General features: G+C 71.9%; 53 protein-coding genes and 1 tRNA gene. 35 read left to right on the top strand and 19 right to left on the bottom strand.

Features of this window, described 5'->3' with window-relative positions:
- The 3 genes from AC162C_RS03350 to AC162C_RS03360 form a co-directional block, all read right to left on the bottom strand.
- Complete coding sequence (locus AC162C_RS03350) at positions 1 to 1,023, bottom strand: hypothetical protein (protein WP_484096307.1); 1,023 nt, start codon at positions 1,021 to 1,023, stop codon at positions 1 to 3.
- Between the two features lie 94 nt (positions 1,024 to 1,117).
- Entirely contained in the window at positions 1,118 to 2,374 is a 1,257-nt protein-coding gene (locus AC162C_RS03355) for an ABC transporter substrate-binding protein (protein WP_484096308.1), read from the bottom strand.
- On the bottom strand, positions 2,371 to 3,783 hold the full coding sequence (locus AC162C_RS03360) for an alpha/beta hydrolase (protein ID WP_484096309.1): 1,413 nt from the start codon (positions 3,781 to 3,783) through the stop codon (positions 2,371 to 2,373). The genes AC162C_RS03355 and AC162C_RS03360 overlap by 4 nt, the downstream gene beginning before the upstream one ends.
- A gap of 60 nt (positions 3,784 to 3,843) precedes the next feature.
- On the opposite strand from AC162C_RS03360, the gene murI reads away from it, so the two are divergent.
- From murI to AC162C_RS03375, 3 genes are read left to right on the top strand one after another with little or no spacing between them, the layout of a single operon-like run.
- Complete coding sequence (murI, locus tag AC162C_RS03365; RefSeq protein WP_462973055.1) at positions 3,844 to 4,665, top strand: glutamate racemase; 822 nt, start codon at positions 3,844 to 3,846, stop codon at positions 4,663 to 4,665.
- Positions 4,662 to 5,381 (top strand): ribonuclease PH, encoded by a 720-nt coding sequence (gene rph / locus AC162C_RS03370; RefSeq protein WP_484096310.1) that lies wholly within the window; start codon positions 4,662 to 4,664, stop codon positions 5,379 to 5,381. Before murI ends, rph begins: the two co-directional genes overlap by 4 nt.
- A complete protein-coding gene (locus tag AC162C_RS03375; RefSeq protein WP_484096311.1) occupies positions 5,374 to 5,994 on the top strand; it encodes a non-canonical purine NTP pyrophosphatase in 621 nt (206 codons plus the stop codon). The genes rph and AC162C_RS03375 overlap by 8 nt, the downstream gene beginning before the upstream one ends.
- Here the strand turns inward: AC162C_RS03375 and AC162C_RS03380 are convergent.
- Positions 5,960 to 6,766: a YihY/virulence factor BrkB family protein gene (locus AC162C_RS03380; RefSeq protein ID WP_484096312.1), complete on the bottom strand. Its 807-nt coding sequence runs from the start codon at positions 6,764 to 6,766 to the stop codon at positions 5,960 to 5,962. The two genes, AC162C_RS03375 and AC162C_RS03380, sit on opposite strands and share 35 nt — an antisense overlap.
- Before the next feature lie 46 nt (positions 6,767 to 6,812).
- Between AC162C_RS03380 and AC162C_RS03385 the strand changes: the two genes are divergently transcribed.
- From AC162C_RS03385 to guaA, 11 genes are all read left to right on the top strand, one after another.
- Positions 6,813 to 7,199, top strand: coding sequence for a hypothetical protein (locus AC162C_RS03385; RefSeq protein WP_484096313.1), 387 nt, complete (start codon positions 6,813 to 6,815; stop codon positions 7,197 to 7,199).
- Positions 7,192 to 7,374, top strand: coding sequence for a hypothetical protein (locus tag AC162C_RS03390; RefSeq protein ID WP_462973050.1), 183 nt, complete (start codon positions 7,192 to 7,194; stop codon positions 7,372 to 7,374). The genes AC162C_RS03385 and AC162C_RS03390 overlap by 8 nt, the downstream gene beginning before the upstream one ends.
- Positions 7,371 to 7,946 carry an orotate phosphoribosyltransferase gene (pyrE, locus tag AC162C_RS03395; RefSeq protein WP_484096314.1) on the top strand — a complete coding sequence of 192 codons (576 nt, stop codon included), beginning with the start codon at positions 7,371 to 7,373 and terminating at the stop codon, positions 7,944 to 7,946. Before AC162C_RS03390 ends, pyrE begins: the two co-directional genes overlap by 4 nt.
- 66 nt (positions 7,947 to 8,012) lie before the next feature.
- A complete protein-coding gene (locus tag AC162C_RS03400) occupies positions 8,013 to 8,285 on the top strand; it encodes an HU family DNA-binding protein (protein WP_484096315.1) in 273 nt (90 codons plus the stop codon).
- A gap of 116 nt (positions 8,286 to 8,401) precedes the next feature.
- Entirely contained in the window at positions 8,402 to 10,063 is a 1,662-nt protein-coding gene (locus AC162C_RS03405) for an exonuclease domain-containing protein (protein WP_484096316.1), read from the top strand.
- The gene (pyrF, locus tag AC162C_RS03410) at positions 10,060 to 10,983 is read left to right on the top strand and encodes an orotidine-5'-phosphate decarboxylase (RefSeq protein ID WP_462973046.1); all 924 of its coding nucleotides are present in this window, start codon (positions 10,060 to 10,062) and stop codon (positions 10,981 to 10,983) included. Before AC162C_RS03405 ends, pyrF begins: the two co-directional genes overlap by 4 nt.
- Positions 10,980 to 11,273, top strand: coding sequence for a LysM peptidoglycan-binding domain-containing protein (locus AC162C_RS03415; RefSeq protein WP_484096317.1), 294 nt, complete (start codon positions 10,980 to 10,982; stop codon positions 11,271 to 11,273). Before pyrF ends, AC162C_RS03415 begins: the two co-directional genes overlap by 4 nt.
- 27 nt (positions 11,274 to 11,300) lie before the next feature.
- Positions 11,301 to 12,425, top strand: coding sequence for a D-alanyl-D-alanine carboxypeptidase family protein (locus AC162C_RS03420; protein ID WP_484096318.1), 1,125 nt, complete (start codon positions 11,301 to 11,303; stop codon positions 12,423 to 12,425).
- 25 nt (positions 12,426 to 12,450) lie between these two features.
- Positions 12,451 to 13,401, top strand: coding sequence for a 1-phosphofructokinase family hexose kinase (locus AC162C_RS03425; protein WP_462973043.1), 951 nt, complete (start codon positions 12,451 to 12,453; stop codon positions 13,399 to 13,401).
- 119 nt (positions 13,402 to 13,520) lie between these two features.
- Complete coding sequence (guaB, locus tag AC162C_RS03430) at positions 13,521 to 15,041, top strand: IMP dehydrogenase (RefSeq protein ID WP_462973113.1); 1,521 nt, start codon at positions 13,521 to 13,523, stop codon at positions 15,039 to 15,041.
- Between the two features lie 47 nt (positions 15,042 to 15,088).
- Positions 15,089 to 16,624, top strand: a complete 1,536-nt coding sequence (guaA, locus tag AC162C_RS03435) for a glutamine-hydrolyzing GMP synthase (RefSeq protein WP_484096347.1) — start codon at positions 15,089 to 15,091, stop codon at positions 16,622 to 16,624.
- A 38-nt stretch (positions 16,625 to 16,662) separates the two neighbouring features.
- Here the strand turns inward: guaA and AC162C_RS03440 are convergent, their stop codons facing one another.
- Genes AC162C_RS03440 through AC162C_RS03460 form a run of 5 tightly spaced genes read right to left on the bottom strand, consistent with a single transcriptional unit; the run spans position 16,663 to position 21,212 of the window.
- Positions 16,663 to 16,929: an acylphosphatase gene (locus AC162C_RS03440; RefSeq protein ID WP_484096319.1), complete on the bottom strand. Its 267-nt coding sequence runs from the start codon at positions 16,927 to 16,929 to the stop codon at positions 16,663 to 16,665.
- Positions 16,926 to 17,894: an ABC transporter ATP-binding protein gene (locus AC162C_RS03445; protein ID WP_462973041.1), complete on the bottom strand. Its 969-nt coding sequence runs from the start codon at positions 17,892 to 17,894 to the stop codon at positions 16,926 to 16,928. The genes AC162C_RS03440 and AC162C_RS03445 overlap by 4 nt, the downstream gene beginning before the upstream one ends.
- Entirely contained in the window at positions 17,882 to 19,483 is a 1,602-nt protein-coding gene (locus AC162C_RS03450) for an ABC transporter permease (RefSeq protein ID WP_484096320.1), read from the bottom strand. Before AC162C_RS03450 ends, AC162C_RS03445 begins: the two co-directional genes overlap by 13 nt.
- Positions 19,459 to 20,565, bottom strand: a complete 1,107-nt coding sequence (locus tag AC162C_RS03455; RefSeq protein WP_484096321.1) for a thiamine ABC transporter substrate-binding protein — start codon at positions 20,563 to 20,565, stop codon at positions 19,459 to 19,461. The genes AC162C_RS03450 and AC162C_RS03455 overlap by 25 nt, the downstream gene beginning before the upstream one ends.
- On the bottom strand, positions 20,562 to 21,212 hold the full coding sequence (locus AC162C_RS03460; RefSeq protein ID WP_484096322.1) for a thiamine diphosphokinase: 651 nt from the start codon (positions 21,210 to 21,212) through the stop codon (positions 20,562 to 20,564). Before AC162C_RS03460 ends, AC162C_RS03455 begins: the two co-directional genes overlap by 4 nt.
- A gap of 131 nt (positions 21,213 to 21,343) precedes the next feature.
- Between AC162C_RS03460 and AC162C_RS03465 the strand changes: the two genes are divergently transcribed.
- Positions 21,344 to 21,862: a uracil-DNA glycosylase gene (locus tag AC162C_RS03465; protein ID WP_484096323.1), complete on the top strand. Its 519-nt coding sequence runs from the start codon at positions 21,344 to 21,346 to the stop codon at positions 21,860 to 21,862.
- Here AC162C_RS03465 and glgX read toward each other — a convergent pair.
- Together glgX and glgB are read right to left on the bottom strand one after the other, a co-directional pair.
- Positions 21,859 to 24,000: a glycogen debranching protein GlgX gene (glgX, locus tag AC162C_RS03470; RefSeq protein WP_484096324.1), complete on the bottom strand. Its 2,142-nt coding sequence runs from the start codon at positions 23,998 to 24,000 to the stop codon at positions 21,859 to 21,861. The genes AC162C_RS03465 and glgX overlap by 4 nt on opposite strands.
- Entirely contained in the window at positions 23,997 to 26,180 is a 2,184-nt protein-coding gene (gene glgB / locus AC162C_RS03475) for a 1,4-alpha-glucan branching protein GlgB (protein ID WP_484096325.1), read from the bottom strand. The genes glgX and glgB overlap by 4 nt, the downstream gene beginning before the upstream one ends.
- A gap of 84 nt (positions 26,181 to 26,264) precedes the next feature.
- On the opposite strand from glgB, the gene rplM reads away from it, so the two are divergent.
- The 4 genes from rplM to glmS all read left to right on the top strand — a co-directional run bounded on the left by rplM (position 26,265) and on the right by glmS (position 30,365).
- Positions 26,265 to 26,708 (top strand): 50S ribosomal protein L13, encoded by a 444-nt coding sequence (gene rplM / locus AC162C_RS03480; protein WP_484096326.1) that lies wholly within the window; start codon positions 26,265 to 26,267, stop codon positions 26,706 to 26,708.
- 23 nt (positions 26,709 to 26,731) lie between these two features.
- Positions 26,732 to 27,127, top strand: a complete 396-nt coding sequence (gene rpsI / locus AC162C_RS03485) for a 30S ribosomal protein S9 (protein ID WP_462973033.1) — start codon at positions 26,732 to 26,734, stop codon at positions 27,125 to 27,127.
- A gap of 59 nt (positions 27,128 to 27,186) precedes the next feature.
- Positions 27,187 to 28,449 (top strand): phosphohexomutase domain-containing protein, encoded by a 1,263-nt coding sequence (locus tag AC162C_RS03490; RefSeq protein WP_484096327.1) that lies wholly within the window; start codon positions 27,187 to 27,189, stop codon positions 28,447 to 28,449.
- A gap of 83 nt (positions 28,450 to 28,532) precedes the next feature.
- Entirely contained in the window at positions 28,533 to 30,365 is a 1,833-nt protein-coding gene (gene glmS / locus AC162C_RS03495; protein ID WP_484096328.1) for a glutamine--fructose-6-phosphate transaminase (isomerizing), read from the top strand.
- Positions 30,366 to 30,416: 51 nt separating this feature from the next.
- Here the strand turns inward: glmS and AC162C_RS03500 are convergent, their stop codons facing one another.
- A complete protein-coding gene (locus AC162C_RS03500) occupies positions 30,417 to 31,541 on the bottom strand; it encodes a DUF3179 domain-containing protein (protein WP_484096329.1) in 1,125 nt (374 codons plus the stop codon).
- Between the two features lie 169 nt (positions 31,542 to 31,710).
- Here AC162C_RS03500 and AC162C_RS03505 point away from each other — a divergent pair, with 169 nt between their 5' ends.
- From AC162C_RS03505 to AC162C_RS03515, 3 genes are read left to right on the top strand one after another with little or no spacing between them, the layout of a single operon-like run.
- Entirely contained in the window at positions 31,711 to 31,911 is a 201-nt protein-coding gene (locus tag AC162C_RS03505; protein ID WP_462973029.1) for a heavy-metal-associated domain-containing protein, read from the top strand.
- Positions 31,911 to 34,088 (top strand): heavy metal translocating P-type ATPase, encoded by a 2,178-nt coding sequence (locus AC162C_RS03510; protein WP_484096330.1) that lies wholly within the window; start codon positions 31,911 to 31,913, stop codon positions 34,086 to 34,088. Before AC162C_RS03505 ends, AC162C_RS03510 begins: the two co-directional genes overlap by 1 nt.
- On the top strand, positions 34,085 to 34,375 hold the full coding sequence (locus tag AC162C_RS03515) for a metal-sensing transcriptional repressor (protein ID WP_484096331.1): 291 nt from the start codon (positions 34,085 to 34,087) through the stop codon (positions 34,373 to 34,375). Before AC162C_RS03510 ends, AC162C_RS03515 begins: the two co-directional genes overlap by 4 nt.
- A gap of 57 nt (positions 34,376 to 34,432) precedes the next feature.
- On the opposite strand, the gene AC162C_RS03520 is transcribed toward AC162C_RS03515, so the two are convergent.
- From AC162C_RS03520 to AC162C_RS03545, 6 genes are all read right to left on the bottom strand, one after another.
- Positions 34,433 to 36,379: a hypothetical protein gene (locus AC162C_RS03520; protein WP_484096332.1), complete on the bottom strand. Its 1,947-nt coding sequence runs from the start codon at positions 36,377 to 36,379 to the stop codon at positions 34,433 to 34,435.
- A 13-nt stretch (positions 36,380 to 36,392) separates the two neighbouring features.
- Complete coding sequence (locus AC162C_RS03525; RefSeq protein ID WP_484096348.1) at positions 36,393 to 36,818, bottom strand: AhpC/TSA family protein; 426 nt, start codon at positions 36,816 to 36,818, stop codon at positions 36,393 to 36,395.
- The gene (locus AC162C_RS03530) at positions 36,819 to 36,956 is read right to left on the bottom strand and encodes a peroxiredoxin family protein (RefSeq protein WP_484096333.1); all 138 of its coding nucleotides are present in this window, start codon (positions 36,954 to 36,956) and stop codon (positions 36,819 to 36,821) included.
- A 9-nt stretch (positions 36,957 to 36,965) separates the two neighbouring features.
- Positions 36,966 to 37,526 carry a hypothetical protein gene (locus tag AC162C_RS03535; RefSeq protein WP_484096334.1) on the bottom strand — a complete coding sequence of 187 codons (561 nt, stop codon included), beginning with the start codon at positions 37,524 to 37,526 and terminating at the stop codon, positions 36,966 to 36,968.
- A gap of 20 nt (positions 37,527 to 37,546) precedes the next feature.
- On the bottom strand, positions 37,547 to 38,965 hold the full coding sequence (locus AC162C_RS03540; RefSeq protein WP_484096335.1) for a glycosyltransferase: 1,419 nt from the start codon (positions 38,963 to 38,965) through the stop codon (positions 37,547 to 37,549).
- 149 nt (positions 38,966 to 39,114) lie between these two features.
- A complete protein-coding gene (locus tag AC162C_RS03545; protein WP_484096336.1) occupies positions 39,115 to 39,561 on the bottom strand; it encodes a Fur family transcriptional regulator in 447 nt (148 codons plus the stop codon).
- A gap of 43 nt (positions 39,562 to 39,604) precedes the next feature.
- Between AC162C_RS03545 and AC162C_RS03550 the strand changes: the two genes are divergently transcribed.
- From AC162C_RS03550 to AC162C_RS03560, 3 genes are read left to right on the top strand one after another with little or no spacing between them, the layout of a single operon-like run.
- On the top strand, positions 39,605 to 40,462 hold the full coding sequence (locus tag AC162C_RS03550) for a metal ABC transporter substrate-binding protein (RefSeq protein ID WP_484096337.1): 858 nt from the start codon (positions 39,605 to 39,607) through the stop codon (positions 40,460 to 40,462).
- The gene (locus AC162C_RS03555) at positions 40,459 to 41,193 is read left to right on the top strand and encodes a metal ABC transporter ATP-binding protein (protein ID WP_484096338.1); all 735 of its coding nucleotides are present in this window, start codon (positions 40,459 to 40,461) and stop codon (positions 41,191 to 41,193) included. Before AC162C_RS03550 ends, AC162C_RS03555 begins: the two co-directional genes overlap by 4 nt.
- Complete coding sequence (locus AC162C_RS03560) at positions 41,193 to 41,990, top strand: metal ABC transporter permease (RefSeq protein WP_484096339.1); 798 nt, start codon at positions 41,193 to 41,195, stop codon at positions 41,988 to 41,990. The genes AC162C_RS03555 and AC162C_RS03560 overlap by 1 nt, the downstream gene beginning before the upstream one ends.
- On the opposite strand, the gene AC162C_RS03565 is transcribed toward AC162C_RS03560, so the two are convergent.
- Positions 41,987 to 42,544 (bottom strand): thymidine kinase, encoded by a 558-nt coding sequence (locus AC162C_RS03565; protein WP_462973110.1) that lies wholly within the window; start codon positions 42,542 to 42,544, stop codon positions 41,987 to 41,989. The genes AC162C_RS03560 and AC162C_RS03565 overlap by 4 nt on opposite strands.
- A 275-nt stretch (positions 42,545 to 42,819) precedes the next feature.
- On the opposite strand from AC162C_RS03565, the gene AC162C_RS03570 reads away from it, so the two are divergent.
- The 10 genes from AC162C_RS03570 to rpoC all read left to right on the top strand — a co-directional run bounded on the left by AC162C_RS03570 (position 42,820) and on the right by rpoC (position 54,994).
- A tRNA-Met gene (locus tag AC162C_RS03570) sits at positions 42,820 to 42,893 on the top strand.
- Positions 42,894 to 42,933: 40 nt separating this feature from the next.
- Positions 42,934 to 43,095 (top strand): 50S ribosomal protein L33, encoded by a 162-nt coding sequence (rpmG, locus tag AC162C_RS03575; RefSeq protein WP_462973018.1) that lies wholly within the window; start codon positions 42,934 to 42,936, stop codon positions 43,093 to 43,095.
- Between the two features lie 20 nt (positions 43,096 to 43,115).
- Positions 43,116 to 43,424 (top strand): preprotein translocase subunit SecE, encoded by a 309-nt coding sequence (gene secE, locus AC162C_RS03580; RefSeq protein WP_484096340.1) that lies wholly within the window; start codon positions 43,116 to 43,118, stop codon positions 43,422 to 43,424.
- Between the two features lie 9 nt (positions 43,425 to 43,433).
- A complete protein-coding gene (gene nusG / locus AC162C_RS03585) occupies positions 43,434 to 43,967 on the top strand; it encodes a transcription termination/antitermination protein NusG (RefSeq protein ID WP_484096341.1) in 534 nt (177 codons plus the stop codon).
- 48 nt (positions 43,968 to 44,015) lie between these two features.
- A complete protein-coding gene (gene rplK, locus AC162C_RS03590) occupies positions 44,016 to 44,441 on the top strand; it encodes a 50S ribosomal protein L11 (RefSeq protein ID WP_484096342.1) in 426 nt (141 codons plus the stop codon).
- Entirely contained in the window at positions 44,441 to 45,181 is a 741-nt protein-coding gene (gene rplA / locus AC162C_RS03595) for a 50S ribosomal protein L1 (RefSeq protein ID WP_484096343.1), read from the top strand. Before rplK ends, rplA begins: the two co-directional genes overlap by 1 nt.
- A 182-nt stretch (positions 45,182 to 45,363) precedes the next feature.
- Positions 45,364 to 46,080, top strand: a complete 717-nt coding sequence (rplJ, locus tag AC162C_RS03600) for a 50S ribosomal protein L10 (protein WP_484096344.1) — start codon at positions 45,364 to 45,366, stop codon at positions 46,078 to 46,080.
- A 5-nt stretch (positions 46,081 to 46,085) separates the two neighbouring features.
- On the top strand, positions 46,086 to 46,472 hold the full coding sequence (gene rplL, locus AC162C_RS03605) for a 50S ribosomal protein L7/L12 (RefSeq protein ID WP_462973012.1): 387 nt from the start codon (positions 46,086 to 46,088) through the stop codon (positions 46,470 to 46,472).
- Positions 46,473 to 46,711: 239 nt separating this feature from the next.
- Positions 46,712 to 50,323, top strand: a complete 3,612-nt coding sequence (rpoB, locus tag AC162C_RS03610; RefSeq protein WP_484096345.1) for a DNA-directed RNA polymerase subunit beta — start codon at positions 46,712 to 46,714, stop codon at positions 50,321 to 50,323.
- Between the two features lie 111 nt (positions 50,324 to 50,434).
- A complete protein-coding gene (gene rpoC / locus AC162C_RS03615; RefSeq protein WP_484096346.1) occupies positions 50,435 to 54,994 on the top strand; it encodes a DNA-directed RNA polymerase subunit beta' in 4,560 nt (1,519 codons plus the stop codon).
- The last annotated feature ends 32 nt before the right edge of the window (positions 54,995 to 55,026 follow it).

Here is a 55,026-nt window from a genome sequence, read left to right on the forward strand (position 1 = left end):
CTACTTCTTCCGGAACAGCTTCGACTGCACCGTGAACCCGTTGACCGTCGGGTTGATGCACGGCACCGGAAGCCCGGCGGAGAGCGCCTGGCACAGCGGCGGCGCGGGCGCCGGGGCGGCGATCGCACGGACGCGGAACACGTCGCCCCTGGCGACGTTGGTCGCGAACGTGCCGTTCGCCTTCGTCTTCACGTTCTTGAAGCGCTTGAGGGCGCCCTTGTTGCCGGCCCGCCCCCAGATCTGGACGGTCGCCGCACCGCGGCCCTGGCCGGCCTGGGTGACACGGCCGCTGACCACGGCGCCCTTGCCCTTGCGCTTCGCCTTCGCCGTGACGGCGCCGGGCGCGACCGCCGCCGGCGTGGCGACGGTGCCCGCGGCGTTGACCTGCCCGCCCGGGAGGTACGGCGTCCAGATGCCGATCCACGCGCCGGTCTGGACCGCGCCGAACACGCCCCTGATCGCGAGATCGGCGCCGAGGAACTTCGCCCCGAAGGTCGCGCCGCCCTGCTCGACCGGCACGTCCGGCGGCGGGAGGCACACGATGAGCTTGGCCGCGCCGAGCGCCGTCTCGGCGGCCGACGTCCGCACCATGAAGACCGGCAGCGGGATCTGCTGCCCGGCCGCCTCCATCTGGGCGATCCAGATCGCCGCCGGAGTCTCGCCGCCGGTGCATGCGAGTTGCTGTTCGGTCGTGACCGCACCGGGCGGCGCGACCACGATCGGCCCGGTGAGCGGGAGGAGCGCGCCGCCGAGTGCGAGGGCGCTCACCTTCGCCGTGATCTGGCCGACCACCGTCCCCGGCGCCTGGTCGAGCGTGATCGTCGAGCCGGCCGGCGCGTAGATCGACGCGCGCGCCGTGGAGTCGTCGGCCGGTGCCGACGACGCCGAGATCTTCGTCAGGGCCCCGGCCTGGGTGACGCGGAGCGTCGGCGTCGTGTACGCCGTCGTCGCGGCGATCACGACCGCCGGGACGGCGACCACGACGGCGAGCGCCGCCGCCGCGATGCTGATTCGTTTCCTCATGCTCGAGCCCTCCTGGTTTTGAACTCTCGTGTCGTAGGACGCGCGGAAACCGTCGCGGTTGTCGATTCTCCCACGTTTCTCCGCCTGTGAGGAGCTAGCGGGCGGGGAGCAGCCCGCTGGCGCGCACCCACTGCCCGGTGCGGTTGACGTACCGGTAGAGGTAGACGGTGGCGAGCGGGAACGAGTCCCGCGGCCCGGTCTTGAGGCGGATCCCGGGGAGGAGGAAGAGGTTGGCGCGCGTGTCGATCGAGCGGGCCGCCTTGAGCACGCTCGCGCGTGTCGGCGACTTCCCGGCGCGCTTCAGGATGTCGACCATCGTCCAGGCGACGGTCATGCCGTACCAGTTGTAGACGTCGCTCGGCTTCCCGCTCGGGTTGAAGCGCTTCATGACCGTGCGGTACAGCTTCACCGCCGGGTCCTTCGCCCAGATCGGGTCGCGTGGGTTCTTCACGAACGCCACGGAGCGGGCGCCGTTCGTGAGCGCGGGGGCGTTCGCACGCGCGATGTCCATGATCGTCGGCTCGATAGAGAGCGACGCGATGTAGGTCTGGGGCTTCCACGCGAGCTTCGTCGCCGCGACGAGCGCCTGGATCATGAACTTCGGCGTCGCGAACAGGAGCAGCGTGTCCGCGCCCGAGGCCTTCAGGCGTGCCACCTGACCGGAGACGTCGGCGCTCGTGTACTCGTACGACTCGGTCGCGACGATCCGCGGGCCCTTGCCGGCGACGGCGCGCGAGAGCCCCTGCGTCATCTCCTTGCCGAGCTCGGTGTTCTCGAAGAGCACGGCGAGCCGGGCCTTCGGCCGCCGGGCGACGAGGTCGCGCCCGTAGACCGCGCCCTCCCCCCGGTAGCTCTGCAGGAACCCCATCGTCCAGGGGTAGCGGAGCGGCGCCCCGCCGAGCGCCTCGGAGCCGTCCCCGACGAGCAGTTGCGGCACCTTCTGCGCGTTGAGGTACTCGCGGATCGCGAGGTTGTTCGCCGTGCCGACCGAGTTGAAGATCGCGAACACGCGATCCTGCTCGACGAGGCGCCGCGTGAGCTGCACCGTCTGCGCCGGGTTGTAGGCGTCGTCGTAGAAGACGTACCGGATCTTGCGGCCGTTGACGCCGCCCCTCGAGTTCACGTAGTCGAAGTACGCCTTGGCGCCGGGGCCGACCGACCCGAACGCCGCCGCCTCCCCGGAGAGCGGGACGGTGCCGCCGAGCAGGATCTCGGTGCCCGTGATGCCCGGGTCGGCCGAGCGGGCGCCCGCGGCCACGCCGGCGGTCACGGCGACGAGGAAGATGGCGACGGAGGCGACGACCGCCCCCGGGCGGAGGTGGCGTCGAGGGTGTTCGTGGAGGTCGGTCATCGGCTGATCGGTCGCGCCAGCACGGGCAGCGACAGCGTCGCCGCGCCGAACGTCGCCCGCGCCGTCGCCGGCATCGGCAGGTCGAGGTAGAGGAGGTTCGCCGGGTCCTGCGCCAGTGACGACGAGCCGAGCGTGAGCGTGAGCGTCGAGCCCTTGGGGATCAGCGTCGCCTGGTCGATGAGACGGATCGTCACGGCCCGCCGGCCGGGCCGGGTGGGCGCACCGCCACCCGCGACGACGATCTCCTTGCCCGACGACGTCCGGGCGCTGAGCACCGCCACCACCCGTGACCAGCCCCCCACCGCGCGGACGGGGACCTTCACCGTCGGCGCCCCGAACACCTCGAGCGCGGACGTCGTCCGCGTCGAGCGCCGGACGACCTTGCCGCCCTGGGCGATCGTGCGGGAGCCCGGGAGCGACACCCGGACGGAGCGCGTGCGCGGCAGCGTGGCGTACCGCGTCACGCGCGTCGACCCCTCCATGGCGACGACGACCGGCTTCTCGGTGTCGATCCCGTTCGGCACGCCGCGCAGGAAGCGGTCGAACCAGCGGCGGCCCTCGAGGAGCATGCCGGCCGAGTCGGGCCCGGGGAACGTCGACGGCGCGTGACCGTGGTTCCCGATCCATAGGCGCTTCGGCCCCGCCAGTGCGGCCCACGGCCGGCGCACCTGGTCGAGCCCGAAGGCGAAGTCCCGCCGCCCCTGCATCATGAAGACCGGCGTCCTCACCCCACGCAGCCGGTCGACCGAGGAGCGCGCGGCGGCCCACGGGGCCGCCTGGTCGATGCGGCCGGCGAACGATGCGTCGCGCACCGCGAGCACCGAGGGGTCGACCTTGGCCGGCGGCAGCCCCGCGAGGAAGCCGCCGATCACCCCTGACTTCGCGAGGTTCTGCGGCGTCAGCGCAGCGCGGAGGTCCGTCCAGGTCTCGACCGGCTCGATCGCCGCCCACGGGACGCCGGCGGCGAGCGAGTTCCAGGCGGCGCCCCCGCCGTAGGACATCCCGAACGCGCCGATCCGGTCGTCGGCGACGTCGGGGCGGTCACGGAGCCACCGGAACACGGAGCGGACGTCCGCGACCTCGTTCGGGCCGAGGATCCCGATCAGCCCGCCCGACGCCCCGTGGCCGCGGGCGTCGAACGTGAGCACGACGTACTGCTCGCCGATCATCCCCATCGTGAGCGCGAGCGCGTTCATGCTCGCGCGGTCGCCGCCGAGCCCGTGCATGAACACGACCGCCGGCCAGCCGGTCGCGGGTGGCGTGCCGTCGGGGACGAAGAGCGTCGCGGCGAGCGTCGTCCCGTCGGTGGAGACGATCGTCGGCTCCGAGCGCGAGAAGGCCGAGGCCGGGCCCGTGAGCAGGAGCGCCACCACGACGGTCGCAGCGGCGACGGTCAACACTCGGATCACGAGCGCGAACGGTAGCGGAGCCCCGCACCGCGATCGGGCCTGCCCCATAGAATCGGCCGGGTGGACGGACGCGCGATCGGCGTCTTCGACTCCGGGGTCGGTGGCCTCACGGTGCTCCACGAGTGCCTCGTGACGATGCCCCACGAGGACTTCGTCTACCTCGGCGACAACGAACGCCTGCCCTACGGCCCGCGCCCGCTCGGTGAGATCCGACGCTTCGCGCTCGAGGTCGGCTCGTACCTCGCCGCGCACGACGTGAAGCTCGTCGTCGTCGCGTGCAACTCGGCCACGGCGGCGGCGCTCCCGGACCTGCAGCGGGCGCTCGACGTCCCGGTCGTCGGGGTGCTCCAGCCAGAAGCCCATGCGGCGGCCCGTGCGACGCGCAACCGCCGGGTGGGCCTGCTCGCGACCGAGGCCACGGTGGCGAGCGGCCGCTACGAGGCGCTCGTCTGGTCGGTCGACGCGGGGGTCGAGGTGCACGCCGTCCCCTGCCCCCGCCTCGTCCCCCTGATCGAGGCCGACGACCCGTTCTCGGCCGAGACCGTGGAGGCGGTGCGCGAGGCGGCCGCGCCGCTGAAGGCGGCGGGAGTGGACACCGTGATCCTCGGGTGCACGCACTATCCGCTGATCCGACCGATCTTCCAGCGCGTCTTCGGGCGCGACGTCACGCTCGTCTTCTCCGCGGACGAGACCGCGCGCGAGGTCGCCGACGCCCTCGCGCGCAAGGGGATCGAGAACGACCCCGCGCGCGAGGGCCGCTACCGCTTCCTCACGACCGGCGACCCGGACGCCTTCCGCGCGTCCGGCAGCCGCTTCCTGCAGCTGCCGATCGCCGGGGTCGAGCGCGTGGCGGTGGCCGAGCTGGCCGGGGCCGCGGCATGACGCGCGCCGACGGGCGCAGGCCCGACGAGCTCCGTCCGCTCGACATCCAGGCCGACTTCCTCGAGCAGCCGCACGGCTCGGTGCTCTACGCGCAGGGGCGGACCGTCGTCCTGTGCACCGCGACCCTCGAGGAGGACGTGCCGCGGTGGCTCCGCGGGCAGGGCCGCGGCTGGATGACCGCGGAGTACGGGATGCTGCCGGCGTCGACCGGCGAGCGCACGCCGCGCGCGGCGACCCGTGGCCGTCCCGACGGGCGCACCGTCGAGATCCAGCGGCTCGTGGGGCGCTCGCTCCGGGCGGTCTGCGACTTCCAGGCGCTCGGCGTCCGCACCCTGTGGCTCGACTGCGACGTGCTCCAGGCCGACGGTGGGACGCGCTGCGCGGCGATCACCGGCGCGTACATCGCCGCCTACCGCGCGCTCGACCGCATGGGGCTCGCGAAGGCGCTGCGCGGCTCCGTCGCCGCCGTCTCGGTCGGCATCGTCGACGGCGAGCCGCTGCTCGACCTCGACTACTCCGAGGACTCGCGGGCCGACACGGACATGAACGTCGTGATGACCGGAGACGGCCTGCTCGTCGAGGTCCAGGCCTCCGCGGAGCGCGACGCGTTCCCGCGCGAGCTCCTCGACCAAATGCTCGAGCTCGCCGCCACCGGTATCGGGGAGCTCGGTGTCGCGCAGCGCCGGGCCGCCGACGAGCCGCCGCTCGGTGCCTGACGAGGACGAGACGGCGACCCGCGCCGTCCTCGCGTCGGCGAACCCGCACAAGCTCGCCGAGCTCCGTGCGGCGCTTCGCGGATGGCGGATCGAGCTCCTCGGCCGGGCCGACTACCCCCCGGAGGACGGGGGGTCCTACGAGGAGAACGCCCGGGGCAAGGCGCGCTTCGGGCGGGGGCACGCGCCGGACGACGCGTGGGTGATCGGCGAGGACTCGGGCATCGAGGCCGCAGCGATCGGAGGCCGCCCGGGCATCGAGTCGGCGCGCTGGGCCGAGGACGGCGTCGCGCGCATCCAGGAGGAGCTCGACGGGCACGACGACCGTCGCGCACGCTACGTGTGCGTCGTCGTCGCGATCGATCCCGCGGGCCGCGAGGTCGTGGCCCGCGGCACCCTCGACGGGACGATCACGACGGGCCCGCCGCGCGGCGACGAGGGCTTCGGCTACGACCCCGTGTTCGTGCCCGTCGGGCAACGGCGCACGGTCGCCGAGCTCGGCAACGCCTGGAAGCGAGAGCACTCCCACCGCGCCCGCGCCGCCGCCGCGCTCGCGGCTGCGACGTCGGGGCCCTCGACGGCTACGCGTCCTCCTCCGCCGTCGTCCTCCGGCTGATGCACCAGTTCAGCTCGTGGCAGAAGACCACGATCACCGCGAGCACGTAGAACCAGAGGAGGAGGAGCGCCGTCGAGCCGAGCATCTGCACGGCGAGCGAGTCGCTCGTGAAGTGGAGGAATAGGGGCACGACCTGGAACGAGACCTGGATCGCGACGGCGCCGAGCGCGGCCCCGGGCACGACCTCGCGCACGGTGAGCGTCGCGTTCGTGAGCGTGTAGTAGGCGAGCGCGAGCACGACGAACGTCCCGCCGACCCCGGACACGAGCGACAACCCGAAGCCGAGCAGCGACCCCGACCCCTCCGGGAGGAGCTGGCCGACGACACCGGCGACGACGGAGACGGTGAGGAAGAGCACGACGCCCGCGGTGATCGCCAGGAAGAGCATCGCGACGCCGATCCCCCGCCCGTGGAGGAACGAGCGATGGGGGCGGCGGTACACGTTGTTGAACGCGGTCTGGAGTGCGCCGAAGAGGGCGAGGGCGCTCCAGAGGAGAAGGGCCCCCCCGATCACCCCGAACGTGCCCGACGCGCCCTGCACCGCCTCGAGCGACGCGACGATGTCCTCGATCGGGGCGCCGGGCAGGATCTCCTGGAGGCGCTCGACGAGCGCGCTCTCCTCGTCCGGGGCCTGGAACAGCCCGAATGCGGCGAGCCCGAGGAACGTGAGGGGCACGAAGGAGATCAGCGCGTAGTACGCGATCATCGCGGCGAGCTGCGTCCCACGGTCGGCGAGGAACCGCCGGACGACGAAGACCGAGAAGCGGATCACGCAGAGAGAGTACGACGGGAGCGGTTTGGTACGGTCGCCGGGAGAGATGGACGCGCAGCCTGCACTCGACGAGCTCTCCCTCCTCTCCACGCAGATCGTCGAGGCCGTGATCGTGGCCGACGACGAGATCGTCGGCCGCACCACGACCGACGAGCGCGCCTCCGAGCTCGGCCGGATCGGCCGCGAGCTGCTCGGCGTCGCGGATTCCGTGCGGTCGGACGACGCGGAGATCGAGCGGGTCGAGATCGCGCTCGCGGACGGAGGCGTCCTGGTCGTCCGTGACGGCGGCGGGATGATCGTCGGCACGACCGTCCCCGCCGCGACGTCCGGCCTCGTGCTCTACGACTTGCGGGCGGCGCTCCGGCGCTCCGGGGCCGCGTCGGCGGAGCGGCCCGGGCGGCGCCGCTCCTCCACCGAGGAGGCCGATGCGTAGGCTGCTCGCGCTCGGCGGGGCCGTGTGGCTCGGTGCTCGCCTCGTCCGCCGGCGTTCGAGGCGCGCGGCGACGGTCGTCGTCGGTTACGCGGACGGATCGACGATGCGCCTCGGGTCGGAGTCGCCGGAGCGGGCACTCCTGCTCGACCTCGCGCGCACGGCGCTCGAGCGGTGAGCGGCCCCGACGTGACCGGCCCCGATGCGCTCGGGCGCGACCTCGTCGAGGCGGCGTTGCTCGAGGGCGACTTCGTGCTTCGCTCGGGGCGGCGCTCCCGTTACTACCTCGACAAGTACCGCTTCGAGACCCAGCCGGCGCTCCTTCGCGCCCTCGGCGAACGACTCGGAGAGCTCACGCAGAGCGTCGAGCCGGACGCCGTCCGTCTCGCCGGGCCGGCTCTCGGTGCCGTCGCGTTGGCCGCCTCGGCATCGATGGCGTCCGGGCTGCCCTTCATCATCGTCCGCGGTGAAACCAAGGAATACGGCACCGGACAGCGGATCGAGGGCCCGTTCCGACAGGGCGAGGTCGTGTGCCTCGTCGAGGACGTCGTCACGTCGGGTGGTGCCCTCGCCGAAGCGGTGGCCGCCGTTCGCGAGGGCGGCCTCGTCGTCCGGCACGCGCTGTGCGTCGTCGACCGTGAGGAGGGTGGTGCCGACGCGCTCGCGCGGCTCGGTGTCCGCCTGCACCCCCTCTACCGTGCGAGTGAGCTCCTCGCGCTGCGGGAGGACGCCGGTGATCGGCATGGTTGAGCCATATCCGCCGGCTTGGTACGGTGCCGGCGGCCGAGACGAGACCCCCGACCAGGAGGACATGTCGTGACCAAGCAGGACTTCGTGGATGCCGTGGCCGGCAAGGCGAACCTCTCGAAGAAGGACGCCGGCGCAGCCGTCGACGCCTTCCTCGACGTCGTCACGGGCGCGCTCCAGAACGGCGACTCGGTGACGTTCACCGGGTTCGGCAAGTTCCACACGACGAATCGCGCGGCCCGCATGGGCGTGAACCCGCGGACCGGTGCGCCGGTGCACATCGCGGCCGCGACCGTGCCGAAGTTCTCGGCCGGCTCGCAGCTGAAGAAGGCCGTCAACTAGCGATCTCGATCCAGCGCGCGAGGGCCGCCCCCGCGGGGGCGGCCCTCGGCGTCCCTGCGTGCGGCGCGCCCGCCGGCGCCTTGTGATCGAACACGTGTTCGATTACCCTCGGGCGGGTGCAGCTGTCCTTCGACGCCGCCGACACGCTCGTCGAGCTCGCGCAGGCCCGCGGTGGCCCCATCGGCGTGGACGAGGCGGCACGGTCGCTGTTCGCGCTGACGAGCGCCCCGAGCGCGATCGCACGGTCGCTCCTCGACGACGTCGTCGCGGGCGACGCCCGCCTCTCCTGGCACGGCGGCGGGCTCGTCGGTCTCGCCGGCCCTCGGCTCGACACGCCGCTCGAGGCGGCCGAGTACGTCGTGTTCGACCTCGAGACCACGGGCCTTCGGCCGGGCTCGTCCCGGATCTGCGAGATCGGCGCGCAGCGCGTCCGCGCCCTCGAGCCGGTCGACCGGTTCGAGACGCTCGTCGACCCACGGACGCCGCTGCCGGCGGCGATCACGGCCCTCACGGGGATCCAGCCGTCGGCGCTGCGCGGCGCGCCCCGGGCGGAGCTGGCCGTTCGCCGCTTCCTCGAGTTCGCGGGAGACGGCGTCCTCGTCGCCCACAATGCACGGTTCGACATGGCCTTCCTCGATCGCGAGGTCGAGCGGCTGACCGGTCGGCGCATCGCGTCCCCGGTCGTCGACACCGTCTGGCTCGCGCGGCGGCTGCTCGAGGGGCGTGTCCGGCGCGTCGGGCTCGCCGCCCTCGCGCACTTCTTCGGTGTTCCGACCGAGCCCTGCCATCGTGCGCTCCCCGATGCGACCGCGACGGCGGAGATCCTGCTGCGGCTGATCGGCCTCGCGCAGGAGCGTGGCGCACGGACGGTCGCGGACCTGGTCGAGCTGGCCGCGCCCCGCGCCCGGCGCCTCCACACCAAGCGCGCGCTCGTCGCCGACGCTCCCCGTGGCCCCGGCGTCTACACCTTCGTCGACAGGCACGGGCAGCCGCTCTACGTGGGACGCGCCCGCGACCTCCGGCCACGCCTGCGCTCGTACTTCTCCGGCGCGCGGCAGCGGCCGGCCGTGGAGGCCGCGCTCGCCGCCCTCGATCACGTCGCCTGGGAGCGCACGGGGTCGGAGCTGGAGGCGGCGCTCGTCGAGCTCCACCGACTCCGGGAGCTGCGTCCTCCGGCGAACGCCCGCGGCGTGCGCCCCGACCGGCAGCCGTACCTCCGGCGTCGCGGCGCCCGGTGGACGGTCACGCAGGAGCCGACCGCGCACGGCCCGCTGCGGTCGAGACGGTCCGCGCAGCGAGCCGCACGGGCACTGGACGGGCACACGGCTGACGACCCGGCGGCAGCGGTTCCCGCCCTCGGTGAGCGGATGCGTCGCGCCGCCGCCGAGCAACGGTTCGAGGACGCCGCCCGCCTGCGCGACCGCCTCGCCGCGCTCGAGGAGGTCGTGGACGAGCTGGCCGAGCTCGAGCGACTGCGGGCGCTCGCCGTCGCGGTCGTCGCCCCGTCGCTCGACCACGGGTTCGCTCGCGCCTTCTTCGTCGCACGGGGGCGGATCGCCACGAGCCGTTCCGTCCCGATCGGCGGGGGCGCCGCGCACGAGGTCGCCCTCGGTGTCGCCGAGGCGCTCCGCGGCCAGCCCTCCCGCACTCCCGAGGACGCGACGGAGCTTCGCGTGCTCGACTCCTTCCTTCGCCGCCCACCCCCGGAGCTGCGCGTCGTGCCGCTCGACGTCGCCGCGATCGTCGGAGCCGCGCACGGGCTACCGTGTGCGGCGTGACACGCGAGCCGACGACCGCCCCCACCGTCGTCGCCTTCCCGGATCGCCTGGCGGCCGCGGTCGAGCGCGCACGGAGCCAGCTCGTCGTCGGTCTCGACCCGCGGGTCGACCTGCTCCCCGTCGAGCTCCGCGGGGAGGCAGCGGCAGGTGGCGCGGCGGCCGCGGCCGCCGTCGAGCGGTTCTGTCGCGGCATCGTCGACGCCGTCGGCCCGTACGTGGTCGCGGTCAAGCCCCAGGCCGCGTACTTCGAGGCACTCGGCGCGGACGGCTGGGCCGCCCTCGACGCGGTGTGCACGTACGCCCGAGAGTCCGGGCTGCTCGTGATCGTCGACGCGAAGCGCGGCGACATCGGCTCCACCGCGCGCGCCTATGCGAGCGCGTTCCTGGAGCCGCGGGGCGCGCGACCGCCCCTGGCCGACGCGCTCACCGCCAGCCCCCTCCTCGGGAGGGACTCGGTGGAGCCGTTCCTCGCCGCGTGCCGTCGCCACGGCGCCGGTCTCTTCCTGCTCGTCCACACGTCCAATGCCGGTGCCGCCGACGTCCAGGAGGTGACGCTGTCCGACGGGCGGCCGCTCTGGCGGCACGTCGCCGACCTCGTCGCCGAGTGGGGGGAGGACCTCGTCGGCGAGTGTGGCCTCTCGAGCGTCGGGGCGGTCGTCGGCGCCACGTACCCGCGCGTCGTGGGCGACGCCAGGCGCGCGATGCCGCAGGCGGTGATCCTGCTCCCCGGGGTGGGCGCGCAGGGCGCCTCCCCGGCGGACGTCGCGCGGGCCTTCACCTCCGGTCCGGCGAGCGCCCTCGTCACCGTCTCGCGCTCCGTGATCTACGCCTATCGTGATCGGGACGACGACTGGCGGGCCGCCGCGGGCGCCGAGGCGGCGCGCCTCGCCGCCGCGACGCGGGCCGCCTCGGGCTGGTGAGCGAGGAGACGCGTCGCCGGGCGGCGCGGATCGCCGCGCCGCTCGTGTTCCTGCTCGCGGTCACGGTGGCCGTCGTCCTCGTGCGCGCCGGGCTCAGCGCGCCCGAGGACGAGCCCGCGTCCACCGCTCCCCCCGCCGCGGTCGCCCCGGAGACGGTCGTCGTGGGCGAGGGCGACACGCTCGTGTCGATCGCCGAGCGGCAGGGGACCACGGTCGCCGAGCTGCGGCGGCTCAACCCGGGGATCGACCCGGTGCAGCTGGAGCCGGGGCAGCGGCTTCGCGTGCGCTGAGCGCCGCTCAGTACGATTCCCGTCGTCGTGCGTCGCCGGGGTCTCCTCATCGCCGCCGCTCTCGCAGCGGCACTCGCCGGGGCCGCCGGCGCGACCGCGCCCCCCAATCTCTCGGCCGAGGCGTACGTCGTCGAGAGCGCCGTCGACGGCACGACGCTCGCCGCCCGCGCCGCCGACGAGCGCCGCCGGATTGCGAGCATCACGAAGCTGATGACCGTGCTCGTGACCCTCGAGCGCGTACGGCTCGACGACCTCGTCGTCGTGCCCGCGGCCGCGACGCGCATCGGCGAGTCGAGCGTCGGCCTGCGACCGGGTGAGCGGCTCACCGTGCGCGACCTCGCGATCGCGGCGCTCGTCGCGAGCGCCAACGACGCCGCGACCGCGCTCGCGCTCCACGTGGCCGGCACGGAGGAGCGCTTCGTGGCGCTCATGAACCGCCGTGCGCGAGCGCTCGGGATGGGCGCGACACGGTTCGCGAACCCCCACGGCCTCGACGAGCCCGGGCAGTCGTCCTCGGCCCGTGACACCGTGACGCTGCTGCGGGCAGCCCTTCGCACCCCGTTCGCGCGCACGTGGGCGGGGCGGCGGACGGCGGTGCTCTCCGACGGGCGCCGGCTCGAGACGACCAACGACCTGCTCGCGCGCCTGCCGGCGCTCGTCGCGGGCAAGACGGGCCACACGGACGACGCCGGCTGGACGGAGGTGGCGGTTGCGCGTGCAGGCGGAGCGACCGTCTACGCGTCGGTGCTCGGCGCGCCGAGCCGCGCAGCGCGCAACGACGACCTCGAGCGGCTCGTCCGCTGGAGCCTGGCCCGCTACCGTCCGTCGCGCGTCGTCGACCCCGCGCGCGTGTACGCCACCGCGGCGGCGGGATGGGGCCTCCCCGACGTCGGGCTCGTCGCGGCGCGCGCCGTCGTGCGCCCGGCGTCGGTCGACCGCCCGCTGGTGGAGCGGGTCGTCGCTCCATCCGTGATCTCCTTGCCCGTGACGGCGGGCGCCGTGCTCGGCGAGGTGCGGGTCTTCGACGGGCGGCGGCTCGTCGCGAAGGCGCCGCTCGTGGCCGATCGGTCGATCGCGGAGCCCGGCCTGCTCGGCAAGGCGGGCTTCGTCCTCCGCCGCGCCCTCCACCATCTCGGAGGTCTCGTCACGTGATGGTCGAATCGGGGAGGAGGTCCACGTGATCATCACCGTCACGCTCAACGCCGCGATCGACCGCACGCTCACCGTGCCGATCTTCCAGGTCGGCCACCGCCACCGCTCCAGTGACGTGGTCGTGCTCGCCGGCGGGAAGGGGATCAACATCGCGCGCGCCCTGAAGCGACTCGACGTGCCGGTCGTCGCGACCGGCCTCGCCGGCGGGCGCACGGGGATGCGCGTCGTCGAGGAGCTCACCGGCGAGGCGATCCTCAACGACTTCGTCCGCATCGGGGGCGACTCGCGGACGTCGACGCTCGTGATCGACCCGACGAGCGGCGCGCACACCGAGGTGTACGAATGGGGGCCGCGGGTGACCGAGGCCGAGCTCGGGATGCTCATGGACAAGCTCCGCTACCTCGCGCGCGGCGCCGACGTGGTCGTGTTCGCCGGGTCACTGCCGCGCGGGGTCGACGAGGGCTTCTACGCCGACGCGATCAAGGACGTCGCCCGGCGCGGCGTCGACGTGGTGCTCGACACGGAAGGCGACCCGCTGCGTCGCGGGCTCGAGGCCGAGCCGTGGCTCGTCACGCCGAACCAGCGCGAGGCCGAGCAGCTGGTCGGACAGGAGCTGTTCGACGACGACGACTTCATGATGGCGCTCGACGGGATCGCCGAGCTCGGAGCCCGCAACGTCCTGATCACGCTCGACACCGGCTGCTACGCGCTCCTGCGCGAGGATCGGCGGACGAAACGGTTCCGGGCATCCGCTCCGCACCTGGAGCCGATCTCCGTCGTCGGCGCCGGGGACACGCTGCTCGCGCAGTGGCTCGCAGCGCGGGGCGAGGGGGCCGACCACGAGGACGCGCTGCGCCTCGCCGTCGGCGCGGGCACGGCGTCCGTGCTCGAGGTCGGGGCGGGGCGGTTCGATCCGGCGGAGGCGCGACGGCTGGCGGCGACGGTCGAGCTCCTCGAGCTCGAGCACGTGGGCTGAGCCTCCCCGCGGGCCGCGGCCCGATGCCTGGTGTACGATCGTCTGCACTTGGTCGCGACGAGCACAGTGCGTTCTCGTGGCCCGGGCCGCGTGGTGCCTGGGTCGCCTCGTCGGGGGCGCTGGACGTGAGTGTCGACGTCGAGCTCGAGCAGTTGCGGCGCGCAGCGGGGCTGGGCGAGAAGTTCGCGTACGAGGGCCTCACCTTCGACGACGTGCTGCTCGTCCCCGCCGAGTCGGCGGTGCTCCCGAACGACGTCTCCGTCGTCACCCGGCTGACCTCCTCGATCCCCCTGCGGATCCCGGTCGTCTCGGCGGCGATGGACACCGTCACCGAGGCGCGGCTCGCGATCGCCCTCGCCCGCGAGGGCGGGATCGGCGTGCTGCACCGGAACCTCTCGATCGCCGACCAGGTCGCGGAGGTCGACAAGGTGAAGCGCTCGGAGGCGGGCATGATCGTCGAGCCGGTGACGCTGCCGCCCGACGCCCTCGTCGAGGAGGCTCTCGCGCTGATGGCCCGCTACCGCGTGTCGGGGGTGCCCGTCACGGATGCCGGGGGCGTGCTCGTCGGGATCCTCACGAACCGCGACCTCCGCTTCGGGGCCGACCCGAAGGCGACCGTCGGGTCGGTGATGACGAGCCGCGATCTCGTCACGGCACCGATGGGCACGACGCTCGAGGAGGCGCAGGCGATCCTCGGCCGACACAAGATCGAGAAGCTGCCGATCGTCGACGCGGACGGGCGCCTCACGGGCCTGATCACCGTCAAGGACATCCAGAAGCGGGTCAAGTACCCGCTGGCGACGAAGGACGACCAGGGGCGGCTCCGCGTCGCAGCCGCGGTCGGCGTCGGGCCCGACGCCCTCGAGCGGGCGTCGGCGCTCGTCGACGCGGACGTCGACGCGCTCGTCGTCGACACCGCGCACGGTCACTCGATCGGGGTGCTGGAGGTCGTCCGGCGCATCAAGGACGAGCACGACGTCGACGTCGTCGCGGGCAACATCTCGACCGCGGAGGCGGCCGAGGCGCTGATCGACGCGGGAGCCGATGCGATCAAGGTCGGCCAGGGCCCGGGCTCGATCTGCACGACCCGCGTCGTGGCCGGCGTCGGCGTCCCGCAGGTCACGGCCGTCCACGCGTGTGCGCTCGTCGCCGGCGAGCACGGCGTCCCGGTGATCGCCGACGGCGGCGTGACCTCCTCGGGCGACGTCGCGAAGGCGATCGGGGCCGGCGCCGACACGGTCATGCTCGGTTCGATGCTCGCGGGGACGGACGAGGCTCCGGGGGACGTGATCCTCGTGCAGGGCGAGCGCTTCAAGGAGTACCGGGGGATGGGGTCGCTCGGCGCGATGAAGGCACGCTCGTTCTCCAAGGACCGCTACTTCCAGGGCGACGTCGAGGACGTCGACAAGCTCGTGCCGGAGGGCATCGAGGGGCGTGTGCCGTACAAGGGCCCGCTGGCGCCGATCGTGCTGCAGGTCGTCGGAGGCCTGCGACAGGCGATGGGGTACGTCGGGGCGCCGACGATCGCCGAGATGCAGCGGCGCAGCCGCTTCGTCCGCATCACGGGCGCCGGGCTCCGGGAGAGCCACCCCCACGACGTGACGATCACGAAGGACGCGCCGAACTACCGCCGCGGATGACCTCCGGGCCCGCGGAGATCGTGCCCTTCCCCGACCCGGACGCCGGGATGGAGGAGCGCCCGGTGCTCGTCCTCGATTTCGGGGGCCAGTACAGCCAGCTCATCGCCCGCCGGGTCCGCGAGGCGCGCGTGTACTCCGAGCTCGTCTCGCACCGCCTCTCCGCGGCCCAGATCGCCGCCCGCAAGCCGCTCGCCCTGATCCTCTCCGGCGGGCCGGCCTCGGTGTACGCGCCGGGTGCGCCCAGCCTCGATCCGGAGGTCCTCCGTCTCGACGTCCCGACGCTCGGGATCTGCTACGGGATGCAGCTCATGGCCCGGGACCTCGGTGGCACGGTGGCCGCGACCGGCGCGTCGGAGTACGGCAAGACCGAGCTCGAGGTCTCCGACTCCCGCCTCTTCCGGAATCTCCCCGCGGAGCAGACGGTGTGGATGAGCCACGGCGACTCGGTGACCGCGCCGCCCGCGGGCGCGCGCGTCACCGCGTCCTCGCCCTCCACGCCGATCGCCGCCTTCGAGGACGAGGCGCGGGGGCGGTACGGAGTGCAGTTCCATCCGGAGGTCGTGCACACGCCGCACGGGCAGGAGATCCTGAAGAACTTCCTCTACGACGTCGTCGGCGCGCCTCCGGCCTGGACGCCGGCGGCCGTGATCGAGGAGCAGGTAGAGCGCATCCGCTCTCAGGTGGGCTCGGAGCGGGTGATCTGCGGGCTCTCCGGCGGGGTCGACTCGGCGGTGGCGGCCCTTCTCGTCCACAAGGCCGTCGGCGACCAGCTGACGTGCGTCTTCGTCGACCACGGGCTCCTGCGGGCGAACGAGGCCGAGGAGGTGGTCGAGACGTTCGCAGGCCACTTCCACGTGCCGCTCGTCCACGTGGACGCCCGTGTGCGGTTCCTCGATCGGCTCGCCGGCGTCACGGACCCGGAGCAGAAGCGGAAGATCATCGGGGAGGAGTTCATCCGTGTCTTCGAGGACGAGGCGCGGACGCTCGGTGACGTGCGGTTCCTCGTCCAGGGCACCCTGTACTCCGATGTGATCGAGTCCGGCGGGGACGTCGGCGTGGCGGCGACGATCAAGTCGCACCACAACGTCGGCGGGTTGCCGGCCGACATGCGCATGGAGCTCGTGGAGCCGCTCCGGCTGCTCTTCAAGGACGAGGTGCGGCGCGTCGGCGAGGAGCTCGGGCTGCCGGAGCGGATGGTGTGGCGCCACCCGTTCCCGGGCCCCGGCCTCGCGATCCGGATCATCGGCGACGTCACCGAGGAGCGGCTCGAGATCCTCCGCACGGCCGACGCCGTCCTCCTCGAGGAGGTGCGCCGAGCGGGTCTCTACCGCGAGCTCTGGCAGTGCTTCGCCGTCCTCCCGGCGATCCGCTCCGTCGGCGTGCAGGGGGACGAGCGCACCTACGCCTATCCGGTGGTGATCCGCGCCGTGACGTCGGAGGACGCGATGACGGCGGACTGGGCGCGTCTTCCGTACGAGCTGCTCGAGACGATCTCCTCGCGGATCATCAACGAGGTGCGGGGCGTGAACCGCGTCGCGCTCGACCTCTCCTCGAAGCCACCCGCCACGATCGAGTGGGAGTGACCGGCGGCCGCGGGCCGTCGGCCAGGTCGTCCGCGCGCTCAGCGCACGTCGAACCCGCGAAGCCCCTCGGGCTCCTCCTCCGTCGTCTCGACCGCGTCCACGCGCGCGTCCGGAGGCCCGACGCGGCAGAAGTCGACGAGGCGCTCGACGGCGCCGGGGTCGCCCTCGAACACGGCCTCGACCGTGCCGTCCGCACGGTTCCGGACCCAGCCGGCGACACGGTGCCGCTGGGCGAGACGGAGCGTGGAGTCGCGGAACCACACCCCCTGGACGAGGCCGCGGACGACGACCCTGCGGCGCTTCACGGGGCCGACGCGTCCCTCGCCACCGGGACGATGCCGGCGGGGTCGATCTCGATGCCGACGCGGTCGCCGGGTCGAGGGGCAGTGAGCGCAGTCGTCGCCGCCTCGAGACGGCTGCCGTCGTCCCGGACGACGGTGACGACCATCAGCGGGCCTCGACGCTCGACCTCGACGACCGCCGCGTCGTCGCCGGAGACGAGGCGCACGGCCTCGGCGCGAACCACGCTGCGGTCGCCGTTCACGTCGACGACGTTGCGCATCCCGAGGAAGCGTGCCACCCACTCGTCGGCGGGCGCCCGCCACAGCGTCTCGGGCGTCGCGATCTGGGCGATCCGGCCGCCGCGGAGCACGGCGACGCGCTGACCGAGCGCGAACGCCTCGCCGACGTCGTGCGTGACGTGCACGACGGTCACGCCGAGCGTGCCGAAGAGGTCGCGCAGGTCGTCGCGGAGACGGTCGCGCAGGGGGCCGTCGAGCGCGGCGAGGGGCTCGTCGAGCAGGAGCACGCGCGGCGCCGGGGCGAGTGCGCGCGCGAGCGCGACCCGCTGCGCCTCGCCGCCCGAGAGCGTTCCGATCTCGCGGTGCTCGGATCCGGCCAGCCCCACGAGCTCGAGCATCTCCGACACCCGCCGACGCTCGTCCTCGCGGGCGCGGCCGGCGACCCGGAGGCCGAAGCCGACGTTCTCCCCGACCGTGCGATGGGGGAACAGCACGGCGTCCTGGAACACGAGGCCGACACCGCGTCGGTGGGCGGGCCGGCGGGTGACGTCGACGCCGTCGAGGACGACGCGCCCCACCTCGGGTCGCTGGAGCCCGGCGACGACACGGAGCAGGGTCGACTTCCCCGAGCCGCTCGGCCCGAGCAGCGCCAGTGTCTCCGCGTCGGCGGCCTCGATCGAGACGTCCTCGAGCACCTGTTGCCCGCCGAGCTGCACGCCGACCGCCTCGACGCGGATCACGAGCGCCACCGCCCACGTCCGACGAGCCGGTCGGCGGCGAGCGCGCCGATCGCCGTCAGCCCCATCAGGACGACGCACAGCGCCATCGCCTGACCGACGTTCTCGGCACCGGGCCGGCCGAGGAAGCGGAAGATCGCCACCGGCAGCGTCGGCCACTCCGCCCGCGCGATGAAGACGGTCGCGCCGAACTCGCCGAGCGCGATCGCGAAGGCGAGGCCGGCCGCGACGGCGAGGGCGCGGGCGGCGAGCGGGACGTCGATCTCGCGTCGCACGCGGGCCGGCGTGGCACCGAGGACGGCGGCCGCCTCGCGGAGCCGGGGGTCGACCGACCGCAGCGCGGGCGAGAGCGTCCGCACGACGAACGGCGTCGCGACGAGGGCCTGTGCGATCGGAACGAGCCACGCCGAGCCGCGGAGCGCGAGCGGAGGGTCGGCGAACGCGAGCAGGAACCCGAACCCGAGCATCGCCGCGGACGCGCCGAGCGGGAGCATGACGAGCGTGTCGAGCGGCCCGCCGGCGGCACGCACGGCGAGCACGGCCGACGGGATGCCGACGGCGAGGGCGATCGCCGCCGCCAGCGCCGCGAAGAGCAGGGAGTTCGCGATCGCGTGCCACGGGGCGACGAGCAGCGCGGGCGTCTCCTCGGCGAGCCTCCGGTAGTGGTCGAGCCCGTGCCCGCCGGGAACCGAGAGCGATCGCTCGACGAGCATCGCCGGCGGGAGGGCGAGCAGCGCGAGCGAGCCGCCGACGGCGAGCGCCACCCATGCTCGCTCACGCCCGGACGGACGGCGCGCGTGCGCCCCGCGGATCCGCTGCGGTCCGCCGACGCGGCGCTCGAGCCGGCCCGCGACGGCGACGACGACGGCGACGGCGACGAGCTGGAGCAGCGCGAGCGCCGCGGCGGTGCGAAGGTCGAACGCCCGTGCAGCCTGGTTGTAGATCTCGGTCTCCAACGTCGCGTAGCGAGGGCCGCCGAGGATGAGGACGACCCCGAACGACGTGAAGCAGAAGAGGAAGACGATCGATGCGGCCGCCGCGAGCGCCGGTGCGAGCGCGGGCAGGGTGAGCGAGCGGAAGCGCCTCGCCGGCCCCGCCCCGAGGGTCGCGGCCGCATCCCACGTGCGCTCGTCCAGGCGCTCCCAGAACGACCCGACGAGCCGGACGACGACGGCGACGTTGAAGAAGACGTGGGCGAGGAGGATCGCCCACACCGAGCGCTCGACGGCGTCGGGCAGCAGCGCCACGAACGCCGTCGCGACGACGACGGTGGGGAGGACGAACGGGACGAGCACGAGTGCGGCCACGAGTCGCCGCCCGCGGAAGTCGAACCGTGCCAGCGCCCAGGCGAGAGGGAGCCCCGCGACCACGGCGAGCGCCGTCGACGCCGTCGCCTGCCAGAGCGTGAACCAGGCCACCTCGAGCGTCGAGCGGCGGACGAGCACGTCGAACGGGAGGTCGAGCCGGCCGTCGCTGACGAGGCTGCGCTCGAGGATCGCCGCGAGCGGCCACGCGAAGAACACCGCGAGGAAGCCGAGCGGGACGAGCGCGAGAGCGAGGCGCTCGACGCGTCGGCTCAGCGCAACACGATCTCCGTCCACCGGTCGATCCAACCGTCACGGTTGGCCGCGATCACGTCGGGCGGGAACGAGGCGGGAGCCGCGGGAACGATCGCGTGCCGCTCGAACTCCGCGGGGAGGGGGACGTCGGCGCGCACCGGGTAGACGAACATCGACCCGGGCACGTCCGCCTGGAACCGCTCCGAGAGCATGAAGTCGATCAGCGTCCTCGCACCCTCGGGATTGCGTGCGCCGCGGAGCACGCCGGCGTACTCGACCTGTCGGAAGCAGCCGTCCTCGACGGCGGCGGTCGGCGACTCGTCGAGGGGCTGGCCGGCGAAGATCACCTCGGCGGCCGGGCTCGTCGCGTACGAGACGACGATCGGGCGCTTGCCGGGGCTGCCGGCGGCACCGGAGAACTGCTGCGTGTACGCCTCCTCCCAGCCGTCGACCACGAGCACGTCGTTCGCGCGCAGCTCCCTCCAGTAGTCCTCCCACCCCGGATCGCCGTAGCGGTCGATCGTCGAGAAGAGGAACGCCAGCCCCGGGCTCGAGGTCGCGGCATTCTCGACGACGAGCAGTCCGCGGTAGCGAGGGTCGACGAGGTCGTCCAGCGACGTCGGAGGCGGGACGTCACGGGCGGTGAACCAGCCGCGGTCGACGTTCAGGCACACCTCGCCGTGATCGATCGGCGTCACGCGCTCGTCGGAAGGCTCGAACCCCTCGGCCACGGCCCCGACCTCGGGCGACGCGTACTCGTCGAAGAGCTCGCCGGCGAGCGCGCGCGACAGGAGGTTGTCGTCGACGCCGAAGAGCACGTCGCCCTGCGGGTCGCCAGCCGTGAGGAGGGCGCGGTTGACGGTCTCGTTGGCGTCGCCGCCCTGCAGGACCCGGAGCGTCAGCCCGCTCTCCCGCTCGAACGCGTCCTTCACCGCTGCCGAGATCGCGAACGAGTCGTGTGTCACGAGCACGACCTCGCTCGGGGTCGCCTCGTCGCCCTCTCCGCATCCGGCAGCGACCGCGAGCGCGACGACCCCTGCGAGGGCCAGCGCCCACAGGCGCACGCGCCGGCGGCCCGCGGGCCCCCGCGCGCGGGACCGGGCTCCGTCGCGGCCTCCGGTCATGCAGGCGCTCCATCGGTGGCCGGTCGCACGACGAGGAGGACTCCACGCTCGACGGCGATCGTCGCGCTCGCCGCCGTGAGGACGTTCGACACCCCGCGGCCCGAGCCCGGCTCGAGCCGCTCCCCGCGCAGCGCGTACGCCAGCCCTTCCGTGGTGACGCCCTCGGCCGGGCCGTGGAGCGCGAGCAGCGTGACGAGCTCGCCGGGCGTTCCGGCGATCGTCCGCGTCCCGCGGATCACGTGGACGCGGGACGGGCCGACGAACGCGTCGATCTCCAGCGCTGCGTAGCGCTCCGCGCCGAGGAGGAGGAGCGAGGAGAGCAGGTGGTCGAGCCGCCCCCCGGCGCTCGCGATGACGGTCAGGCGTCCCCCGCCGCGGTGGACGGCCTCGTCGAGCGCGAGCTCGAGGTCGGTCGCGTCCTTGTCGGCCGGGTGCCGGTGGACGACTGCACCGAGGCGCTCGGCCGCCTGCACCGCGTCGACGCTCGCCGAGTCGAGGTCTCCGACGACGAGCGCGACGTCGAGCCCGAGCGCGTGTGCTCGCTCGACGCCTCCGTCGGCCGCGATCACGGTCGCGCCGGTGGGGAGCAGCGCCGACACGTCGGGGCCTTCACCGGCTGCGACGACGACGATCTCGGGATCCTGCACGCGCCTCCCTCCGCTGGCATTACCCAGGTCAGGTTCTCGGGTCGGCGGCGCCTAAGCCGCCCTCTCAGCCCGGTCACCCGAGCTCCCCGTTTCGCTCGGCTCATTCTAGCGCCGGCAGGCAGACTCGTCGCATGCGTGCGTTCGTCGAGCGGCTCGCCGCCACGCGGATCGGGGACACCTTCAACCAGTACGGCGAGGGGCCGCGGGCCGAGCTCCTGTGTGGACGCCTCGCGGGGTACCTGACGACGCACGAGGAGGCGCGGCTCGTGCTCGTCGGTGAGGCGCCGGGCTACCGCGGTGCGCGGGTCTCGGGGATCCCGTTCACCTCCGAGCGCCAGCTCACCGGCACCGGGCCGGCCGAGGCGACCGCCACGATCGTGCACCGCGTGCTGGAGGAGCTCGGCCTCGCCGGGCACGTGCTCCTCTGGAACGTCGTGCCGACGCATCCGGGAACGGCCCGCTCGAACCGTCGGCCGACCGCGGTCGAGGTCGCGGGAGGCGTGCCGTTCGCGAGGGCGCTGTCACGGGGCCGACGGGTCGTCGCGGTGGGTCGCGTCGCCGCCGACGCCCTCGACGCGCCGTCCGTGCGCCATCCGGCGCGCGGCGGCGCGGCGGCGTTCAGGGAGGGGCTCGCCGCTCTCCGCCTCTAGGCGCCCGGCTCGTCTCTGCGTTCCGGGCGCCGGCGCTCCTCCCGGCGGAGCAGGACGAGCGACCACGCAACGAGCGCGAGGCGGTCGCCGCCGTGATGCGCGCTCGGCACCGCCTCCTCGGGATCGGCGGTGGAGAGCTCGAGCGTCCAGCTCGGCCCGAGGTGCGCGGGGAGCGTGAACTCGACGGGCTCCGCGCCCGCGTTCACGAGCACGAGGAACGAGTCGTCGACGACCGGCTCGCCGGTCGCCGCGCGGGCGGGGATCTCGCTCCCGTTGAGGAAGACGCCGAGCGGGCCCCCGTCCGCGTCCCAGTCGCCGTCGCGCATCGGCTCCCCGTCCGGCCTGAACCACGCCACGTCCGGGAGCCCGGATCCGTTGACCGGATGCCCTTCGAAGAAGTGGGCGCGCCGCAGCACCGGATGTGCGCGCCGGAGGGCGATCAGCCGGCGGGTGAAGGCGAGCAGCCGCTCCATCTCCTCGTCGAGCTCCCAGTCGAGCCACGAGAGCTCGTTGTCCTGGCACCACGCGTTGTTGTTGCCGTGCTGGGTGCGTCCCAGCTCGTCACCGGCGAGCAGCATGGGCACGCCCTGGGAGAGGAGGAGCGTGGCGAGCAGGTTCCGCTGCTGCCGCACACGCAGCCGGAGGACGTCGGCGTCGTCGGTCTGGCCCTCGACGCCGCAGTTCCACGAGCGGTTGTCGTCGGTGCCGTCACGGTTCTCCTCGCCGTTCGCCACGTTCCGCTTGTGCTCGTAGGAGACGAGGTCGGCCAGCGTGAACCCGTCGTGGCAGGTGACGAAGTTCACCGACGCCCACGGCGAGCGCCCGCCGGACTCGTAGAGGTCGCTCGATCCCGTGAAGCGCGCCGCGAGCTCGCCGAGCCGTCCGTGGCCCCGCCAGAGGTCGCGCACCGCGTCGCGGTAGCGACCGTTCCACTCGGCCCACAACACCGGGAAGTTGCCCACCTGGTAGCCGCCGGGCCCGAGGTCCCAGGGCTCGGCGATCAACTTCAGCTGCGACAGCACGGGGTCCTGGTGGATCACGTCGAAGAACGACGACAGCTTGTCGACCTCGTACAGCTCCCTGGCGAGCGCGGCGGCGAGGTCGAAGCGGAAGCCGTCGACATGGCACTCGATCGCGAAGTACCGGAGCGAGTCCGCGATCAGCCGCAGCACGCTCGGGTGGACGGGGTTGAGGCTGTTCCCGGTCCCCGTGAAGTCGAGGTAGCGCCGCGGGTCGTCGGGGTCGAGGCGGTAGTAGGAGCGGTTGTCGATGCCGCGCCAGGAGAGCGTCGGCCCGCGGTGGTCGCCCTCGCTCGTGTGGTTGTAGACGACGTCGAGGATCACCTCGATGCCTGCGCGGTGCAGTGCCTTCACCATCCCCTTGAACTCGCGCACCTGCTCGCCGTGGCTCCCGGTGGCGGCGTAGCCGGCGTGGGGCGCCAGGAACCCGAGCGTCGAGTACCCCCAGTAGTTCGTGAGCCCGCGCCCGCCGAGGAACGGCTCGTCGGCGATGTGGTGCACGGGGAGCAGTTCGACCGCGGTCACGCCGAGGTCGAGGAGGTGTGCGATCGCGGCGTCGGACGCGAGCCCCGCGTACGTCCCGCGGAGATCCTCCCGCACACCGGGATGGCGCATCGTGAAGCCCTTCACGTGCGCCTCGTAGATCACCGTGTCGGTCCACGGCGTGTCCGGACGCGCGTCGCCCTCCCAGTCGAACGACTCGTCGATGACCACGCACTTGGGGATCGCGGGGGCGTCGTCGGTCGTGTCCGGCGCGCCGTCGGGGTCGCCGCCGGCCGGATACCCGTGCGTCTCGGCGGCCCCGTAGCGGACCGGCCCCTCGATCGCCCTCGCGTACGGGTCGACGAGGAGCTTCGCCGGGTTGAAGCGGTCGCCGGTCGCCGGGTCGTAGGGCCCGTACACGCGGTAGCCGTAGCGCTGCCCGGGGCCGACGTGCGGCACGTACACGTGCCAGGTGTGTGCGGTGCGCTCGACCAGCTCGATGCGCGTCTCGCCGTCGGACCCGTCGAACAGGCAGAGCTCCACTCGCGCCGCGTGCTCCGAGAAGAGCGAGAAGTTCGTGCCCTCCCCGTCCCAGCTCGGCCCGAGCGGGAACGGGCGCCCCGGCCGCGTCCTCATCCGCCCTCCATCGTGAGCCACACGACTCCGAGCGGCGGCAGGGTCACCTCGGCCGAGCAGGGGAGGCCGTGGGACGGCTCCGCGACGGCCTCCACGACACCGGCGTTGCCGATCCCCGAGCCCCCGTACCGGGCGGCGTCCGTGTTCAGCCGCTCCCTCCAGCGGCCCGGACGTGAGAGGCCGATCCGGTACCTGGAGCGCGGCACCGGCGAGAAGTTGCACGCGCAGACGAGCTCCCGCCCCGGGTCGCCCGCGTGGCGGGAGAAGACGATCGTGTTCGCGTCGCGGTCGTCGACGGCGACCCACCGGAACCCCTCCGGCTCGGCGTCGTGTCGCCAGAGCGCCGGCTCTGCCCGGTAGGCGTGGTTGAGGTCGCGGACGAGCGCCTGCACCCCCTCGTGCGCCGGGTCGTCGCGCAGGTGCCAGTCGACCGACCCGTCGTGATCCCATTCGCGCGCCTGCGCCAGCTCGCCGCCCATGAACAGCAGCTGCTTGCCCGGGTGCGCCCACATGTACGCGTAGAGCGCGCGCAGCGTCGCGAGCTGCTGCCAGCGGTCGCCCGGCATCTTCTGCAGCAGCGACCCCTTCCCGTGGACGACCTCGTCGTGCGAGAGCGGCAGCACGAAGTGCTCGGAGAAGGCGTACACGAGGCTGAACGTGAGCTCGTCGTGGTGGTGGCGCCGGTGGACGGGGTCCCGCGTGAGGTAGCCGAGCGTGTCGTGCATCCAGCCCATGTTCCACTTGAAGCCGAACCCGAGTCCGCCCTGCTCGGTCGGGCGGGAGACGCCCGGCCACGCCGTCGACTCCTCGGCCGCGATGATCGCCCCCGGCGCGCGCCGGTGGGCGACGGCGTTCAGCTCCCGCAGGAACGACACCGCCTCCAGGTTCTCGCGCCCGCCGTGGACGTTGGGCACCCACTCGCCTTCCTGCCGCGAGTAGTCGCGGTAGAGCATCGAGGCGACGGCGTCGACGCGGAGGCCGTCCGCATGGAACCCCTCGAGCCAGGTGAGGGCACTCGCGAGCAGGAAGTTGCGGACCTCGGTGCGCCCGTAGTTGAAGATCAGCGTGTCCCAGTCGGGATGTCGTCCGAGCCGCGGATCCTCGTGCTCGTAGAGCGCCGTCCCGTCGAAGCGGGCGAGGGCGAACTCGTCGCTCGGGAAGTGGGCCGGCACCCAGTCGAGGATCACCCCGATGCCGCGGGCGTGGAACGCGTCGACGAGCGCCCGGAAGTCGTCCGGCGTCCCGTGCCGTGCGGTCGGGGCGAAGTAGCCGGTCACCTGGTAGCCCCAGGACCCGCCGAACGGGTGCTCCATCACGGGCAGCAGCTCGACGTGTGTGAAGCCGAGATCCTCGACGTACGCGGGGAGCTCGTCGGCGAGCTCGCGATAGGTGAGCGGGCGGTTGTCCTCGAGCGGGTTCCGCCGCCACGACCCCAGGTGGACCTCGTAGATCGAGAGCGGCTCGGCCCAGGGGCTCGTCGCCGCGCGGCGCTCGAGCCAGTCGTGGTCGCGCCACTCGTGGTGGTCGCCGGCGACGACCGAGGCCGTGGCGGGAGGGTGCTCGGCGGCTGTCGCGACGGGATCGGCGCGCAGGCGCACGACACCGTCTCCTCCGCGGACGTCGAACTTGTAGCGTGCCCCGTCGGCGACGCCGGGGACGAAGAGCTCCCAGACCCCCGCGTCCCCGAGGTTCCGCATCGGGTGCCGGCGCCCGTCCCAGGCGTTCCAGTCGCCGACGACGCTGACGCTCAGGGCAGACGGCGCCCACACGGCGAACCCCACGCCGTCGACGCCGTCGACGACGCGGCGGTGCGCGCCGAGCACGGTCTGCAGCCGCTCGTGTCGCCCCTCACGGAGGAGGTGGAGATCGAGCTCTCCGAGGAGGGGGAGGAAGGCGTACGGGTCTGCCTCGACCGTCACCGAGCCGTCGCGCCAGGTCGTCTCGAGCTCGTAGCGGAGGGGCAGCGACGCCGCGCGCAGCGTTCCCGCGAAGACGCCGTCGGCGTGCACCCGGCGCAGCCGGACCGGTTCCGTGCCGGGTCGGATCACGCGGACGCCGGTCGCTTCGGGGCGGTAGGCGCGCACGATCACGCCGCCACGTCCGGCGTGCGCACCGAGCACGCGGTGCGGATCGGGGTGGGCGCGCTCGACCAGCAGCGCGATCTCGTTGCGGAGCAACACCTGCGAGGATGCTAGAGGCGTGGTCTGCGGGCGGCTGCTACCATCGTCCTCCGGCGGTCGTCGGGCCGTCGTCTCTTTCTGCGAATGAAGACCATGACCGCCAAGCCGGGGGACGTCCAGCGCGACTGGTACGTCGTCGACGCCGAGGGGCAGACGCTCGGGCGGCTCGCCACGCGCATCGCCGACACGCTGCGTGGGAAGGGGAAGCCCATCTACACCCCGCACGTCGACACCGGCGACTTCGTCGTCGTCGTGAACGCCGAGAAGGTGCACGTCACGGGGAACAAGCTCGACCAGAAGAAGGTGCGCTGGCACACCGGCTACCCCGGTGGGCTCAAGGAGCGCACGCTGCGCGAGCAGCTCGAGCGCCGGCCGACGGAGGTCGTCCGCAAGGCGGTGAAGGGCATGCTCCCCAAGAACAAGCTCGCCTCGGCCCAGCTGCGCAAGCTCAAGGTCTACGCCGGGCCCGAGCACCCTCATGCCGCGCAGCAGCCGAAGCCGCTTCACATGGAAAGGAGTGAGGGGTAGGCCGCGGCCGGCCCCTGGGAGTGATGGCAGAGATCGCCCAGTACCTCGGTACCGGCAAGCGCAAGACCTCGGTCGCCCGTGTGATCCTCCGTCCGGGTGACGGCGCCACGTGGGTCAACGGGCGCACGCTCGAGGAGTACTTCCCACGCGCAGCGCATCGCGCGCTCGTGCTCGCGCCGCTCGAGACCGCGGGTGCCGCCGGGACGTACGACCTCCGCGTCCGCGTCCACGGGGGCGGCCCCTCTGGTCAGGCGGGCGCAGTCCGCCACGGCATCGCCCGTGCGCTCGTCGAGGCCGACCCGGAGCTCCGTGTGTCGCTGAAGCGCGAGGGCTACCTCACGCGAGACGCGCGGAAGGTCGAGCGCAAGAAGGCCGGGCTGCACAAGGCGCGCAAGGCGCCGCAGTTCAGCAAGCGCTGAGCAGCGGCCCGGCTCGGATTCCTCGCCGGCCTCCTCCGGCCCACACCGGAGACGACGACATGACACGACGCTACTTCGGAACCGACGGGGTGCGAGGTGTCGTCGGGGCGACGCTGACGCCCGACCTCGTCGAGCGTCTCGGCCGGGCGGCGACGCTGTGGTCCGGCGGCGGCCGTGTGCTCGTCGGGCGCGACACCCGCGGCTCGGGGCCCGAGCTCGAGGCGGCGCTCGCGCGCGGGATCGCCGATGCCGGCGGGACGGCGCTGCTCGGGGGCGTGCTCCCCACTCCCGCGGTCGCGCTGCTCGCGGAGGGGCTCGGTGTCGTCCTGTCCGCGTCGCACAACCCGCCCGAGTACAACGGCGTCAAGGTCTTCGGCCCGGGCGGGCACAAGCTCACCGACGCGGACGAGGTGGAGATCGAGTCGCTCCTCGACGCACCGGGCACGGGGACGGGGGGCACGGAGGCGGTCGAGGGCCTCGACGCCGCCTACGGCGCGATCGTGCGCGAGCGCTTCGGCGCCGACCTCTCCGGCCTCCGCATCGCCGTCGACTGCGCGAACGGTGCCTTCTCCCGGATCGGCCCGGCCGTTCTCCGCGACCTCGGCGCCGACGTCGTCGCGGTCGCGGATCGCCCGGACGGGTCGAACATCAACGTCGGCTGCGGGGCGACGGACCTCGGGCTGCTCGCCCGAACCGTCCGCGACGGTGCGTTCCAGCTCGGCGTCGCGTTCGACGGTGACGGCGACCGCATGCTCGCGGTCGACGAGCGGGGCGAGCCGGTCGACGGCGACCAGATCCTCGCCGTGCTCGCTCTCGCGCACCGGGTCGAGCGGGTCGCCGTCACGGTGATGACGAACCTCGGGTTCCACCGGCTGATGGCCGAGCACGGCATCGCGGTCGACGTCACGCCGGTCGGGGACCGGTACGTGCTCGACTCCCTGCGGGCCACGGGCGGCGTGCTCGGCGGCGAGCAGTCGGGACACCTGATCTGGCTCGACGGGCACGTCACCGGGGACGGCCTCGTCGCTGCGGTGCTCCTCTGCCGCGCGCTCGCGGGCCGTCCGCTGTCGGAGGCGGTGGCGGCGATGTCGCGCTATCCGCAGGCCAAGGAGAACGTGGCGGTGTCCCGCCCCTGGCCGTCCGCCGTCGTCGAGGCGGAGGTCGCGCGGCTCGACGCGGAGCTCGGGACGACCGGCCGTGTGCTCGTTCGCCCCTCCGGGACGGAGCCCGTCGTCCGCGTGCTCGCGGAGGCCGAGAGCCAGGAAACCGCTGCAAACCTCTGTGCTAGCATCGCCGCACTCGTCAGGCAGGAGCTGGGTTGACACCGGGCGCCGACGGGTGCAGGGTCAGAGCATTCTTCCGGGTCGGGCGGTAGGCGAGGCGAGCGACGAGGGAGCAGCGACACGTGTGCGGAATCATCGGCTACGTCGGGCCCCGCGAGTGCAAGCCGCTCCTCCTCCACGGCCTGGAGCGGCTCGAGTACCGCGGATACGACTCGGCGGGGATCGCGCTCCTCGAGGGCGACGGGCTCTCGTACTACCGGGCCCTCGGCAACCTCCAGAACCTGAAGCGCATCGCGGGTGACATCGCGTCCGCTGCCACGACGGGCGTCGGGCACACGCGCTGGGCGACTCACGGGGGGGTCACGGAGGACAACGCCCATCCGTTGACGGGTTGCGACGACGGCGCGCTGTCGATCGTCCTGAACGGGATCGTCGAGAACTACCGGGAGCTGATCGAGAGCCTCCAGGACGAAGGGCACGTCTTCTCGTCCGAGACCGACGCGGAGACGGTGGCACACCTGGTCGAGCGGCACTACGACGGCGATCTCCTCGACGCCGTGCGTGCCGCGTACCGGGAGATGGAGGGCCACTTCACGTTCGTCGTCGTCCATCGCGACCACCCGGGGCTGCTCGTCGGGGCCCGGCTGCAGACGCCGCTCGTCGTCGGCATCGGGGACGGCGAGATGTACCTCGCGTCGAACGCGGCAGCGTTCCTGCGGGAGACGAATCGCGTGCAGTTCCCGGACGACGGCGACGTGGTCGCGATCACCGCCGACGGGAGCCGCTTCGTCCGCGCCGACGACGGCTCGGCCGTCGAGCACGAGGTCGTCGAGCTCGACTGGGACGACGAGGGCGCCGAGAAGGGGGGGTACGAGACGTTCATGCTCAAGGAGATCCACGAGCAGCCCGAGGCGATCGCCGAGACGATCGGCGATCGTGTCCGGCACGGCCGGCTGGTGCTCGAAGGCCTCGGCATGACCGAGGACGACGTCCGCGAGCTGCGACGCATCGTCGTCCTCGCCGCCGGCACCGCCTACCACGCGGGCGTCGCCGCCCGGTACGCGATCGAGGAGTGGGCGCGCATTCCGGTCGAGCACGACATCGCGTCGGAGTGGATCTACCGCAACCCGGTGCTCGACGAGGACACCCTCGTGATCGGCATCTCGCAGTCCGGGGAGACGCGCGACACGCTCGCGGCGATGAAGCTCGCCCGGGAGATGGGCGCACACACGGTCGCGATCACGAACATGATGGGCTCCCAGATCACGCGCGAGGTCGACTCCGTGCTCTACACGCGGTGTGGGCTGGAGATGGCCGTCGCCGCGTCGAAGACGTTCACCGCCCAGCTGTCGCTCTTCTTCCTGATCGCGCTGAAGATGGCGCAGGTGCGGGAGACGCTCCCCGCCGGGGAGATCGAGTACATCGTCAACGCCGTCTACGACCTGCCGGCGAAGCTGCAGCGCTTCCTCGACGGCGACCACCCGATCGACGACATCGCCCGCCGCTTCCACGACCGTCCGTTCTTCCTCTACCTCGGCCGCAACATCGGCCTGCCGGTGGCGCTCGAAGGGGCGCTCAAGCTCAAGGAGCTCTCGTACATCCCGACCGAGGCGTACTCGGCGGGGGAGATGAAGCACGGGCCGATCGCGCTGCTCGACGAGTCGACCCCGGTCGTCGTCGTCGCGACGCGCATGGAGCGGGTCTACGAGAAGCTCGTCTCGAACATCCAGGAGGTGCGGGCCCGCGGGGCGCACGTGATCGCGATCGCCTCGGACGGCAACGAGGACATCCAGCACCACGCGGACGACGTGATCTTCGTCCCCAAGGCGCCGGCGTTCCTCTCCGCCGTGCTCGCCGTCGTGCCGCTCCAGCTGCTCGCGTACCGGATCGCCCGCCTTCGCGGCCTCAACGTCGACCAGCCGCGCAACCTCGCGAAGACGGTCACGGTCGAGTAGTCGGCGGCCGCCGCTGGGCCCGCGACGTCGTCGCGTCGACGGCGCCTCCGCTCAGCGCCGGACGATGCGGACGTCGGGACGGAACGCCGCGACCGCGAACCAGAAGGGCTCGTGGAACGGCACGGGCTCACCGGCGACGGTGACCGTCGCCGAGCCGACGTCGCGACCGTCGGCGACCGTCCCGCCGTCGAGCGCCGAGGCGACCCCGCCCGCCCAGCGGACGACGACGTCCTCGCCGCCCACGGTGGCGGTGATCGTGGGCGTCGTCGCGAGCGCCTCGAACGGGACTGCGATCGCGTCGTCGCCGACCTCGACGTAGACGACGCGCTCCTTGGGAGCGAGGCGGTCGTCGTCGCCGGCCGCCGGGAAGAACGGCGGGCTGTCGACGTCGTCGTATCCGACGTACGGATTGCGTCCGTAGTCACGGGCGACGCCCGTGTCGCGGGAGAGGACCTCGCTCTCGGGGTGTGCCGTCCGGAAGGCGCTCCACGGCACGATGCGCGCTGCGAGCTGGTCGAGTCTCTTGCCCGTGTGCTCGCCGACGATCGCCTCGCCGGAGAACTGCTGCCACCACGACTCGGTCTGCCGGTCGTACATCACGAGGTCGGAGTTCCGGAGGTTCCCGGTGGTGCCGAAGTCCAGCACCGCTCCCTCGAGCCGCCGATCGAAGACGATCGCCGTGTTGCAGAGCGGGCAGAAGGTAACGGCGATCGGTCGTCCCTGGACCACGTCGTTGACGATCTCGTGCCACATGAGGACCTGAATCGGGTAGCCGCGGGTGACGCCGTCGACCGTGACGGCGATCACGGGCTCGGGGTCGCGCAGCCAGTCGACATCGAGGGCGGTCTCGAACGCGGGCTCGTCGATCGCGGGGATACCGTCCTTCGGCGGGCCGCCGGACCGGATCTCCTCGAGCGGCACCGAATGCTTCGAGAAGTCCGTCGTCCACCCGGACGTCAGCGAGTCCGGAGGCGGAGGCGCCGCCTCGCCGAGCCCGGCAGACGGGGCGGTCCGGTTGATCTCGTCGATCTTCGCCTGGAGCTCGTCGTCGACGACGGCGTCCCCGACGACCTCACCGCCGTCGCCCCCGCTGTCGTACGCGACGACGAGCGCCACCGCGAGTGCGACGAGGGCGGTTGTCGCGGTGGTGACGAGGAGGATGCGTCTTCGGCTCATGGCGTGACGCCGCTCGTCGACTCGGGGCGGGCAGGGCGGCGGCGTCGGTCGTCTCGAGGTCGAGCCCGCCTCGCACACCACAGGGTACGCAGCCGTCTCGGGGCAGCGGAAGCCGTCGTTGACTCGCCCCCTCCCGCTTGATACCCTAAGGGGGTATAAGGAGCCGAGCATGGGCCAACGCACGTACACCGTCCCGGAGATGCACTGCGCACACTGCGAGCGCGCGGTCGTCGACGAGGTCTCTGCGGTCGAGGGAGTGACCGCCGTCACGGTCGACCTCGAGACGAAGCAGGTGACGGTGGCGGGGGAGGAGCTCGACGACGCGGCGATCAGGGCCGCGATCGACGAGGCCGGATACGAGGTCGCCTGATGGCGACGTCGACGCACGCGCGCGAGCGGGTTCGGCTCGACATCGACGGCATGACGTGCGCCACCTGCGCGACGCGGATCGAGCGCAAGCTGAACCGCCTCGACGGCGTCGAGGCGACCGTCAACTACGCGACGGAGGCTGCAAGCGTCGCGTACGACCCCGGTGTGATCGGCGTCGACGACCTGCTGCGGGCGGTCGAGGGAGCCGGGTACCACGCCGCGCTCCCGGACGACGGAGCGGACGACGCAGATCCCGTCCGCGCTGTCCGCTCTCGACTTCTCGTCGCTGCGGCGCTGACCGCTCCGCTCGTGCTCCTCGCGATGGTGCCGCCGCTGCAGTTCGACGGCTGGGAGTGGGTCGCGCTCGCTCTCTCGACTCCCGTCGTCTTCTGGGCGGGGCTCGGCTTCCACACGGCAGCGCTCGCGAACGCGCGTCACGGCGCCGCGACGATGGACACGCTGATCTCGGTCGGCACCCTCGCGGCGTGGACGTGGTCGGCGGTCGTGCTCGTCGGCGGCATCGATGCCCACAGCTACTTCGAGGTGGGCGCGGTGATCACGACGCTGATCCTGGTCGGCCGCTACCTCGAGCTCCGCGCGCGCCGGCGCTCCGGTGAGGCGATCCGGTCGCTCCTCGCGCTGGGGGCGAAGGACGCGGTCGTGCTGCGCGACGGCGTGGAGCTCCGTATGCCGATCGCCGAGCTCGTGGTCGGCGACGTGTTCGTCGTCCGACCGGGGGAGAAGATCGCCACGGACGGGGTCGTGATCGAGGGCTTCTCGGCTGTCGACCAGTCGATGCTCACCGGTGAGCCCGTCCCGGTGGAGGTCGTCGTCGGGGACGAGGTCGCCGGGGCCACGGTCAACGCGTCGGGGCGGCTGCTGGTCAGGGCGACACGTGTCGGAGCGGACACGGCCCTCGCGCAGATCGCGCGGCTCGTCGCGGAGGCGCAGGCGGGGAAGGCGCCGATCCAGCGGCTCGTCGACCGTGTGTCGGCCGTCTTCGTGCCGACGGTGCTCGTCGTCTCGCTGGCGACCCTGGCCGGCTGGCTCGTCGCCGGCGGGAGCGTGTCGGAGGCGTTCACCGCCGCCGTCGCGGTGCTGATCATCGCGTGCCCGTGCGCCCTCGGTCTCGCTACCCCGACCGCCCTCATGGTCGGCACGGGGCGCGGGGCGCAGCTCGGCATCCTCATCAAGGGCCCCGAGATCCTCGAGCAGACGCGGCGCGTGACGACGATCGTGCTCGACAAGACCGGCACCGTCACCGAGGGACGGTTCTGGGTGACCGACGTCGTCCCCGTCGCCGGCGTCGACCCCGAGCGCTTCCTCCGCCTCGTCGGCGCCGCGGAGCACGCCAGCGAGCACCCGATCGCGGCTGCGATCGCGTCGCACGCCGCGGGCGCCGTCGGCCCGCTCCCGCGCGTGGAGAGCTTCACGAGTCGATCCGGGCTCGGCGTCGAGGCCGTCGTCGAGGGCAGCGGACTGGTGCTCGGGAAGCCCTCGATGCTCACCGAGCGGGGTCTCTCGCTGCCGCCCGACCTCGCGGCCGCGCTCCAGGAGGCGGAGCGGTTGGGGCGGAGCGTGGTCGCGGTGGCGATCGACGGGTCGGTCGCCGGTCTCGTCGTCGTGGCCGACCGGGTCAAGAGCACGTCACCCGAGGCGATCCGCGAGCTCGCCGCGCTCGGCCTCACACCGGTCCTCCTGACCGGCGACAACGAGCGGACGGCGACCGCGGTGGCGGCGGAGGTGGGTATCGACGAGGTGATCGCGAACGTCCTGCCGGACGAGAAGACGGCGGTCGTACAGCGGCTGCAGGACGGGGGCGACGTCGTGGCGATGGTCGGCGACGGCGTCAACGATGCCCCTGCGCTCGCCCGGTCCGACCTCGGTCTCGCGATCGGGACCGGTACCGACGTCGCGATCGAGGCGAGCGACCTGACGCTGGTCTCGGGCGACCTCCGGGCGGCCGCGGACGCGATCCGCCTCTCCCGGCGGACGCTCCGGACGATCAAGGGGAACCTCTTCTGGGCCTTCGCCTACAACGTCGCCGCGATCCCGCTGGCCGTCGCGGGCCTGCTCAATCCGATGGTGGCGGCGGCGGCGATGGCGTTCTCGAGCGTCTTCGTCGTCACCAACAGTCTGCGCCTGCGGCGCTTCCAGAGCCTCAGGGAGGTCGGGTGACACACGGGTACGCGGACGAGAAGGACGCCCTGATCAGGCGTCTGAGGCGGATCGAGGGACAGGTCCGGGGTCTCGAGCGCATGGTCGCCGACGACCGCTACTGCATCGACATCCTCACGCAGATCGCGGCGGTGCGAACCGCTCTCGACCAGGTCGGCGCGCGGCTGCTCGAAGACCACGTCACGCACTGCGTCTCCGATGCGATCGCATCGGGGGACGAGCGGGCGGCGGAGGAGAAGACGAGCGAGCTCCTGGCGACGGTGCAACGGTTCATGAAGACGCGCTAGTCCGCCGTTCGACGCCGGTCGGACGCCTGCGAGCCGAGTGGCGCAGATCCCCGAGGCTCAGGCGAGCGTCGTCTCGGCGGGGAGCGCCGGCGCCGTGTGCGTCGTCGTCGTTCGCTGCTCGTCGCGCACGCGCAGGTCGCAGTAGACGTACGTCGTCGCGATCGAGGCGAGCGGCAGCGTGATCGTGTAGACGAGGCCGGCGACGAGGTTGACGACGTCGAACGACGCGGACGAGACGAGCAGCATGAGGGCCCCGAGGAACGGCCCCACGATGACGGCGGTGCCGGTGACGAAGACCGTGATCGAGGCGACCTTCCACCAGTTGCCGGTGACGAGACCCGCGCTGCGTCGGAGCGCGTCCCGGGCCGGACGGTCCTCGAGGTGGATCACCTGGGCGAGGAGCGACCACCGGACGAGCAGCCACGTCGCGATCGGAATCCCCACCAGCGTCAGGTTGAGGATCGTGAGCACGACGACCATGAACAGCAGCCCCCCGGCGAGCGCCCGGAGGTGCGTGAACGCCTGCCGGTAGGCGTCGAGCGCGGAGCCGGGTCTCCCTGCGTCGATCTCGCGCATCACGTGGGCGACCGCGGCCTGGACGAGCGTCAGCCCGATGAAGGTGAACACGAGGCCGAGGGTGAACGCGAGGATCGCGACGGCGGGATTCGACTCGCCGGCCCGGTCGGCGAGCGCCTCGAACGTGCCGATGCGGAAGAGGACGTACTGGATCGCGGCGACGACGACGGCGAGCGGCAGGAACACGACGCCGATGCGCACGAAGAGCAGGAAGTGGCGACGGTACATCGCCCAAGTCGCGGTGACGACCTCGCCCCATCGCCGGCGGTGGGCGATCCGGAGCGGCGGCGACGGGCGCCACTCGGTGCGCGATCCCGCCCAGAGGAGGACGACTGCGAGAATGCCGAGTGCGATCACCGTCGGCCATGGGTTCTGCGTCATGCGCGTCAACATGTCGGAGCCCGCGGCGACGGCGGTGCAGAAGAACTCGGTGGCCGTCGTTCCCATGAGCGAGGTCGAGCCGGGAACGGCGAACGCCTCGTCGCGCCAGCTCTCCTCCGACCAGCTGATCGGGGCGACCCACTGCGTCTTCGTGTTCGGCCCCGTCGGGCCGTTGTAGAACGCCGGCTGCATCTCGCCCCAGCGTCCCTCGAAGCCGAGCCACGGGTAGGACTCGAGGTATGCGTCCGGATCCGTCGGCACCACCGCGACGGCGGGGCGGATCGCGGTGGACGGGCCCTCCGTGTCGTCGCAGCCGACCCCCTCCGCGCCGCTCCGTCCGAGGAACAGCGCCTCCTTGAAGTGGTTGGCGTGCGATCCCTCCGCCGGATAGACGACGGGGTGCGTGCCGTCGACGAGGGTGAGCTTCTCGTCTCCCCACGCGGCGCGCTCGGCACCCTCGTGCTGGCTGTACCCGACCTCCGTGGGCTCCGTCTCCAGCGCCTCCGCCGCGTCGTTCGCATCGAAGACGAGCTGGATCATCTCCCAGTCGCCCTCGTGCTTGTTGTTGAAGTCGTTGAAGACGTAGAAGAACCAGTACTGGAGCGCGAGCTTCCCCGGCTTCCCCGGCTCGGTGACGACCCGCGCATACGTCGTGGGGTCGGTCCCGGCCGTGATCCGTTTCGACCACTCCTCGTACGTGCAGCCGGGGTCGAGCGCGTTCCCGGGGAAGTCGAGGTGGTATCCGACCTTCCCTCCGCCGAGGTCCGCGGCGCTCGGCCCGACCTGCACGACGTTCGTCCGATCCCACGGCCCCCGGAGCGCCACCTCCTCGTTCGGGAGGATCAGGTCGATGTCCGTCGGCCAGTACGGCTCGCCGTCCCCGCAGTCCTCGGTCTGCTCGACGAGGCGCACCTCCGGCGCGTAGCGCTCGGCGAGCTCGTCCTCCGGGCCGGCGAGGGCCGACCCCGACCAGGCGGCGAGGAGACACGCGACGAGTACCGCCAGCCGCGCTGCCCGGCGGCCCTGTCGCCTGCGCAGCCGTCGCATCCCGTCGAGTCTGTCAGACGACGCCGGACGACGCCTCGAGCGCCCGCACCAGCGTCCCCACGGGCGGCCGATCGTCACGCTGCTGCGGTCGCGCCCAGGTGATCACGCCCTCCGGGTCGACGACGAAGTCCCCTCCGAGCTGGAGGGTGTCCGTGCCGAAGCGCCGGAGGCGCTCGCCGCCCGCCAGGAGAGACGCGTATCGCCACCAGACGCGCGGGTCGAGCCACACACCGGCGACGGAAGCGCGCCGGAGGCCCCAGGCCCGGTAGGCGGCCCGGTCACGGTCGACGAGCATCGGGAAGACGAGGTCGAGGTCGACGAGCAGCGAGCGCCGGAGCAGCTCGGGCTCGTCGAACGCCACGAAGAGCACGGACGCGCCTGCCCGCTCGATCCGCTCTCGCCGATCCTGCACCTTCACGAGGTGCGCCCGGCAGATCAGTCAGCCCGCGTGCCGGAGGAAGCTGACGAGGACGGGTCGCCCCCGGAGCTCGGAGAGGCGGACGATCTCACCCTCGAGGGACGGAAGCTCGAGCGTGGGGGCGGGAAGACCTGGGCGTGCTCGCTCGGCGCCGGCCATGGCGCCGCGTCAGGACGTGCCGACGATCGGCTGGCACGCCTCGGCGTTCTCGAAGGCGTCCTGGAGCTCCGCGCTCGTGTCGATCTGCTCGAGCGTCGAGAACAGGCCCGAGATCGTCGTCGACATCGACGAGAGCGTGGCCGTGATCGTGGACACCTGCCCGAGCAGCCCGGCGAGCCCGCCGCCGGCGTTCTCGAGGCCCTGCTCGAGCTCGTCGATGTCGTCGGAGAGCGCCGTGGCAGCGTCGTCGATCGCCTGTGCCGCCTCGTCCGCGGACTCGGTGTCGGGGGCCCCGAGGGCCTCGATGTCGTCGACGAGGGCCTTCGTGGCGTCGACCGCGTCCTCGAGCGCCGACGTGAACGAGTCGACGGAGAGCGCGCTCGTGTCGGCGAGGTCGTCGGCGGTCGCGGAGATCGTGTCCGTCCACGTCGTGATCGCGCCGCAGAACCCGTCCGCCCACTCCTCCGTCGCAGACGCCGCCGGCTCGTCCGACCCGCCGCACCCCGCGGCGAGGATCGCAGCGACCCCGACGATCGCGACGATCGAGAGCAGACGGCGTCGAGGGAGCACGCCACAAGCGTACCGCGACGTCACTCCTCGAGGAGCGTCTTCAGGAGCTGTGCGTACTCGTGGAGATGGCGGTCGGCGAGGAACCGCTCGACGACCTTCGCGCGGGCGGCCTCACCCAGGGTCGTCCGCAGGGCGGGATCGGCGAGCAGCCGATCGATCGCCTCGCCGGCGGCTTCGACGTCGTTCGGCCCGACGAGCAGGCCCTCGCGCCCGTCCGCGATCTGGTCGACGATCCCGCCGACCGCCGAGGCGACGACCGGGCGGCGCTTCCACATCGCCTCCGCGACCGTGAGCCCGAAGCCCTCGGCGAGGCTCTTCTGGACGACGACGCTGGCGTGGCGCTGGAGCGCGTTGACGACGCGCGCATTCGCCGCCAGGTCGGACATGCCGATCGCCGCCAGGTGCACGCGGCGGCGGAGCCGTCCGTCGAGCGCCTCCCAGGCCGCGTGCGTCTCGGCGAAGACCTCGGGGCCCTCGGGGTCGTCCGTCACGCCGCGCACGCTGGGGCCGGCGAGCACGAGATGCGCTCCCAGCCGCGGATCGACATGGTGGGCGAAGGCCTCGAGGACGCCTTCCATGTCCTTCAGGCGATCCCATCGCGACACCTGCGTCACGAGCGGGGTCTCGAGCGCGGGGAGCTCCCCTTCGGTGACGAGGTCGACGGTCTCGAGAGGCAGCCCGACCCACGGGGCCGTGCCGTGCGGCGGACGGACGAGCCCGACGGCCGTCATCGTCGACGTGACGATGTCGTCGGCGATCTCCTCGTTCTTCGCGGTGAACGGGTCGATCGACGGTGCCACGATCGCCAGTCGCTCCGGGTCGATCCACGGCGGCGCGAACGTGGGGCGTGAGAACACGAACGCGTCGGCGGCCTCGACGAACGGGCGGATGAACGCCCAGGCTCGGTCGCTCCACTCGCTCTCGCCCTCGTAGCCGACGTGGCAGCGCCAGATGACCTTCGCCACGCGTCCGCGCAGGAGCGGCGCCAGGCCCGCGGTCTGCGGGTCGTGGAGCACGACCACGTCCGTCGCGGCGACGCTCTCGAGCAAGGGGCCGGCGTTGCGCGCGATCGTGCGCTCGTATGCCAGTCGCTCGGTGCGTCCCAGCGGCCCACCGTCTCCGGGGGCCCCGTAGAGCCCGTTGTGGACGCGCTTCGTCACGGCGAAGAACTCGGGATCGCCTCCGATCACGCGCCAGCGGGTGCCGATCCCGAGGGCGCGGGCATAGCCGAGGATCGCGTAGAGCATCTCCGCGACCCCGCCGCCGGCCGCGGTGGAGTTGACGTTGACGATCTCGCGCCCGTCGAGCAGCGCACGCATCTCCTCGGCGACGTGCTCGAGGCGCTGCAGTCGATCCGACCCGATGATCGGCTCGAGCCTGGCGGGGTGAACCGTGGCGAAGGAGACCTCGGCTGCGTCGTCGTGAAGGGGCGTCGTCATACGTTGGTCGCGGCGTCGGTCGGGCGTGGTCGACCCGTCGGACTTCCCCCGGGGTCCGGCGGTTCCTGCACGCGACGATCCGGCGGCCGCCCGCCCACGTGGCGGCCGGCGGAGGTGGAGAGCGGTCGCGGCGGGACGGTGTGGCGTCCTCAGCCGTCGCGGCAGTCGTCGCAGGAGCCGTGGAGCACGACGTCGTGGGCGTCGAGGGAGACACCGAGTCGGTCGGCGACGTCGTCCAGCGCGCTCTCGAGCGCGTCGTCGGTGAAGGGCTCGACCCTGCCGCACTCGTCGCACACGAGGTGATGGTGGTGCTCGCCGCTCGGCAGCATCGGCTCGTAGCGAGCCACGCCGTCGCCGAGGTCGATGCGCTGCACCAGCTGCAGGTCGGCGAGGGTGTCGAGTGCCCGGTAGACGCTCGCGATGCCGGCCCGTCCGCCGTCCCCCCGGATGCCGTCGTGTATCTCCTGCGCAGACTGACAGCACGCTCTGCGGCCGAGCTGGTCGACGACCGAGCGGCGTGCACCGCCGCTCCGGAAGCCGGCCGCGCCGAGCGCTTCGAGCGCATGATCGGCCCAGATCCCCGGCGCGCTCGCCACATACTGATGATAGCGGTTCTCAATTACATGCTAGGGTCGTGCGGTGTTTTCGAGAACGGTTCTCGTCTGCATCGGGGCGGCACTGGCGGGCGTCGCGGCCGGCTGCGGCTCGACCGACGCGACTGCCCCTGCGCGGACGCAGGTCGTCGCCGCCTTCTACCCGCTGGCCTACGCGGCCGAGCAGGTCGCCGGACGTGCCGTCGACGTGACGAACCTCACCCCGTCGGGCGCCGAGCCGCACGACATCGAGTTGTCGCCGCGCGACGTCGAGCGGATCGACGATGCCGACGTCGTGCTCTACGTCGGGTCGGGCTTCATGCCCCAGGTGGAGGATGCGGTCGCACGGCTGGGGAACGGGCTCGACGTCCTCACGGAGGTCGAGACGATCTCGGGCCCGTCGGGCGTCGACCCGCACGTGTGGCTCGACCCGCTCCGGTACGCGTCGGTGGTCCGCCGCATCGCCGGCGAGCTCGGCGATCCGGCGGCCGGCGCCAGGCTCTCCGCCCGCCTCGAGCAGCTCGACCGGGACGTCCGCACCGGGCTCAGCCGGTGCCGACGATCGGAGATCGTCACGAGCCATGCCGCCTTCGGGTACCTGGCGGAGGCCTACGGGCTCGAGCAGGTGGCCCTCGCAGGGCTCACGCCCGAGGCAGAGCCGTCGGCGCGTGCTCTCGCGTCGCTGGTCGACGACGTGCGCCGCCTCGGGGCGACCACCGTCTTCGTCGAGCCGCTCGTCTCGCCGACCGTCGCCGAGACCGTGGCCCGCGAGGCCGGCGTGAAGGTCGCGTCCCTCGATCCGATCGAGGGGATCGGCGAGGGAGAGCTCGGGCGGGGTGCCGACTACTTCTCCGTGATGCGCGGGAACCTGCGCGCGCTCCGTGACGCGCTGGGGTGCGCGTGAACGGGGCACCGGTGATCCGGTTCGACCGGGTCTCGTTCGCCTACCGGCCGGGCGTTCCCGTCCTCGCCGACGTCGACCTCGACGTCGAGCAGGGGGAGTTCGTCGCGATCGCGGGGCCGAACGGCGGTGGCAAGACGACGCTGCTGCGACTCGTGTTGGGGCTCGAGCGCCCGTCGTTCGGCAACGTCCACGTGTTCGGCGTGCCCGCCGGCAGGCGCGACCGGTCTCGCCGCATCGGGTATCTCGCGCAGCGGGCAGCGGCGGGGGGAGAGGCCCCCGTGACGGTCCGCGAGCTCGTCTCCGCGGGCCGTCTCGCGCCGTCGGGCCTCGTCGGGCCGCTCCGGCGGCCGGATCGCGAGCTGGTCGACGCGGCGATCGCGCGGATGGGGCTCACGGAGCGGGCGGACGTGCCGCTGCACACGCTGTCCGGCGGCCTGAGGCAGCGTGCCTTCATCGCGAAGGCGCTGGCGTGCGAGCCGACGCTGCTGGTGCTCGACGAGCCGACGACGGGTGTTGACGTGGCGTCACAGGAGTCGCTCGCCGGCCTCCTCGAGGAGCTTCGCGCGGAGCTCGGCGTGACGATCCTCTACGTCTCGCACGAGTTCGGCGCCGTCGAGCACGTCGTCGAGCGTCTCGTGCTCGTCCGGGGAGGCGTCGTGTTCGACGGCCCGCCCGGTGACCTCCCGGCCCTCTGGCACGACCCGTCCCACGACCACTCCCACGAGCACTGATGCTCGGGCTCGAGTTCATGCGGCTCGCGTTCGCCGCCGGGGCGATCGTCGGCGTCGTCGCCCCGGCCGTGGGGTTCTTCCTCGTCGAGCGACGTCAGGCGCTCGTGGGCGACGGCCTCGGTCACGTCGCGTTCGCCGGGGTGGCCGCCGGCGTGCTGTTCGACGTCGCTCCCGTCGCCGTCGCCCTCACCTTCGCGGTCGTCGGCGCGATCGCGGTCGAGCTCTTGCGCACGCGCACGCGGACGGCCGGTGACCAGGCGCTCGCGCTCGTGTTCTACGTCGGTCTCGCGCTCGGCGTCGTGCTCGTGTCCAGTGCGGGCGCACTCGACGTCAATCTCTTCCAGTACCTCTTCGGGTCGATCCTCACCGTGTCCTGGTCGGATCTGTGGGTCGTGCTCGCCCTCGGCCTCGCCTCGCTCGCGACGATCGGCGTCCTCTACCGCGGCCTCGTCGGCGCGGTCGTCGACGAGGAAGGGAGCCGGGTCGCAGGGGTTCCGGTCGACGCTCTCAACATCGTCGTCGCGGTCCTCGCGGCGCTCACGGTCGCGATCTCGATGCAGGTCGTGGGCCTCCTCCTCGTCGCCGCGCTGATGGTGCTCCCGGTCACGGCGGCGGGACGCATCGCGTGGAGCCTCCGCTCGACACTCGTCCTCGCGATGGCGATCGGACTCGGGTCGGCGCTCGTCGGGCTCACCGTCGCCTACTACGCCGACCTGGCGCCGGGCGGCACGATCGTGCTCACCGCCGCCGCGGCGTACGCCGTGTGCGGGATCGCCGCTGCGGTCCGCCGTCGTTAGGCGGCGACGGCGTCGACGGCGTCGGCGGCGTCCACACCCGGCTCGTGGCAGTCGCGACAGCGGGCCTCGTACTGCTCGGCGGCGCCGACGACGATCGTGTCTCCCGAGTACGGCGCCGGGACGCCGTCCACGAGGCGCTGCGTGGTGGTCGCCGGGCCCCCGCAGCGATGGCAGACGGCCTGCAGCTTGTCGACGAACTCGGCCCGCGCGAGCAGCTCGGGCATCGGGCCGAAGGGGCGACGGCGGAAGTCCTGATCGAGCCCGGCACAGATCACACGCACTCCACGATCGGCGAGCGCGAGCGCCGCCGCGACGACCTGCTCGTCGAAGAACTGCACCTCGTCGACGCCGACGACCTCGTGCCCGCGGGCGCGGGCGGCGATCTCGGCGTGGCCGTCGACGGGGACCGCCGACATCCGCACGCCTGCGTGGCTGACGACATCGGCGTTGTCGTACCGATCGTCGATGCGAGGCTTGAAGAGGATCACCCGCTGGCCGGCGATCTCGGCCCGACGCAGGCGGCGGATCATCTCTTCGCTCTTCCCGCTGAACATCGGCCCGCAGACGACCTCGAGCCACCCGCCACGCTGAGGAGGAACACGGATCACGCGCGGCATCCTACGAGGCGGATCGGCCGGAGCGCACGAGGCCTGCCGGGCGGTGGAGAGCGTGGCCCGTGCCCGTCCCGGCCCGTGAACTCCGAGGCTCGGCCGTGTGCCCTCGCGCGCGGTGAACCCGGCCGTCGGGCCCGCACCGTGGCGCGGCGTGAAGGGCCTACGCCGGAAGGCCGTTCCGACGATCGGGCCGCTGCTATGCTTCGGTGCCTCGGGGCGGCGTAGCTCAGTTGGTTAGAGCAGCGGAATCATAATCCGCGTGTCGTAGGTTCGAGTCCTACCGCCGCTACCTCCCGCCGAAGCATCGATCCCACGAGAGACGCAGAGAGATGGCCACCGGAGTCAGAGTCGCGATCACGCTCGCCTGCACGGAGTGCAAGCGGCGCAACTACCAGACCCAGAAGTCCAAGCGGAACTCGCCCGACCGCGTGGAGTTCCGGAAGTACTGTCGCTGGTGCGGTGGGCACACGGCCCATCGCGAGACGCGGTAACGACGGGGCACAACGGGACGATGGCAGGCGAGACGAGACGGCAGCGCCGGGAGGCCCGGCGCGCGGAAGGGGGCGCGACGCGGGAGCCGGCCGCGCAGCCGGCCGTCGAGGGTGGCACTGCCGCCGCCGTTCCGGCCCACGGCCCGCGCCGCGGCGGGTTCATCCGCGAGTCCGTCGGAGAGCTGAAGAAGGTCGAGTGGCCCACCCGACCGCAGGTGATCCAGGGGACGATCGTCGTGATCATCGCGTGTGCGATCGTCGGCGCATACCTCTGGGGCGTCGACCAGGCACTGCGGCCGTTCGTCCGGGACGTCCTTCTCGGTCAGTAGGAGATCCAGATGTTCCAGTGGTACGTCGTCAACACCTACTCGGGTCACGAGAACAAGGTGAAGCAGAATCTCGAGCACCGGATCCTGTCGATGGGGCAGCAGCATCGCTTCCGGCGCGTCGTCGTGCCGACGGAGCAGGTGATCGAGACGAAGGACGGGCAGAAGGTGCAGACCGAGAAGCGCGTCCTCCCGGGGTACGTCCTCGTCAACATGGATCTGAGCGACGAGGCGTGGACGGTGGTCAAGGGCACTCCCGGGGTCACCGCCTTCGTCGGCGCCGGGGCGAAGCCCGTCCCGCTCGCGCAGGGCGAGGTCGACAGGATTCTCCACCACGGTCAGGCCGTCGGTGCGCCGGCGCCGAAGTCGCAGGTCGAGTTCACGCTCGGCGAGTCGGTCAAGGTGACGTCCGGCCCGCTCTCGGACTTCGATGGTGAGATCGTCGACGTCAACCCCGATCAGCAGAAGCTGAAGGTGCTCGTCGACATCTTCGAGCGCCAGGTCCCGGTCGAGCTCGGGTTCGACCAGGTGAAGAAGATCGACTAACCGACAAGACGGGAGGAGGGGCGGGCAGCCCCGCATGCACTCACGCACATGGCGAAGAAAGTCCTCACACTGATCAAGCTCCAGATCCCGGGTGGACAGGCGAACCCTGCGCCCCCGGTCGGCCCCGCGCTGGGCCAGCACGGGGTCAACATCGTGGAGTTCACGAAGGCGTTCAACGCGCAGACCGCGCACGAGAACGGGCGCATCATCCCGGTGGAGATCACGGTCTACGAAGACCGGTCGTTCACGTTCATCACGAAGACCCCGCCGGCGGCGGTGCTGATCAAGGAAGCGCTCGGCATCGAGACCGGCTCGGGAGAGCCGAACCGGACGAAGGTCGGGACGCTGACGAAGGCGCAGGTGCGGGCGATCGCGGAGACGAAGATGCCGGACCTGAACGCGAACGACATCGACGCGGCGATGCTCGTGATCGCGGGGACCGCCCGCAGCATGGGCGTGGAGGTGGAGAGCTGATGGCGGCGCACGGCAAGCGCTACGCAGCGGCCCGCGCCGCGATCGATCGCGAGCGGCTCTACTCTCCCGCAGAGGCGGTCGTCACCCTCAAGAGCCTCGAGGGGGCGCGGTTCGACGAGACCGTGGAGGTGCACTTCCAGCTCGGCCTCAACGTCAGGCATGCCGACGAGCAGCTGCGTGGCACGATCATGCTCCCCCACGGCATCGGCAAGGACGTGCGTGTCGCGGTGTTCGCGGAGGGCGAGAAGGCACGCGAGGCGGAGGAGGCGGGCGCGGACGTCGTCGGCTCGGCGGATCTCGCCACGAAGATCGAGGGCGGCTTCCTCGACTTCGACGTCGCGATCGCGACCCCGGACCAGATGGGCAACGTCGGCAAGCTCGGGCGCGTGCTCGGGCCGAGGGGGCTGATGCCGAACCCGAAGACGGGCACCGTGACGTTCGACATCGGCAAGGCGGTGACCGACGCGAAGGCGGGCAAGCTCGAGTACCGCACGGATCGCGGGGCCAACGTGCACCTGCCGATCGGCAAGAAGAGCTTCGACGCGCGCAAGCTGCTCGAGAACTACGCGACCTTGATCGAGGAGATCGTCCGGGCGAAGCCCGCCGCGGCGAAGGGTCGCTACATCAAGGGCATCACGTTGACGACGACGATGGGCCCAGGTCTTCACATCGACCCGTCCCGGACGAGGGACATCGTCGAAGACCTCGACGACGCCGAGCAGGAGGCCGTCCCGGCCTAGAGATCCCGATCAACGCGCCCGTCGCCACAGACAGCCGGCAGCCGACGCCTTCGCGAGACGTGTCGCGAGGCGGGGCAGAGGACCGGCCGAGGCGGCCTCGAACCGTCGGGCAGGCATCGCGCCTGCACCTCAGTCCGAGCCCGCCGCAGGCGGGCTTGGACGATGACGAGAGGAGGTGCAGAGTGCAGAGATCGGACAAGGAACGTGTCGTCGAGGAGCTGGCCGAACGGTTGCGCGAGGCCGAGTCGCTCCTCGTCGTCGACTATCGCGGGCTGACGAACGCGCAGCTCGCCGATGTGCGCTCGAAGCTCCGTGAGCACGGAGCGAGGCTCACGGTGGTGAAGAACTCGCTGACCCGCCGGGCCGCAGAGGCGGCCGGTGCCGAGCAGGTGCTCGCGCTCTTGGAGGGCCCGACGGCGATCGCGTTCCTCCAGACGGGCGGCGACCCGGTCGCCGTCGCGAAGGCGCTGTCCGACACGGCGAAGGACACGAAGGTCCTGTCGCTCCGCGGGGGCGTGTTCGAGGGGAAGCAACTCGACCAGGCCGACGTGGAGCAGCTCGCGAAGCTGCCGCCGATCGACGTGCTGAAGGGGCAGCTGGTCGGCGTGATCCTCGCGCCGCTGACGCAGGTCGTCGCGCTGGTGAACGCTCCCCTGCGGGATCTCGTCGGCCTGATCGACGCCCGCATCGCCCAGCTCGGCGAGAGCGGTGAGACCGGCGAGGCCGTCGACGCGACGTCGTCCGAGGCCGCGCCCGACGAAGAGCAGGAGCAGGAGCAGGAGGACGAGGAGGAGGACGAGCCGGAGGCGGTCATCGCCGAGGCGAGTGACGGCGCCGCGACCGACGGCGCCGACAGCGAGCCCGAGACCGGGAACGACACCGAGACCGAGGAGGAGTAGGAACGATGGCAACCGACGTGAAGAACGTGCTCGAGACGCTCGGCGGCATGACCGTGCTCGAGCTCGTCGAGCTGAAGAATGCGATCGAGGAGGAGTGGGGCGTGACCGCCGCCGCTCCGGTCGCCGTCGCCGCCGGGATGCCGGCGGGAGGCGAGGCCGCGGCAGGCGCAGCGGAGGAGAAGGACTCCTTCGACGTCGTGCTCACCGCTGCCGGCGACAAGAAGATCCAGGTGATCAAGGTCGTCCGCGCTGCCACCGGGCTTGGCCTGAAGGAGGCGAAGGACCTCGTGGACGGGGCCCCGAACGCGATCAAGGAGGCCCTGAACAAGGAGGAGTCCGAGAAGCTGAAGGCCGAGCTCGAGGAGGCCGGGGCCTCCGTGGAGCTGAAGTAGCTCCTCGGAGCTTGAGGAGGACGGGTCACCGTCGGAGCAACCGGTCGGCGCGGGGCCGCTGGGTACCGCGCCGACCGCACGCGTCGAAGGCCGTACGGTAGGATCTCCGAAGGACGTCTCCACCGCAGCCGGCGGTTGCGGTGGAGTGCGTGCGTCCTGTACCATAGTCTGTTCCGCCGAGCAAGCGCTCTACGACCCTGCCTGTCGTTACCACTGCACGCCGTTAAGGGAGGCTGTTCTTGAGCAGCACTGCTGTCGCGCCGCGCGCGCGCAAGACGTTCTCGCGCCTGAAGCACATCCTCGACCTCCCCAACCTCATCGACATCCAGAAGGCCTCCTTCCGGTGGTTCCTCGAGGAGGGGCTCCGGGAGACGATCGACGACGTCTCGCCGATCACCGACTACACCGGCACCCTGGCGGTGGAGTTCGGCGAGTACGAGTTCGGTGAGCCGCAGTTCACGCTGCAGGAGTGCCGGGAGAAGGACCTCACGTACCAGGCCCCGCTCTCGATGGTCGTCCGCTTCGTGAACACGGAGACCGGCGAGATCCGCGAGCAGAAGGTCTTCATGGGCGACTTCCCGATGATGACCGAGCACGGCACCTTCATCATCAACGGCACCGAGCGCGTGATCGTGACGCAGCTCGTCCGCTCCCCGGGTGCCTACCTGATGGAGCCGAAGGACGCCACGAAGCAGGTCTTCACGGCCAACCTCATGCCGTCCCGTGGCTCCTGGCTCGAGCTCGAGATCGACAAGAAGGGCATCGTCTACGCGCGCATCGACCGCAAGCGGAAGCTTCCGATCACCACGCTCCTGCGTGCGCTCCCGGAGGAGGACCCCACAACGGGCTTCGTGCTCGACACCTCGACGAACGAGGCGATCCTCGCCCTGTTCGACGAGCCGTCCCGCGCATACATCCAGAACACGCTCGAGAAGGACCCCTCCACCCGGGAGGAAGAGGCCCTGATCGAGGTCTTCAAGAAGCAGCGCCCCGGGGAGCCGCCGACGCTCGACAACGCGCGCAACCTGCTGCGGTCGCTCTTCTTCGACCCGAAGCGCTACGACCTGACGAAGGTCGGGCGCTACAAGCTCAACCAGCGACTCAGCGTGAAGGTGCCCGACGACACACGGGTGCTCACGACCGAGGACATCCTCGCGCTCGTGCGCCGCCTCGTGGCGCTTCCCGGCAAGCTCGGCGTCCCGGAGGACACGAAGGACTACGCGGCCGAGGCCGCCGTGCTCGGGCGCGATCCCATCCGCGGCGAGCTCGACGAGTACGAGGACTTCGGCAACCGGCGCCTCCGCACCACCGGCGAGCTCATCCAGGACGCGTTCCGGGTCGGCCTCTACCGCATGGAGCGGGTCGTACGGGAACGCATGACGACCGAGGACGTCGACACGATCACGCCGCAGACGATCATCAACATCCGGCCCGTGGTTGCGGCGCTGAAGGAGTTCTTCGGCTCCTCGCAGCTCTCGCAGTTCATGGACCAGACGAACTCGCTCGCCGGTCTGACGCACCGTCGCCGGCTGAGCGCGCTCGGCGCCGGAGGGCTCACGCGTGAGCGGGCGCCGATCGAGGTGCGCGACGTGCACCCCACCCACTACGGGCGCATGTGCCCGATCGAGACGCCGGAGGGCCCGAACATCGGGCTCATCGGATCCCTCGCGTCGTTCGCGACGGTCAGCGAGTTCGGCTTCATCCAGACGCCCTACCGGGTCGTCGCGAAGGGCAAGGTGACCGACGAGATCCTCTACCTCGACGCTTCCGAGGAGGCGCAGTACACGATCGCCCAGGCATCGGAGCCGCTCGACGAGAAGACGGGCAAGTTCCTGAACGACCAGGTGCTCTGCCGCTCGCAGGCGGGCGAGGCGGTCGTCGCCTCCCCCTCGGACGTCGAGTACATGGACGTCTCGCCGGCACAGATCGTGTCGGTCGCGACAGCGCTGATCCCCTTCCTCGAGCACAACGACGCCAACCGGGCGCTGATGGGCGCGAACATGCAGCGCCAGGCCGTGCCGCTGATGATCCCCCAAGCGCCGCTCGTCGGCACAGGGCTCGAGTTCCGGGCGGCCGTGGACACCGGCGACGTCGTCCTCGCCCAGCACGCCGGCACGGTGATCGACGTCGATGCGGGCCGGATCGTGATCGAGGGCAGAGGCTCACGCGACGAGTACGAGCTGACGAAGTTCATGCGCTCGAATCAGGGCACCCTGATCCACCAGAAGCCGGTCGTGAAGCTCGGCGACAAGGTCAGGGCAGGCGAGGTGATCGCCGACGGCTCCTCGACCGACGGCGGCGAGCTCGCCCTCGGGGCGAACCTCCTCGTGGCGTTCATGCCGTTCGAGGGCTTCAACTTCGAGGACGCAATCGTGCTGTCGGAGCGGATCGTGAAGGACGACGTCCTGAGCTCGATCCACATCCACGAGTACGAGATCGACGCGCGGTCGACCAAGCTCGGCGACGAGGAGATCACGCGGGACATCCCGAACCGCTCGGAGGAGTCCCTGGCGAACCTCGACGAGCGCGGCGTCGTCCGCCTCGGAGCCGAGGTCGGCTCCGGCGACCTGCTCGTCGGGAAGGTGACGCCGAAGGGCGAGACGGAGCTGACGGCGGAGGAGAAGCTGATCCGCGCGATCTTCAAGGAGAAGGCGCGCGAGGTCCGGGACACGTCGCTCAAGGTGCCGCACGGAGAAGGCGGCAAGGTGATCGGCGTCAAGACCTTCTCGCGCGACGGCGGCGACGACCTGCCGCCGGGGGTGAACGAGCTCGTGCGCGTGTACGTGGCGAAGAAGCGGAAGATCGCCGAGGGCGACAAGCTCGCGGGGCGCCACGGCAACAAGGGCGTGATCGCGAAGATCGTGCCCGAGGAGGACATGCCGTTCCTCGAGGACGGCCGCTCGGTCGACGTCGTGCTGAACCCGCTCGGCGTTCCCAGCCGCATGAACATCGGCCAGATCCTGGAGACGCACCTCGGCTGGGCTGCCGCCCACGGGGTCTTCGAGGACGGTGCGCCCGTGAACCCGCGCGCCCCGATCAACGCCCCGGACCCGCGGGCGGTCGCGACCGCCGTGTTCGACGGCGCGACGGAGGAGGACGTGGACGAGGCGCTCGTCGCGTGGGCGACCTCGTCGGACACCCCGGTGGCGATGAAGGTCGACATGTCGCGTCCGGCCGGCCGTCGCTGCTCGGGCAAGGTGCAGCTCTACGACGGCAAGAGCGGTGAGCCCTTCGACCAGAAGGTCACCGTCGGCTACATGTACATCCTGAAGCTGCTCCACCTGGTCGACGACAAGATCCACGCGCGCTCGACCGGGCCGTACTCGCTCGTGACGCAGCAGCCGCTCGGAGGGAAGGCCCAGTTCGGTGGGCAGCGCTTCGGCGAGATGGAGGTCTGGGCGCTCGAGGCGTACGGCGCTGCGTACACGCTGCAGGAGATGCTGACGATCAAGTCCGACGACACCATCGGCCGCGTCAAGGCGTACGAGGCGATCGTCAAGGGCGAGAACATCGCCGAGCCGTCGATCCCCGAGTCGTTCAAGGTGCTGCTCAAGGAGATGCAGTCGCTCGCGCTCGACGTCCACGTGCTCTCGGACGAGGGGCGCGAGGTCGAGGTGCGCGAGGAGGACGACGAGCTGCTGCGGGCGGCCGAGGAGCTCGGGATCGATCTCTCGGCGGCGACGATGCGGGCGGCGGCGGCGAACCCGTCTGCGCAGGAGGTCGAGGAGGGCGCGAGCGAGAGCGCCGACGGCGACCTCCTCGTCGCGAACGACGAGGAGCTGAAGGCGGCGGTAGCCGAGGGCGAGCTCGAAGAGCTCGACGAGGCGCCGGAGCGGGACACCGAGGACTGACCGGCGGCCACACGGAGTGGGCGGCGGTGTGCACGTGAGGCAGGGCGACTAGAGGATCAATCCGCGTGACGGGCGGCGGGTGTACGACCCGGCGCCGAAGGAGACAGGGACTTGGCACAGATCGACATCAACGACTTCGACGCGATCAAGATCGGACTGGCCTCACCGAAGCAGATCCGTGACTGGTCGATGGGCGAGGTGACGAAGCCGGAGACGATCAACTACCGGACGCTGAAGCCCGAGCGCGATGGGCTCTTCTGCGAGCGCATCTTCGGCCCGACCAAGGACTGGGAGTGCTACTGCGGCAAGTACAAGCGCGTGCGGTACAAGGGCATCATCTGCGAGCGCTGCGGCGTCGAGGTGACACGGCAGAAGGTACGGCGCGAGCGGATGGGGCACATCGACCTCGCTGCGCCCGTGTCGCACATCTGGTTCTTCAAGGGCGTCCCGAGTCGCATCGGCTACCTCCTCGACATCGCTCCGCGGGAGCTCGAGAAGGTGCTCTACTTCGCCGCCTCGATCGTCACCGGCGTCGACGAGGAGAAGCGCGCCGCCGACCTCGCGGACCTCGAGGAGAAGGTGCGCGCCGAGTCGGAGCAGATCTACCTCGACCGGGACGAGCAGCTCACGGCCCTCGAGGGTCGTCTCAACCGTCGGCGCCAGTACCTCGCGGCGGGCAAGGACCGTGGGTTCGACGAGGACGACGAGTTCTGGGCACGGGGGCTCTCGAACTGGGCCGAGGATCAGGGGCTGACGCCGCTCGACGAGCTGCGTGAGCTCGGAGGCGGTCTCTTCAAGGACCTGGCGAAGGGCATCTCGCTCGAGGATGCGAAGAAGATCCGCGACCTCGTCCGGCAGTCGGCGACGCGTGACGACCGCAGGCTCGCGCCGCGCGAGGTGGAGACGGTCGCCGTCGCCGCGCAGCAGGTGAACGAGGCGCTCGACTCGCTCCGGGCCGAGATCGACAAGGAGTCCGGGTCGAAGAAGGGCGCCCTGACCAAGCGCCTCAACAAGATCGTCGAGTCGCTCCTCGAAGGCACCGAGATCGAGGGCGAGGACGCCGACCGCGTCGAGCGAGTCGACGCGAAGACCCTCGAGCGCGCCCGCGAGATCGGCAACGGGCTCCTCGCGGACGTGCTCGCGACGGCCGACCACGCCGCCTCGCTGGACGACCTGCGCGAGGCGGTTCAGGACCTCTGCCTCGTCGAGGGGGCCAGCAAGGACGACCTCGACGTGATCACGCAGTGGGCGGCGAAGGTGCGCGAGATGGTCGCCGACATCGAGACGCGTCGCGACGATGCACGCGAGGCCGCCGTCGAGGGCGTCCGGCGCCTCGAGGAGACGTGGAAGCTGTTCCGCGAGCTCGAGCCGAAGCTCGTCGTCAACGACGAGCAGCTCTTCCGGGAGCTCAAGGATCGCTTCGGTTCACCGTACGGCTTCGGCGTGTACTTCCGCGGCGGGATGGGTGCGGAGGCGATCCGTGACCTGCTGCGCGACCTCGACCTCGATGCGGAGTCGACGATGCTCCGCGACACGATCAAGACGGCGAAGGGTCAGAAGCAGCAGCGAGCGATCAAGCGGCTGAAGGTCGTGAGCGCCTTCATCACCTCGGAGAACAAGCCCGAGTGGATGATTCTCGAGGCGGTCCCGGTGATTCCGCCCGAGCTGCGGCCGATGGTGCAGCTCGACGGCGGCCGCTTCGCCACGAGCGACCTCAACGACCTCTACCGCCGCGTCATCAACCGCAACAACCGCCTCAAGCGGCTGCTCGACCTCGGGGCCCCCGAGATCATCGTCAACAACGAGAAGCGGATGCTCCAGGAGGCGGTCGACGCGCTCTTCGACAACGGGCGCCGCGGGCGGGCCGTCACCGGGCCGGGCAACCGGCCGCTGAAGTCCCTGTCCGACATGCTCAAGGGCAAGCAGGGCCGGTTCCGGCAGAACCTCCTCGGCAAGCGCGTCGACTACTCGGGTCGGTCCGTGATCGTCGCCGGGCCCGAGCTGAAGCTCCACCAGTGCGGCCTGCCGAAGCTGATGGCGCTCGAGCTCTTCAAGCCGTTCATCATGAGCCGGCTCGTCGAGCGCAAGTCGGTGCAGAACATCAAGGCCGCGAAGAAGATGGTGGACTCGATGATCCCCGAGGTGTGGGACGTGCTCGAGGAGGTCATCGCGGAACACCCGGTGCTCCTGAACCGCGCGCCGACGCTCCACCGGCTCGGCATCCAGGCCTTCGAGCCGGTGCTCGTCGAGGGCAAGGCGATCCAGGTGCACCCGCTCGTCTGCCACGCGTTCAACGCCGACTTCGACGGGGACCAGATGGCGGTGCACGTCCCGCTGTCGGCGGAGGCGCAGGCCGAGGCGCGCGTGCTGATGCTCTCGTCCAACAACATCCTCTCGCCGGCCCACGGGCGCCCGCTGGCGACGCCGACGCAGGACATGGTTCTCGGCGCGTACTTCCTCACCTACTGTGCGCACGACCTGCGCGCGACCGACACGGCGGAGCTCGCCAAGGCGCTCGGCAAGGACGGGCTCCCGCGGTTCCAGTCCGAGGAGGAGGTGGAGTTCGCGCTCGACGCCGGCCAGGTGGCGCTCCAGGACCCGGTCGAGTTCCGACACGACGGCGAGGTCCGCTTGACGACGCCGGGCAGGGTGATCTTCGAGTCCGAGGTCGATCGCTCGCTGCGTCGCGCGAGCAGAGGCGACGCACACCCGACGTTCACGGTCGACGGGGCGTTGACGAAGCGGGAGCTCGACACGTTGATCGACCGGCTCGTCGGTGACTACGGCGCGTACGCCGTCGCGTCGACGTTGGACACGATCAAGACGCTGGCGTTCCGCTACGCGACGGCCGCGGGGGTGACGATCTCCAAGAACGACATCGTCGTGCCCCCGAGCAAGGAGGACGTCCTCGCCGCCTACGAGGACCAGGTCGCGAAGGTGGAGACCGAGTACGAGCGCGGCCTCATGACCGAGGAGGAGCGCCACGAGCGCATCGTCGCGATCTGGACCGAGGCGACCGATCGCGTCGCCGACGAGATGAAGGCGACGCTGTTCGAGACGAACCCGATCTTCATGATGGCCAACTCCGGTGCCCGCGGATCCTTCAACCAGATCCGCCAGCTCGCCGGGATGCGCGGCCTGATGGCGAATCCGAAGGGCGAGATCATCGAGCGCCCGATCAAGGCCAACTTCATGGAGGGCCTGACGGTGCTCGAGTACTTCATCTCGACCCACGGTGCGCGGAAGGGCCTCGCCGACACCGCGCTCCGCACGGCCGACTCCGGCTACCTGACGCGGCGCCTCGTCGACGTGTCGCAGGACGTGATCATCCGCGACGAGGACTGCGGGACCGAGGGCTTCGTCGAGGTGCCGGTGCTGGCAGACGGCCAGTTGAACCGCAGTGCGGCAGGGCGCGTCCTGGCTGCCGACGTCTTCAAGCCGCTCAAGGACGGCAAGCCGGGGAAGACGATGCTCGGCGCGAAGGGCGACGAGCTGACGATGCGCGGGCTCCTCGAGCTCGTCGGTCAGCTGGAGGAGCACGCCGAGACGTTCTCCGTGCCCGCGCGGACGGTGCTGAAGTGCCGCAGCGAGCACGGCGTGTGCCGGGCGTGCTACGGGACGTTCCTCGCCACCGGAGACATGGCGTCGATCGGCGATGCGGTCGGCATCGTCGCGGCACAGTCGATCGGTGAGCCCGGGACGCAGCTGACGATGCGGACGTTCCACACCGGCGGTGTCGCAGGGGCGGACATCACCCACGGCCTTCCTCGCGTGGTCGAGATCTTCGAGGCGCGGACGCCGAAGGGCCAGGCGACCCTGAGCGACGTCGCCGGGAAGGTCGAGATCGAGGACGAGGAGCGCACCGTGAAGGTGACCGTCGTCCCGAACGAGCTCGACGAGGACGGCGAGCCGATCCCCGTGAAGGAGTACTCGTTCCCGCGGCGCACGCGCCTGCTGGTTCATGCCGGCGATGTGGTCGAGGCGGGCGACCCGCTCAACGAAGGGTCGCTCAACCCCGCGGAGTTGCTCGAGCACCACTCCCGAAACGGGAAGGGCTCGACGCCGACGGAGCTCTACCTCGTGGGCGAGGTGCAGAAGGTCTACAAGTCGCAGGGCGTCGACATCCACGACAAGCACATCGAGCTGATCGTCCGTCAGATGCTGAAGAAGGTGCGCATCGAGAACGCCGGGGACACCGACCTGCTCCCAGGTCAGCTCATCGACCGCGTGGCCGTCGAGGCGCGCAACGACGAGGTGGCGGCCGCGAAGGGCGAGCCCGCCACGTTCGAACCGCTGATCCTGGGGATCACGAAGGCGTCTCTCGCGACGGAGTCCTTCCTCTCCGCCGCATCGTTCCAGGAGACGACGAAGGTGCTCACCGATGCTGCGATCGAGGGCAAGACCGACCGCCTCCACGGGCTCAAGGAGAACGTGATCATCGGGAAGCTGATCCCCGCCGCGACCGGCCTCAAGCGGTATCGCGGGATCACGATCGAGCCGACCGAGCCGCTCCCCGTGTCGCTCTTCGGCGGCCAGGCGGAGGCGGAGCTGCTCGCCGCACTGGAGGAGATCGGAGACGGCGATCTCGATCTCACCTCGCTCGGGATCGCACTCGACGAGGAAGCGCTCGAGCCCGACGCTGCGCCCGAGCCGGAGATCGACGAGGAATGACTGACCGGACGGCGGGGCGAGGCGCGAGCCTC

This window comes from Gaiella sp. (assembly GCF_057140465.1).

What these genes read in the sequence shown, in the direction of transcription:
- AC162C_RS03385 (WP_484096313.1), top strand. Translation starts at nt 6,813, where the DNA reads ATGGACGCGCAGCCTGCACTCGACGAGCTCTCCCTCCTCTCCACGCAG.
- secE (WP_484096340.1), top strand. Translation starts at nt 43,116, where the DNA reads ATGGCAGGCGAGACGAGACGGCAGCGCCGGGAGGCCCGGCGCGCGGAA.
- AC162C_RS03560 (WP_484096339.1), top strand. Translation starts at nt 41,193, where the DNA reads ATGCTCGGGCTCGAGTTCATGCGGCTCGCGTTCGCCGCCGGGGCGATC.
- AC162C_RS03355 (WP_484096308.1), bottom strand. Translation starts at nt 2,374, where the DNA reads ATGACCGACCTCCACGAACACCCTCGACGCCACCTCCGCCCGGGGGCG.
- AC162C_RS03390 (WP_462973050.1), top strand. Translation starts at nt 7,192, where the DNA reads ATGCGTAGGCTGCTCGCGCTCGGCGGGGCCGTGTGGCTCGGTGCTCGC.
- rpsI (WP_462973033.1), top strand. Translation starts at nt 26,732, where the DNA reads ATGGCAGAGATCGCCCAGTACCTCGGTACCGGCAAGCGCAAGACCTCG.
- guaA (WP_484096347.1), top strand. Translation starts at nt 15,089, where the DNA reads ATGGAGGAGCGCCCGGTGCTCGTCCTCGATTTCGGGGGCCAGTACAGC.
- rplA (WP_484096343.1), top strand. Translation starts at nt 44,441, where the DNA reads ATGGCGGCGCACGGCAAGCGCTACGCAGCGGCCCGCGCCGCGATCGAT.
- AC162C_RS03520 (WP_484096332.1), bottom strand. Translation starts at nt 36,379, where the DNA reads ATGCGACGGCTGCGCAGGCGACAGGGCCGCCGGGCAGCGCGGCTGGCG.
- AC162C_RS03505 (WP_462973029.1), top strand. Translation starts at nt 31,711, where the DNA reads ATGGGCCAACGCACGTACACCGTCCCGGAGATGCACTGCGCACACTGC.
- AC162C_RS03350 (WP_484096307.1), bottom strand. Translation starts at nt 1,023, where the DNA reads ATGAGGAAACGAATCAGCATCGCGGCGGCGGCGCTCGCCGTCGTGGTC.
- AC162C_RS03455 (WP_484096321.1), bottom strand. Translation starts at nt 20,565, where the DNA reads ATGACCGGAGGCCGCGACGGAGCCCGGTCCCGCGCGCGGGGGCCCGCG.
- glgX (WP_484096324.1), bottom strand. Translation starts at nt 24,000, where the DNA reads ATGAGGACGCGGCCGGGGCGCCCGTTCCCGCTCGGGCCGAGCTGGGAC.
- AC162C_RS03530 (WP_484096333.1), bottom strand. Translation starts at nt 36,956, where the DNA reads ATGGCCGGCGCCGAGCGAGCACGCCCAGGTCTTCCCGCCCCCACGCTC.
- nusG (WP_484096341.1), top strand. Translation starts at nt 43,434, where the DNA reads ATGTTCCAGTGGTACGTCGTCAACACCTACTCGGGTCACGAGAACAAG.
- AC162C_RS03540 (WP_484096335.1), bottom strand. Translation starts at nt 38,965, where the DNA reads ATGACGACGCCCCTTCACGACGACGCAGCCGAGGTCTCCTTCGCCACG.
- AC162C_RS03510 (WP_484096330.1), top strand. Translation starts at nt 31,911, where the DNA reads ATGGCGACGTCGACGCACGCGCGCGAGCGGGTTCGGCTCGACATCGAC.
- AC162C_RS03490 (WP_484096327.1), top strand. Translation starts at nt 27,187, where the DNA reads ATGACACGACGCTACTTCGGAACCGACGGGGTGCGAGGTGTCGTCGGG.
- rplK (WP_484096342.1), top strand. Translation starts at nt 44,016, where the DNA reads ATGGCGAAGAAAGTCCTCACACTGATCAAGCTCCAGATCCCGGGTGGA.
- AC162C_RS03565 (WP_462973110.1), bottom strand. Translation starts at nt 42,544, where the DNA reads ATGTTCAGCGGGAAGAGCGAAGAGATGATCCGCCGCCTGCGTCGGGCC.
- rplM (WP_484096326.1), top strand. Translation starts at nt 26,265, where the DNA reads ATGAAGACCATGACCGCCAAGCCGGGGGACGTCCAGCGCGACTGGTAC.
- rpmG (WP_462973018.1), top strand. Translation starts at nt 42,934, where the DNA reads ATGGCCACCGGAGTCAGAGTCGCGATCACGCTCGCCTGCACGGAGTGC.
- rplL (WP_462973012.1), top strand. Translation starts at nt 46,086, where the DNA reads ATGGCAACCGACGTGAAGAACGTGCTCGAGACGCTCGGCGGCATGACC.
- rph (WP_484096310.1), top strand. Translation starts at nt 4,662, where the DNA reads ATGACGCGCGCCGACGGGCGCAGGCCCGACGAGCTCCGTCCGCTCGAC.
- AC162C_RS03500 (WP_484096329.1), bottom strand. Translation starts at nt 31,541, where the DNA reads ATGAGCCGAAGACGCATCCTCCTCGTCACCACCGCGACAACCGCCCTC.
- AC162C_RS03465 (WP_484096323.1), top strand. Translation starts at nt 21,344, where the DNA reads ATGCGTGCGTTCGTCGAGCGGCTCGCCGCCACGCGGATCGGGGACACC.